This is a genomic window from Azospirillum tabaci (genome assembly GCF_014596085.1).
In the GTDB taxonomy this organism is placed as follows: domain Bacteria; phylum Pseudomonadota; class Alphaproteobacteria; order Azospirillales; family Azospirillaceae; genus Azospirillum; species Azospirillum tabaci.
Map to the genome: position 1 here is coordinate 1 of NZ_JACCJY010000001.1, position 56,264 is coordinate 56,264.

54 protein-coding genes are annotated in these 56,264 nt (G+C 69.5%); 32 read left to right on the forward strand and 22 right to left on the reverse strand.

Annotation, left to right across the window (positions count from 1 at the left end; all coding sequences use genetic code 11):
• Positions 1-356: 356 nt before the first annotated feature.
• From mutM to H0B54_RS00040, 7 genes are all read left to right on the forward strand, one after another.
• Complete coding sequence (mutM, locus tag H0B54_RS00010; protein WP_188258766.1) at positions 357-1,199, forward strand: bifunctional DNA-formamidopyrimidine glycosylase/DNA-(apurinic or apyrimidinic site) lyase; 843 nt, start codon at positions 357-359, stop codon at positions 1,197-1,199.
• Positions 1,200-1,213: 14 nt separating this feature from the next.
• A complete protein-coding gene (locus H0B54_RS00015; protein WP_094301465.1) occupies positions 1,214-1,675 on the forward strand; it encodes a hypothetical protein in 462 nt (153 codons plus the stop codon).
• An 80-nt stretch (positions 1,676-1,755) separates the two neighbouring features.
• Positions 1,756-2,532 carry an enoyl-CoA hydratase gene (locus H0B54_RS00020; RefSeq protein WP_094301466.1) on the forward strand — a complete coding sequence of 259 codons (777 nt, stop codon included), beginning with the start codon at positions 1,756-1,758 and terminating at the stop codon, positions 2,530-2,532.
• 173 nt (positions 2,533-2,705) lie between these two features.
• Entirely contained in the window at positions 2,706-2,966 is a 261-nt protein-coding gene (rpsT, locus tag H0B54_RS00025; protein WP_094301467.1) for a 30S ribosomal protein S20, read from the forward strand.
• Between the two features lie 619 nt (positions 2,967-3,585).
• Positions 3,586-5,130 carry a chromosomal replication initiator protein DnaA gene (dnaA, locus tag H0B54_RS00030; protein WP_188258767.1) on the forward strand — a complete coding sequence of 515 codons (1,545 nt, stop codon included), beginning with the start codon at positions 3,586-3,588 and terminating at the stop codon, positions 5,128-5,130.
• A 193-nt stretch (positions 5,131-5,323) separates the two neighbouring features.
• The gene (locus tag H0B54_RS00035) at positions 5,324-6,508 is read left to right on the forward strand and encodes an extracellular solute-binding protein (RefSeq protein ID WP_188258768.1); all 1,185 of its coding nucleotides are present in this window, start codon (positions 5,324-5,326) and stop codon (positions 6,506-6,508) included.
• A 151-nt stretch (positions 6,509-6,659) separates the two neighbouring features.
• On the forward strand, positions 6,660-7,721 hold the full coding sequence (locus tag H0B54_RS00040; protein ID WP_188258769.1) for an ABC transporter ATP-binding protein: 1,062 nt from the start codon (positions 6,660-6,662) through the stop codon (positions 7,719-7,721).
• 6 nt (positions 7,722-7,727) lie between these two features.
• On the opposite strand, the gene H0B54_RS00045 is transcribed toward H0B54_RS00040, so the two are convergent.
• Genes H0B54_RS00045 through H0B54_RS00055 form a run of 3 tightly spaced genes read right to left on the reverse strand, consistent with a single transcriptional unit; the run spans position 7,728 to position 10,322 of the window.
• A complete protein-coding gene (locus H0B54_RS00045) occupies positions 7,728-9,347 on the reverse strand; it encodes a copper resistance CopC/CopD family protein (RefSeq protein WP_188258770.1) in 1,620 nt (539 codons plus the stop codon).
• Positions 9,348-9,357: 10 nt separating this feature from the next.
• Positions 9,358-9,885 (reverse strand): YcnI family copper-binding membrane protein, encoded by a 528-nt coding sequence (locus H0B54_RS00050; protein WP_188258771.1) that lies wholly within the window; start codon positions 9,883-9,885, stop codon positions 9,358-9,360.
• Positions 9,886-9,923: 38 nt separating this feature from the next.
• Positions 9,924-10,322 (reverse strand): DUF2946 family protein, encoded by a 399-nt coding sequence (locus tag H0B54_RS00055; RefSeq protein ID WP_188258772.1) that lies wholly within the window; start codon positions 10,320-10,322, stop codon positions 9,924-9,926.
• A 168-nt stretch (positions 10,323-10,490) separates the two neighbouring features.
• On the opposite strand from H0B54_RS00055, the gene H0B54_RS00060 reads away from it, so the two are divergent.
• The gene (locus H0B54_RS00060) at positions 10,491-11,375 is read left to right on the forward strand and encodes an ABC transporter permease (protein ID WP_188258773.1); all 885 of its coding nucleotides are present in this window, start codon (positions 10,491-10,493) and stop codon (positions 11,373-11,375) included.
• A 30-nt stretch (positions 11,376-11,405) separates the two neighbouring features.
• Positions 11,406-12,215 (forward strand): ABC transporter permease, encoded by an 810-nt coding sequence (locus H0B54_RS00065; RefSeq protein WP_035670025.1) that lies wholly within the window; start codon positions 11,406-11,408, stop codon positions 12,213-12,215.
• A gap of 12 nt (positions 12,216-12,227) precedes the next feature.
• Here the strand turns inward: H0B54_RS00065 and H0B54_RS00070 are convergent, their stop codons facing one another.
• The gene (locus H0B54_RS00070) at positions 12,228-12,470 is read right to left on the reverse strand and encodes a hypothetical protein (protein ID WP_035670021.1); all 243 of its coding nucleotides are present in this window, start codon (positions 12,468-12,470) and stop codon (positions 12,228-12,230) included.
• A 162-nt stretch (positions 12,471-12,632) separates the two neighbouring features.
• Here H0B54_RS00070 and H0B54_RS00075 point away from each other — a divergent pair, with 162 nt between their 5' ends.
• From H0B54_RS00075 to H0B54_RS00085, 3 genes are read left to right on the forward strand one after another with little or no spacing between them, the layout of a single operon-like run.
• Positions 12,633-13,049 (forward strand): acyl-CoA thioesterase, encoded by a 417-nt coding sequence (locus H0B54_RS00075; RefSeq protein WP_188258774.1) that lies wholly within the window; start codon positions 12,633-12,635, stop codon positions 13,047-13,049.
• A gap of 7 nt (positions 13,050-13,056) precedes the next feature.
• Positions 13,057-14,472, forward strand: coding sequence for a multicopper oxidase family protein (locus H0B54_RS00080; protein WP_343068870.1), 1,416 nt, complete (start codon positions 13,057-13,059; stop codon positions 14,470-14,472).
• Positions 14,469-15,809, forward strand: coding sequence for a class I SAM-dependent RNA methyltransferase (locus H0B54_RS00085; protein ID WP_188258776.1), 1,341 nt, complete (start codon positions 14,469-14,471; stop codon positions 15,807-15,809). Before H0B54_RS00080 ends, H0B54_RS00085 begins: the two co-directional genes overlap by 4 nt.
• A gap of 69 nt (positions 15,810-15,878) precedes the next feature.
• Here H0B54_RS00085 and H0B54_RS00090 read toward each other — a convergent pair whose 3' ends face one another.
• A complete protein-coding gene (locus H0B54_RS00090) occupies positions 15,879-17,087 on the reverse strand; it encodes a class I SAM-dependent rRNA methyltransferase (protein ID WP_188258777.1) in 1,209 nt (402 codons plus the stop codon).
• 115 nt (positions 17,088-17,202) lie between these two features.
• A complete protein-coding gene (locus H0B54_RS00095) occupies positions 17,203-17,733 on the reverse strand; it encodes a hypothetical protein (RefSeq protein WP_188258778.1) in 531 nt (176 codons plus the stop codon).
• Between the two features lie 246 nt (positions 17,734-17,979).
• Here H0B54_RS00095 and ccoN point away from each other — a divergent pair, with 246 nt between their 5' ends.
• The 17 genes from ccoN to phoB all read left to right on the forward strand — a co-directional run bounded on the left by ccoN (position 17,980) and on the right by phoB (position 37,956).
• On the forward strand, positions 17,980-19,476 hold the full coding sequence (gene ccoN / locus H0B54_RS00100; protein ID WP_094301480.1) for a cytochrome-c oxidase, cbb3-type subunit I: 1,497 nt from the start codon (positions 17,980-17,982) through the stop codon (positions 19,474-19,476).
• Between the two features lie 19 nt (positions 19,477-19,495).
• Entirely contained in the window at positions 19,496-20,236 is a 741-nt protein-coding gene (ccoO, locus tag H0B54_RS00105; protein WP_188258779.1) for a cytochrome-c oxidase, cbb3-type subunit II, read from the forward strand.
• Positions 20,237-20,249: 13 nt separating this feature from the next.
• Positions 20,250-20,411, forward strand: coding sequence for a cbb3-type cytochrome c oxidase subunit 3 (locus H0B54_RS00110; RefSeq protein WP_014238792.1), 162 nt, complete (start codon positions 20,250-20,252; stop codon positions 20,409-20,411).
• Positions 20,412-20,414: 3 nt separating this feature from the next.
• The gene (gene ccoP / locus H0B54_RS00115; RefSeq protein ID WP_183177485.1) at positions 20,415-21,302 is read left to right on the forward strand and encodes a cytochrome-c oxidase, cbb3-type subunit III; all 888 of its coding nucleotides are present in this window, start codon (positions 20,415-20,417) and stop codon (positions 21,300-21,302) included.
• A gap of 304 nt (positions 21,303-21,606) precedes the next feature.
• Positions 21,607-23,160: a cytochrome c oxidase accessory protein CcoG gene (ccoG, locus tag H0B54_RS00120; RefSeq protein WP_188258780.1), complete on the forward strand. Its 1,554-nt coding sequence runs from the start codon at positions 21,607-21,609 to the stop codon at positions 23,158-23,160.
• A gap of 46 nt (positions 23,161-23,206) precedes the next feature.
• Positions 23,207-23,731 (forward strand): FixH family protein, encoded by a 525-nt coding sequence (locus H0B54_RS00125; protein ID WP_188258781.1) that lies wholly within the window; start codon positions 23,207-23,209, stop codon positions 23,729-23,731.
• Between the two features lie 48 nt (positions 23,732-23,779).
• The gene (locus tag H0B54_RS00130; RefSeq protein WP_188258782.1) at positions 23,780-26,263 is read left to right on the forward strand and encodes a heavy metal translocating P-type ATPase; all 2,484 of its coding nucleotides are present in this window, start codon (positions 23,780-23,782) and stop codon (positions 26,261-26,263) included.
• A complete protein-coding gene (gene ccoS, locus H0B54_RS29595) occupies positions 26,217-26,357 on the forward strand; it encodes a cbb3-type cytochrome oxidase assembly protein CcoS (protein ID WP_246472245.1) in 141 nt (46 codons plus the stop codon). The genes H0B54_RS00130 and ccoS overlap by 47 nt, the downstream gene beginning before the upstream one ends.
• Before the next feature lie 196 nt (positions 26,358-26,553).
• Positions 26,554-27,216, forward strand: a complete 663-nt coding sequence (locus tag H0B54_RS00135; protein ID WP_247873943.1) for a Crp/Fnr family transcriptional regulator — start codon at positions 26,554-26,556, stop codon at positions 27,214-27,216.
• A gap of 218 nt (positions 27,217-27,434) precedes the next feature.
• Positions 27,435-29,705, forward strand: coding sequence for an NADP-dependent malic enzyme (locus H0B54_RS00140; protein WP_094301488.1), 2,271 nt, complete (start codon positions 27,435-27,437; stop codon positions 29,703-29,705).
• 339 nt (positions 29,706-30,044) lie between these two features.
• Positions 30,045-31,550, forward strand: coding sequence for an ATP-binding protein (locus H0B54_RS00145; RefSeq protein WP_188258783.1), 1,506 nt, complete (start codon positions 30,045-30,047; stop codon positions 31,548-31,550).
• A 191-nt stretch (positions 31,551-31,741) separates the two neighbouring features.
• Positions 31,742-32,785 (forward strand): substrate-binding domain-containing protein, encoded by a 1,044-nt coding sequence (locus H0B54_RS00150; RefSeq protein WP_188258784.1) that lies wholly within the window; start codon positions 31,742-31,744, stop codon positions 32,783-32,785.
• 92 nt (positions 32,786-32,877) lie between these two features.
• Positions 32,878-34,260, forward strand: coding sequence for a phosphate ABC transporter permease subunit PstC (pstC, locus tag H0B54_RS00155; protein WP_188258785.1), 1,383 nt, complete (start codon positions 32,878-32,880; stop codon positions 34,258-34,260).
• Complete coding sequence (gene pstA / locus H0B54_RS00160) at positions 34,253-35,551, forward strand: phosphate ABC transporter permease PstA (protein WP_211109095.1); 1,299 nt, start codon at positions 34,253-34,255, stop codon at positions 35,549-35,551. Before pstC ends, pstA begins: the two co-directional genes overlap by 8 nt.
• A 37-nt stretch (positions 35,552-35,588) precedes the next feature.
• Positions 35,589-36,374 (forward strand): phosphate ABC transporter ATP-binding protein PstB, encoded by a 786-nt coding sequence (pstB, locus tag H0B54_RS00165; protein WP_172428312.1) that lies wholly within the window; start codon positions 35,589-35,591, stop codon positions 36,372-36,374.
• Between the two features lie 45 nt (positions 36,375-36,419).
• The gene (phoU, locus tag H0B54_RS00170) at positions 36,420-37,220 is read left to right on the forward strand and encodes a phosphate signaling complex protein PhoU (RefSeq protein WP_188258787.1); all 801 of its coding nucleotides are present in this window, start codon (positions 36,420-36,422) and stop codon (positions 37,218-37,220) included.
• 31 nt (positions 37,221-37,251) lie between these two features.
• Positions 37,252-37,956: a phosphate regulon transcriptional regulator PhoB gene (phoB, locus tag H0B54_RS00175; RefSeq protein ID WP_014238776.1), complete on the forward strand. Its 705-nt coding sequence runs from the start codon at positions 37,252-37,254 to the stop codon at positions 37,954-37,956.
• Positions 37,957-38,119: 163 nt separating this feature from the next.
• Here the strand turns inward: phoB and H0B54_RS00180 are convergent, their stop codons facing one another.
• The 8 genes from H0B54_RS00180 to coaBC all read right to left on the reverse strand — a co-directional run bounded on the left by H0B54_RS00180 (position 38,120) and on the right by coaBC (position 44,084).
• A complete protein-coding gene (locus H0B54_RS00180; RefSeq protein ID WP_188258788.1) occupies positions 38,120-38,392 on the reverse strand; it encodes a hypothetical protein in 273 nt (90 codons plus the stop codon).
• 5 nt (positions 38,393-38,397) lie between these two features.
• Complete coding sequence (locus H0B54_RS00185) at positions 38,398-38,835, reverse strand: DsrE family protein (protein WP_188258789.1); 438 nt, start codon at positions 38,833-38,835, stop codon at positions 38,398-38,400.
• 25 nt (positions 38,836-38,860) lie between these two features.
• The gene (locus H0B54_RS00190; RefSeq protein WP_188258790.1) at positions 38,861-39,649 is read right to left on the reverse strand and encodes a HesA/MoeB/ThiF family protein; all 789 of its coding nucleotides are present in this window, start codon (positions 39,647-39,649) and stop codon (positions 38,861-38,863) included.
• A 74-nt stretch (positions 39,650-39,723) separates the two neighbouring features.
• Complete coding sequence (locus H0B54_RS00195) at positions 39,724-40,533, reverse strand: hypothetical protein (protein WP_188258791.1); 810 nt, start codon at positions 40,531-40,533, stop codon at positions 39,724-39,726.
• Positions 40,534-40,840: 307 nt separating this feature from the next.
• Positions 40,841-41,800 carry a cysteine synthase A gene (cysK, locus tag H0B54_RS00200; protein ID WP_035669937.1) on the reverse strand — a complete coding sequence of 320 codons (960 nt, stop codon included), beginning with the start codon at positions 41,798-41,800 and terminating at the stop codon, positions 40,841-40,843.
• Between the two features lie 75 nt (positions 41,801-41,875).
• On the reverse strand, positions 41,876-42,331 hold the full coding sequence (locus H0B54_RS00205) for an RrF2 family transcriptional regulator (RefSeq protein ID WP_014238770.1): 456 nt from the start codon (positions 42,329-42,331) through the stop codon (positions 41,876-41,878).
• Complete coding sequence (dut, locus tag H0B54_RS00210; protein ID WP_188258792.1) at positions 42,331-42,825, reverse strand: dUTP diphosphatase; 495 nt, start codon at positions 42,823-42,825, stop codon at positions 42,331-42,333. The genes H0B54_RS00205 and dut overlap by 1 nt, the downstream gene beginning before the upstream one ends.
• Positions 42,822-44,084: a bifunctional phosphopantothenoylcysteine decarboxylase/phosphopantothenate--cysteine ligase CoaBC gene (gene coaBC / locus H0B54_RS00215; RefSeq protein ID WP_094301685.1), complete on the reverse strand. Its 1,263-nt coding sequence runs from the start codon at positions 44,082-44,084 to the stop codon at positions 42,822-42,824. Before coaBC ends, dut begins: the two co-directional genes overlap by 4 nt.
• 297 nt (positions 44,085-44,381) lie before the next feature.
• On the opposite strand from coaBC, the gene H0B54_RS00220 reads away from it, so the two are divergent.
• Together H0B54_RS00220 and H0B54_RS00225 are read left to right on the forward strand one after the other, a co-directional pair.
• The gene (locus H0B54_RS00220) at positions 44,382-45,839 is read left to right on the forward strand and encodes a sigma-54-dependent transcriptional regulator (RefSeq protein WP_188258793.1); all 1,458 of its coding nucleotides are present in this window, start codon (positions 44,382-44,384) and stop codon (positions 45,837-45,839) included.
• A gap of 369 nt (positions 45,840-46,208) precedes the next feature.
• Entirely contained in the window at positions 46,209-46,418 is a 210-nt protein-coding gene (locus H0B54_RS00225; protein WP_094301501.1) for a cold-shock protein, read from the forward strand.
• A gap of 7 nt (positions 46,419-46,425) precedes the next feature.
• Here the strand turns inward: H0B54_RS00225 and H0B54_RS00230 are convergent, their stop codons facing one another.
• The 5 genes from H0B54_RS00230 to H0B54_RS00250 are packed head-to-tail and all read right to left on the reverse strand — an operon-like array spanning position 46,426 to position 53,799.
• Positions 46,426-49,797, reverse strand: a complete 3,372-nt coding sequence (locus tag H0B54_RS00230) for a PAS-domain containing protein (RefSeq protein WP_188258794.1) — start codon at positions 49,795-49,797, stop codon at positions 46,426-46,428.
• A 31-nt stretch (positions 49,798-49,828) separates the two neighbouring features.
• A complete protein-coding gene (locus tag H0B54_RS00235; protein ID WP_094301503.1) occupies positions 49,829-50,815 on the reverse strand; it encodes a metal ABC transporter permease in 987 nt (328 codons plus the stop codon).
• Positions 50,812-52,017: a metal ABC transporter permease gene (locus tag H0B54_RS00240; protein ID WP_188258795.1), complete on the reverse strand. Its 1,206-nt coding sequence runs from the start codon at positions 52,015-52,017 to the stop codon at positions 50,812-50,814. Before H0B54_RS00240 ends, H0B54_RS00235 begins: the two co-directional genes overlap by 4 nt.
• Positions 52,014-52,817, reverse strand: coding sequence for a metal ABC transporter ATP-binding protein (locus H0B54_RS00245; protein ID WP_246472178.1), 804 nt, complete (start codon positions 52,815-52,817; stop codon positions 52,014-52,016). The genes H0B54_RS00240 and H0B54_RS00245 overlap by 4 nt, the downstream gene beginning before the upstream one ends.
• A gap of 22 nt (positions 52,818-52,839) precedes the next feature.
• Positions 52,840-53,799 (reverse strand): metal ABC transporter solute-binding protein, Zn/Mn family, encoded by a 960-nt coding sequence (locus H0B54_RS00250; RefSeq protein WP_188258796.1) that lies wholly within the window; start codon positions 53,797-53,799, stop codon positions 52,840-52,842.
• Positions 53,800-54,006: 207 nt separating this feature from the next.
• Here H0B54_RS00250 and H0B54_RS00255 point away from each other — a divergent pair, with 207 nt between their 5' ends.
• Positions 54,007-54,735, forward strand: coding sequence for an SAM hydrolase/SAM-dependent halogenase family protein (locus H0B54_RS00255; protein ID WP_188259172.1), 729 nt, complete (start codon positions 54,007-54,009; stop codon positions 54,733-54,735).
• Here the strand turns inward: H0B54_RS00255 and H0B54_RS00260 are convergent.
• The 3 genes from H0B54_RS00260 to H0B54_RS00270 form a co-directional block, all read right to left on the reverse strand.
• Entirely contained in the window at positions 54,730-55,116 is a 387-nt protein-coding gene (locus H0B54_RS00260) for a response regulator (protein WP_188258797.1), read from the reverse strand. The genes H0B54_RS00255 and H0B54_RS00260 overlap by 6 nt on opposite strands.
• Before the next feature lie 93 nt (positions 55,117-55,209).
• Entirely contained in the window at positions 55,210-55,908 is a 699-nt protein-coding gene (locus H0B54_RS00265) for an HAD family hydrolase (protein ID WP_188258798.1), read from the reverse strand.
• Positions 55,909-55,977: 69 nt separating this feature from the next.
• Positions 55,978-56,220 (reverse strand): hypothetical protein, encoded by a 243-nt coding sequence (locus tag H0B54_RS00270; protein ID WP_094301509.1) that lies wholly within the window; start codon positions 56,218-56,220, stop codon positions 55,978-55,980.
• Positions 56,221-56,264: the final 44 nt, after the last annotated feature.

The window sequence follows — 56,264 nt, forward strand, 5'->3', positions numbered from 1 at the left end:
CCGGACTGGCGCTGGCTGCTGGGGCGGGACGACAGCCCCTGGTACCCCACCGCCCGCCTGTTCCGCCAGACCCGGAGCGGCGACTGGTCCGGCCCGGCCGAAGCGGTGGCGCGCGCCTTGCGGAGGCTGGTGGACCGTCCGGACGAATAAGGGCAGCGTCCTTCCGGCCGATCGCGGGTCTTTTCCACCACAGAGGCACGGAGACACAGAGGCGTGAAGGCCGGAACGCGGTCGGCCTTCTCTGCGCCTGCGTGCCTCTGTGGTTCCCGCTCTTCGCCGTGGGCGCCCGCCTTCCAGCGGGCATTCACCGGTGCCCCTTGCGTCAACCGGCGCTTCCCACCATCCTCCTTGCCATCATGCCCGAACTTCCTGAAGTCGAAACCGTCTGCCGTGGTCTTGCCCCGCATCTGGAGGGGCGGACGCTGGTCCAAGTGCTCCAGCGCCGCGCCAACCTGCGCGTTCCCTTTCCGGCCGGCTTCTGCGAGCGGCTGACCGGGCGCCGCGTCGAGTCGGTGCGCCGCCGTGCCAAATACATCCTGGTCCATCTGGACGACGGGACGGTGCTGATTGCCCATCTCGGCATGTCGGGCCGCATGATCATTGCGCCGGAACGACCCGCCGCCTGGGGCGCCCACGACCATGTCGTTCTGGAGACCGACGCCGGGACGGTGGTGACCTTCAACGACGCCCGCCGCTTCGGCCTGATGGACCTCGCCATGGCGGAGACTCTCGCCGAGCACCCGCTGCTGCGCGCGCTCGGGCCGGAGCCGCTGGGCAACGCATTCTCCGGACCGGTGCTGGCCGCCCGGCTGGCCGGGCGGATGACCAGCATCAAGGCCGCCCTCCTGGACCAGAGCGTGGTCGCCGGCCTCGGCAACATCTACGTGTCGGAGGCGCTGTTCCTCGCCCGCCTCAGCCCCACGCGCATCGCCGCCACGGTGACCGGCGCCAAGGCGGAGCGGCTGGCCACGGCGATCCGCGCGGTGCTGGAGCGGGCCATCGCCGCGGGAGGGTCGTCCTTGCGCGACTATCGGCAGGCGTCGGGGGAGCTCGGCTATTTCCAGCACCAATTCTCGGTCTACGACCGCGAGGGCGCGCCCTGTCCGGGCTGCAGCTGCGACGTGGCGAAGACCGGGGGCATCCGCCGGATCGTCCAGTCGGGCCGTTCGACTTTCTATTGTCCGCAACGCCAGCGTTGATATAGGTGGAGGGTATGACGGCTTCTTCGGCCACCGCCAGGGCGGCGCTCGCCGCCCTCCTCCTCGCCGGCCCCGCCCTCGCGGGTCTGGCCGGGGTTCCATTGCCCGCAGCGTCCTCCGCCTGGGCGGCCCCCGCTTGGGCAGCCGACTCCGCCCGCTACGTCGAAGGGATGGGGGACGTGCCGGTCATGCCGGGCCTCGCCCCCGCCGAGGAGGCGCCGCTGGTCTTCGACAAGCCCGCCGGGCGCATCGCGCAGTCCGTCATGGCGGGTGCCGTGGACCGAAGCGCGATCCTGTCCTTTTACAACCAGACCATGCCGCAGCTCGGCTGGAGCCGCGCCCCGCAACGGGCGGGCGGTGGCGCCAGTTTCCTGCGGGAGGGTGAGGAGTTGCGCCTGGAATTCGTCGAGCCGGCCCGCGCCGCCGCCCCGAAGGCGGCGGCCACGGTCGTCCGCTTCTCGCTGATTCCGCGCTGATCCCTCCAAAAGAGACCAAAAGCAAACCAGAACGCCCCCCGCCCGGAGCGAGGGGGCAAACCACGGGAGCCAGCTGCATCATGCCGTACGAAACCATTCTCGTCGAGATCCGCGGACCGGTCGGGCTCGTCACGCTGAACCGGCCCAAGGCGCTGAACGCGCTGTCCGACCTGCTGGTGACCGAGCTGGGCCAGGCGCTGGACGCGCTGGAGGCCGACGACTCCGTCGGCGCCATCGTGGTCACGGGTTCGGAGAAGGCCTTCGCCGCCGGCGCCGACATCAAGGAGATGCAGAACTTCTCCTACATGGACGTCTACAAGGCCAACTTCATCACCGCCAAGTGGGAGCGGCTGGCCAAGTGCCGCAAGCCGACCATCGCCGCGGTCGCCGGCTACGCGCTGGGCGGCGGCTGCGAGCTGGCGATGATGGCCGACTTCATCCTGGCCGCCGACACCGCCAAGTTCGGCCAGCCGGAGATCACCATCGGCACCATCCCCGGCGCCGGCGGCACGCAGCGCCTGACCCGCTTCGTCGGCAAGTCCAAGGCCATGGAGATGTGCCTGACCGGCCGCCTGATGGACGCCGCCGAGGCCGAGCGCGCCGGCCTCGTCAGCCGCGTCGTGCCGGCGGTGGATCTGGTGGACGAGGCGGTGCGGGTCGCCGAGAAGATCGCCAAGCTCTCGCGCCCGGTCGTCATGATGGCCAAGGACGCCGTCAACGCCGCCTACGAGACGACCATGTCCGAGGGCATCCGGGTCGAGCGCCGAATCTTCCACTCCACTTTCGCCACCGAAGACCAGAAGGAAGGCATGGCCGCCTTCGCCGAAAAGCGTCAGCCGGATTGGAAGCATCGCTGACATCCCCCGACTCCTCCCCCGTATCTAGCGGGGGAGGACCAGAAATCCGTCAAGATCTCGTAATCTTTCCTTTGCCGAGAAACAGTGTTGGACGGTGCCTTGACTCCCATTCGGCTGGAGCGTATAAGGCCCCCTCGCACTGGGACAGGCGTGTCGTCCGGAGTAGGGTTTTCATGGCCAATCATAAGTCTGCTGAAAAGCGCATTCGTCAAACCGCGCGTCGTACGGAGATCAACCGTAACCGCGTCAGCCGTATCCGCACCTTCGTGAAGAAGGTCGAGACGGCGATCTCGTCCGGCAACAAGGCTGAAGCCGCTGAGGCTTTCAAGGCCGCGCAGCCGGAACTGATGCGTGGAGCCTCCAAGGGCGTTCTGCACAAGAACACCGTGTCGCGCAAGCTGTCGCGCCTGTCGGCCCGCATCAAGGCTCTCTGAGTTTACTCGGCGTTATAAAGCCGCGCACCAGGTCTGGGCGCGGCTTTTTGCGTTTTTGATAAGTACAGTCTCCGTTCTTTCCGAGTCCTCCGGCAGAACTCCGGCGGGGCAGGGGATCGCGGCTGTTGGACGGCGATTCGCCTCCGGCGGTTCTGGTCTTTCGTAAGGGCAGGGGCGGGTTTCGGAGATGCTGCGTGATTTTTGCCGCAGTCCGGACCGTTCGCTTTCTGTCCTATTGCCACGGCGAGGGCGGCTGATTAGACTTTCCATCCGTTGGGAATGGCGCACCGATGTTGTCTTTGATGTCACGCGCCATTCGCTGAGGGACGGAGACGTTCAAAGCCGCGGGCAAGGTTGCGGGACGCTCAAGAAGCTCGACTCGACCCGTTGCTCCTGGAGCGATGCTTTTCTTAAAACTCGACGTGGCAAAGGCGGAGTCCAGCTTCGCCGAAGGGATAGTGCTGCCGTCCAGTTGGGAGGCATCCACCGTTGGAGTCTTCAGGAGAGGAACGTTTTGAAGGCGCGGGCCCTAAGTTAAGGGGTCTGGGTTCGGTCGGGCGGGACGGTGCCCCCTGCGGCGCGGGGCCGTCCGGGGGGAAAGGAGCGGGGTAGGGGAAGCATGTCGGTCGGCGCGTCGTTGGATCAGCAGTGGGCCCGCATCCGGGGCCGCCTCAAGGACGAGGTGGGCGAGATCGCCTACCGCAGCTGGCTGCAGCCGCTTTCCTTCGCCGGCATCCGCGGCGGGGAGGTGCGCATCGTCGTGCCCACCCGCTTCATGCGCGACTGGGTGCTGACCCACTACGCCGACCGCATCCGCAACCTGTGGGCCGGCGAGAATCCGGACGTCCTGTCCATCGACGTCGTGGTCGCTTCGGCCAACGCCCCATCCATGCTGACGTCGGACGAGGACGCGGGCGAGCCATCGCGCGACTCCGATCCGGTCGACGGCGCCGTCGGCGGCGGTCCGGCCCCCTCGGCGCCCGCCCCGCGGGCCGCGGCGCTCAGCCAATCCGCTTCCTATGGGGCCGCCTCCTACGGCGCCACCTCCTACATCGGCTCCTCCTATTCGGCGGGACCGCCCTCCTTCGCGTCGGACGAGTCGCCAACGGCGGTCGCCTCGGTGCTGGAGGACCGGACGGACATCTCCGCGCCGCTGGACCCCCGCTTCACCTTCGAGAATTTCGTGGTGGGCAAGCCGAACGAGCTGGCCCACGCCGCCGCCCGGCGCGTCGCCGACGCCACCTCGGTCACCTTCAACCCGCTGTTCCTCTACGGCGGGGTCGGGCTTGGCAAGACGCACCTGATGCACGCCATCGCCTGGCAGATCCGGCGGAACGATCCGAACCGCAAGGTGATCTACCTGTCGGCGGAAAAGTTCATGTACCAGTTCATCCGGGCGCTGCGCTTCAAGGACACCATGGCCTTCAAGCAGCAGTTCCGCTCGGTGGACGTGCTGATGATCGACGACGTGCAGTTCATCAGCGGCAAGGACAGCACCCAGGAAGAGTTCTTCCACACCTTCAACGCGCTGGTGGACCAGAACCGTCAGGTCATCATCTCCGCCGACAAGAGCCCGTCCGATCTGGAAGGCATGGAGGAGCGGCTGCGCTCCCGCCTCGGCTGGGGCCTCGTCGCGGACATCCACCCGACCACCTACGAGCTGCGGCTGGGCATCCTCCAGGCCAAGGCGGACGCGCTGAACGCGGCCATCCCGCTGAAGGTGCTGGAGTTCCTCGCCCACAAGATCACGTCCAACGTGCGCGAGCTGGAAGGGGCGCTGAACCGCATCGTCGCGCACGCCGAGCTGGTCGGCCGGGCCATCTCGCTGGAATCGACGCAGGAGGTGCTGCACGATCTGCTGCGCGCCAACGACCGCCGCGTCACCATCGACGAGATCCAGAAGCGGGTGGCGGAGCATTTCAACATCCGCGTCGCTGACATGCATTCGGCCCGCCGCGCCCGCGCCGTGGCCCGCCCGCGGCAGGTCGCCATGTACCTCGCCAAGCAGCTCACCGCCCGCTCCCTGCCGGAGATCGGGCGCAAGTTCGGCGGGCGCGACCACACCACCGTGATGCACGCGGTGAAGAAGGTGGAGGAGCTGCGCACCACCGACCCCGCCTTCGCCGAGGACGTTGAGCTTCTCCGCCGCATGCTGGAAAGCTGAGCGGGCCGTTACAGGTCGATGAAGTTTGCGCCCACTCCCGCTTGAGCCATGGACGGCGCCCGGATATCGCGGCACAGTTGCCGCTGCGGCGGAGTCCGGCTGAACCGGCCCCGCGGCCGGCCCAGCGATCGGCCCAGCGATCGGCATGGCCGGCACGATTTCGGGCCAATAAGAAAAGGGGAGAGTAGGTGCCATGACCAAGGTTCCGGAAACCACCAGCCTGGAACAGCGCTCCAGCGCCGAGACGCAGCGCGCCGCCAAGGGCTTCACCCGCCGCCTGCTGCTCCAGGGGACCGCCGCTGCCGCGGGCGTCGCCGCGGTCGGCCCCTTCGTCCTGCGCGAGGGCCGCGCCGCGTCGGGCAGCGTCAAGATCTTCTCCTGGGCCGGCTACATCAGCCCGGAGATGCTGGCCGACTTCGAGAAGAAGACCGGCATCAAGGCCAGCCTGACCGAATACGGCACCAACGACGAGCTGCTGAACCAGCTCAAGGCCACCGGCGGCGCCGGCTTCGACATCATCCACCCCACGGTGGACCGCGTGCCGAACTATGTGGAGTTCGAGCTGGTCCAGCCGCTGGACGAGTCGAAGGTCACGTGGGACGGCTGCCTGAAGTCGGCGGTCGAGGGCTCCGCCGCCATGGGCGGCGTGGTCGGCGGCAAGCGCTTCTTCGCCCCCGCGGACTGGGGGACCGAGGCCATCGCCTACGATCAGGCCAAGGCGCCGCTGACCTACGGCACCGCCAGCTACGGTGACCTGTGGAAGCCGGAGCACGCCGGCAAGGTGACGGTGCGCGGCCATTCCGGCCTGATCGGCATCGGTCTGTGGCTGGAAGGGCAGGGCAAGCTGCCCCACCCGATCCGCGAGCAGTTCAAGGACGAGGCGAAGGCGCGCGCCAACTTCGACGCGATCCTTCAGGTCGCCTCCGCCAACAAGAAGGCCATCGGCCAGTTCTGGTCGAACGAGAACGAGGCCCAGGGCGCCTTCCGCACCAACGGCTGCGTCATCGGCCAGACTTGGGATTCGTCCGCGGTCGCCCTGCGCAAGGAGGGTCTGCCGATCCGCTTCCTGGCGCCGAAGGAAGGGGCGCTGGCCTGGATGGAGGGCTTCGCGATTCCGGCCAAGGCGGCGAACCTGGAGCAGGCCTACGCCTGGATCAACTGGTTCTACACGCCGCAGGCGGGCGCCCTTTACACCAATCACTCCGGCATCTCCAGCACGGCGGTCGGGGCGGAGGCGCATCTGTCCGACCTGAACAAGCAATTCTTCGCCGACGCCTATCCGGGCGACGCGCTGCAGAAGCTGTGGTGGTGGCCGATCCAGGAGGCTTGGTACGTCTCCATCCGCAACGAGTACCAGGACCGCTTCCTGGCGGCGTGAGTGCGGCCCTCTCCCGTTCCGGGAGAGGGTGACGCCGAAGGCGTCGGGTGAGGGTAAAGCCGAGAATCAGCGCCACGATCCTCGTCGGTACCCCCACCCCGACCCTCCCCCGGGACGGGGGAGGGAGTTTGGAACTTCCAATCAGGTGCCTATGAGTCAGGACGTCCAGCTCGAGTCCGTCACCATGCGGTTCGGTTCCGTCACCGCCGTCCGCGACGTGTCGCTGACGGTCGGGGCGGGGGAATTCTTCAGCTTCCTCGGCCCGTCGGGCTGCGGGAAGACCACCATCCTGCGCATGGTCTCCGGCTTCATGGAACCGACGGAGGGCACCATCCGAATCGGCGGCCGCGACATGCGCGGCATCGGCCCGAACAAGCGACCGACCGCGCTGATCTTCCAGAACCTCGCCCTGTTCCCGCTGATGACGGTGGCGGAGAACATCGGCTTCGGGCTGGAGGTGCGCGGCGTGCCCTCGGCGGAGCGCCAGGGGCGGGTGCGCAAGCTGCTCGACCTCGTGGCCCTGCCGGACGCCGCGGACAAGAAGGTGACGGAGCTGTCGGGCGGCCAGCGCCAGCGCATCGCCATCGCCCGCGCGCTGGCCGTGGAGCCGGCCGTCCTGCTGCTGGACGAGCCGCTGTCGGCGCTGGACCTGAAGCTGCGCCAGCACATGCGCGCCGAGCTGCGCGACCTGCAGAAGCGGACCGGCGTGACCTTCATCTACATCACCCACGACCAGGGCGAGGCGCTGACCATGTCCGACCGGATCGGCGTGATGTCCAAAGGCGTGCTGGAGCAGGTGGGCGACGGGCGGGCGATCTACGACCATCCGGAAACCGCCTTCGTCGCCTCCTTCGTGGGGGAGAACAACCGCTTTTCCGGCACCGTCGCCGAGTTGGCGGACGGGCTGGCCGCCCTGGACACGCCCCGCGGCCGTCTGATCGGGCGCAACCCGCGCCGCCTCTCCCCCGGCGACCGCGCCACCCTGTTCGTCCGGCCGGAGCGCATGGCGGCGGGGGCGGGGGCGGAGAACGCGCTGGAGGCGCGGGTCACCCATCGCGATTTCGAGGGCGCCTTCATCAACGCCTTCCTGGAGGGCGGCATCACCGTCCAGGTCCCGCATCTCGGCGACGAGCCGCCGCTGACCCCCGGCGAGCCCGCCCGCATCGCCTTCCGGGCCGAGGACGCCGTGGTGCTGCCGGACGCGCCGGCCTGACCGGGTTCAGCGCCCGACCGGCACCGCCGCGCGGAAGGGCACCTTCTCGAAGTCGCTGACCAGCGCGTCGAGCCGCACCGCCCAGGACCCGGCCACCGGCAGGGCCACCCCGTCCGCCGCGTAGACACCGGGTGCCACCTTCGGCAGGGGGCGGGTGATGCCCTCGATCCCGGCGGCGGGCAGGGCCAGTTCCGCCGACACCTCCAGCGCGTCGAGCGGCGCGCCGCCCGGACCCGTCAGGCGCATCTCGATGCGGTTCGGCCCCGGCGTGGCCGGAGTCACGGTGACGATGGCCGTGCGCCCGCGGGCCACGACCGCGGTGCTGAAGCCCGCCGGCTTCTCGGCGAAGACCAGCGGGGCCTGGGTGCGCGGCGGCGGTGTGGTGCCCAGCCCGGCGGTGAACAGCACGACCAGCGCGGCCACCACCATCTCCGTGTGGACGCTGGCGCGCAGCCGGTCCGCCGCCTGTCCGCCCATGACCTCCAGCCGCGGCGTCAGCCGCCACCGGTTGAAGGCGGCCAGCGCCAGCAGGGCCAGCGCGCAGACGATCTTGCCGGTCCAGATCTGGCCGTAGGCGGTGGTCAGGATGACGCTCGGGTCGCCGAGCTGCAGCGCGCTCAGCCCCGCCCCGGCGAGCAGCAGGACGGCCACCGCCGGAACCGCCCAGCCCGAGAAGCGGCGGACCAGCCGCAGCGACTCCGCCGCCGGCTCCGTCCGCAGCAGCACGGCCAACGGCCAGAAGCTGCCGATCCAGAAGGCCACCGCCAGACCGTGCAATGCCACCAGCGGCACGCTGAGCCAGCGCGGCTCCGCCGTCGCGGCGTGGCCGGTGGTGGCGAGGGCCAGCGCCGCCCCGACCGCCCCGATGACCAGCAGGACGCGGCCCGCCGCCCCGCGGTCTTCCAGCGCCAGTCCCAGCGCGGCGGCGATCAGGCTGAGCAGGGCCAGGAGGACGCTCGGCCCCGCCGTGCTGGTCAGCCCGGCGATCCAGGGCGGGGCGCCGGCCAGGGCGGACAGCGGCGTTCCTTCCAGGACCGCCCCGGCCAGCCCGGCGTTCAGCACCGCCACCAGGGCGGCGACGCCGACGCCCAGGCACAGGCCGGGGCGCAGGCGGCGGTTCAGCGGACTCCACCGCCCCGCCACCAGCACCAGGAACAGCCCACCCCCCACCGCGGCGAGCAGGCTTCCGTAATGAAGCGCCCGCAGCGCCGCGGCGGCCAGCAGCGTGGCCGGCGGGGTCGCGCCGCCCAGCTCCGCCGGTCGTTCCGGTTCCGCACCGATCCCGAACAGGAGCGATCCGGCGACCGGATGGCCGTCCGCCGAACTGACGCGGTAGCTGAGGACGTGGGTCCCCACCGCCAGCCCGCCGGGCAGCGCGACGCGCAGCGCCCCGTCCCCGGCGGCGGACGCGGCGGGCAGGGGATGCTCCACCCCGCCGGGGCCGATCAGCTTCACCGACACCGGCCGCACCGGCTCGTTGAAGCGCAGCACGGCCTCGGCGGGCGGGCCGTCGAGCCGCGCCCCGTCCTCCGGGGCGCTCTCGACCAGCACGGCATGCGCCAGGGCCGGCGCGGACAGGGACAGCAGCATCAGGGCGGCGACCCACCCCACGACCAGCCGGCGCATGCGTTTCCCCTTACGGCTTGGCGGTCAGGGTGACGCCGGGGGCCGGCTCCTTGACGTCGTGGTCGGTCTTGCCCGGCTCCGGGATCTCGATCCAGCGGTGCACGCCCGTCTCGCACTCCTGCACCACGGGGAAATAGACCACGGTGCCGGGGGCGGCGTCGGGCAGGCGGGCGCGGAAGACGAACTCGTCGTAATGGGCGTCGGGCAGGGAACCGCCGGTCCAGGCGATCTCGGTGACGCCCTTGCTCAGCGACTCGCCGTAATAGTCGTAGGCCTTGGCGTACTGGCCCTCCTTGGTCGTCAGGGTCCAGCCGGGCTTGGGCATCGGCTTCACCGCGATGACCCCCTCCGGGATCTGCACGCGCAGGGCGACGGTGGGGGAATTGCCGCAGCCATGGCCGACGCGCAGCACGCCCTTGTAGGTGCTGGCGGCGGGGGCCTGCTTGGTCTCCAGCGTGGTGTGGGCGAGGGCGGCGGACAGGGGCAGGCAAGCGAGGACGGTGGCGGCCAGCAGGGCGCCGCGGGTGTTGCGGATCATGGAAACTCTCCGGTGTGGGTCTGTCTGAGGGTGTCGGTTCAGACACCCACCGGAGGCGCCCTCGCGGAGAAGGCGCGCGGGGCGCGGCCGGCCCCCGCCTCGTCGTCCGCGGGGAGCGGAACGGCGGCCAGCACGATCCCGGCCGGCGGCAGCGGGGCCGGCGCCATGGCCGGACCCAGCAGGGATCCGCCGCCCAGCGACAGGCAGATCGGGCAATAGGTGACGTGGCCCGGCGTGCCGTCGGGAACGGGACCATGGTCGGTGTGCTGTGCGGCGGAGGCGTCGGGCGCGGGACCCGAATGGCAGATGGAACCCGCCATGGCGAGCTGCGCGGACTCCGCCAGCACCCTGGCCAGCGGCGCCGGGACGTGGGTAGCCATGACCAGGGCGTGGAAGACCAGCACCAGCGCGGCGACCCACGCTGTTGCCTCCCTCATCACGCCGGATGTCCGCCATGCACGCATGGCGCCACTATGGGCACAGTCCGGGGATCGAAAAAAGGTAATAAATGTGTGGTCATTTGCTCGGCATGGCCTCGCTTGCGCTCCGGCCCGCGGTCGTGAGAGGCTTTCGATCCTAGATGCTCGGCGGGTGGGGGAGTGGTCATGGGCGGCGTGCTGCGCCGGTACGGTCCGATTCTGACCGCGGCGATCCTGCTGGCGGTGGCCGCGTGGCTGCTGCTGCTGGTCGTGCTGCCGCAATTGCTGATGGTGGATTTCTCCTTCCGCCCGTCGCTGCCGCCCAGCAAGGCCGGTGGGCCGGAGGACGTCTACACGCTGCGCAACTACGCGACGCTGTGGACCAACCAGATCCATCTGGCGATCTTCCTGAAGACGATCTGGGCGAGCAGCCTCGTCACCGCCGTCACGCTGGCCGTCTGCTACCCCGTCGCCTTTTACATGGCGCAGGTGGCGCCGCGGCGGCGCCTGCCCCTGCTCGTGTTGATGCTCGTCGTCCCCTTCTGGATCAACGAGCTGCTGCGCACCTTCGCCTGGTACATCATCCTGGCCTTCAACGGGCCGTTGAACGCGCTTCTGGTCGGGCTCGGCGTGTTTTCGGAGCCGCAGCGGCTGCTCGGCGGCGACGCCGGGGTCATCATCGGGATGGTCTACGTCTACATCCTCTTCATGGTGTTCCCGATCATGAACGCCATGGAGTCGCTGGATCGCAACCAGATCGAGGCGGCGCGCGACCTGGGGGCCGGCTGGCTGCGCATCCACCGCCGCATCGTCGTCCCCCACGCCAAGCCGGGCATCGCGGTCGGCTGCATCATGACCTTCATGCTGGCGGCGGGCAGTTACGCCGTGCCGGCCCTGCTGGGCGGGCCGCAGAGCCGCTGGTTCACCGAGGTCATCTACAACTGGTTCTTCGAGGGCGGGAACTGGAACCAGGGGGCGGCCTACGCCTTCATCCTGCTGATCCTGTGCATCGCCTTCATCCTGCTGATGATGCGGCTGTTCCGCGTCGGTCTTACGGACATCGCCAAGTGACGGGTATTGCCAAGTGACGGGTATCGCGCCATGACCGCCGCAAGTTTCCGCCGCTGGGTCACCGGGGCCTATCTGGTCCTGTTCTTCGGCTATCTGTTCCTGCCGCTGGGGATCATGGCGGCGGCGACCTTCAACAGCAGCCGCTTCCCGACCGTCACCCCCTGGATGGGCTTCACGCTGCAATGGTTCGGCGCCTTGTGGGCCGACCAGCGCATGTGGCAGGCGCTGGGCACCAGCCTGCTGGTCGGGGCGGGGGTGATCGCCGTGGCGGTGCCGCTGGGGCTGGCGGCGGCGCTGCTGCTCGACCGGCTGCACAGCCGGGCGCGGACCTTCCTCTACGCCGTGATGGTGTCGCCGCTGCTGACGCCGGGGGTGATCGTCGGCATCTCCACGCTGGTCTTCTGGCGGGAGTGGTTCGGGGTGACCGGCGGCCTGTTCCTGACCATCCTGGCGCAGTCCAGCTTCATCGCGGCCTACGCGATGCTGCTGTTCCTGGCGCGGCTGCAACGGTTCGACCAGACGCTGGAGGAGGCGGCGCTGGATCTGGGCGCCACCCACGGGCAGGTGTTCCGGCGGATCACGCTGCCCTATCTGACGCCGGCCATCCTGTCGGCGTCCTTCCTGGCCTTCCTGCAGAGCTTCGAGAACTACAACACGACGCTGTTCGTCCGCGGGCTGGACACCACGCTGACGGTCTACATCGCCTCGAAGGTGCGCACGGGCCTGACACCCGCGGTCAACGCGCTGTCGCTGATCCTGATCGCGCTGACCATCCTGGGCGCCGTCGTCTACGAAATCCTGCGCCGGCGCGAAGCGCGCCGGCAGCCGGACCCCGCGTGACGGCGGCAGACCTTATTCTTCGCTCTCGTCCGCGTCCGCTTCGATCTGGGCGGCCAGATCGCGCAGCATGTCGATGACGTCCTCGTGGCTGGTCTCGTCCACGGCGGTGTTCACGGCGGCCTCGATCATGGCGACGGCGATGTAGGGGCCGAGAACCCCGCCTTCCTTGATCGCCGCCTCGAGATGCTTCTCGGCGACCGACAGGGCCTTCTCGAAGAGGGCCTCGGCCGTCTGGTTGGTGCTGTCCTTGCTCATCTTGCGGTCCGTTGCGGGTGTATGGTGCGACTCCTATAACACCGGCCCGCCCGGCTTGGCGCGGCAAATCGGGACGGTGCGGGGAATGACCGTCATGCCCGGGCTTGCCCCGGCCCGCCGCACCGGCCACATTCGGCCGGAACCACCATCCGACAGGCGACCATGACCGATCCGACCCGCCCCGACCTCTACCGTTTCTGGATCGCGGAGCATGTGCGCTTCGCCGACCTCGACGCGCTCGGCCACGTCAACAACAACGCCATCGGCGTGTATTTCGAGCAGCTTCGCGTGTCTCTGGTCCATGATTGCGGCGGTTTCCGCGCCGAGTCCCCCTGGACTGTGGTGCTGGCGCGCAGCGTCATCGACTACAAGGCGGAGCTGCTGTTCCCGGCGGACATCCGCGTCGGCGCGCGGGTGGCCAAGGTCGGCAACACCTCCGTCGTCCTGGGGGGGGCGATCTTCGATGGCGACCGCTGCATCGCCGTGCAGGAGGCCGTCTGCGTCATCGTCGGCAAGGACAGCCACCGCCCGACCCCGGTGCCGGCCGACCTGCGCGACGCCCTGGCCCGCTACGTGTGAGGACGCCGTGCCGCCCTTTCTCCCGCTGACCCGCCGCGATCTGCTGACCGGCTCCGCCCTGCTGGCCGGGGCCGCTCTGCTGCCGCGCGCGGCCCATGCGGCGGTGGGGGAGGGGACGGCGGTCAGCCTGTCCGCCGGCCCGGCCCGCGTCAATCTGGCGGGGGCGGGCTTTCCCGACACGGCGGTCTGGGCCTATGATGGGCGCATTCCGGGGCCGGAGCTGCGCTTCCGCCAGGGCGACACGGCGCGCATCGCCTTCGCCAACGCGCTGCCGGAGCCGACGACCATCCACTGGCACGGCCTGCGCGTCCCGAACGCCATGGACGGGGTGCCCGGTTTGTCGCAGACCCCGGTGCCAGCGGGCGGGCGGTTCGACTATGAATTCCCGCTGAAGGACGCCGGCACCTTCTGGTACCACCCGCACGTCAACAGCGGCGTGCAGGTGGCCCACGGCCTGACCGGCGCCTTCATCGTGGAGGAGCGCGAGCCGATCCGCGTCGACCGCGACCTGCTCTGGCTGCTCGGCGACTGGCGGCTGACCAGGGAGGCGGAACTGGCCGGCGGGTTCGGCCATCCCATGGACGCCACCCACGCCGGGCGCATCGGCAACACCGTCACCATCAACGGCGCCGTCCGGGACAGCGTGCCGGTCCGCGCCGGGGAGCGTGTCCGCCTCCGCCTGATCAACGCGGCGAACGCCCGCGTCTTCGCGCTCGACTTCCAGGGGCACGCGCCGCGGGTGATCGCGCTCGACGGCCAGCCGGTGAACCCGCACGCCCCGGCGGACGGCAAGGTCGTGCTGGGACCCGGCCAGCGCGCCGACCTCGTGATCGACATGGAAGGCAAGCCGGGCGAGGGGTACGACGTGGTCGACGGTTTCTACCCGCGCATGGCCTATCGGCTGACCCGGCTGACCTACAGCGCCGAGGCGCCCTTGCGCGACTCGCCGCTGGACGCCCCGATCGCGCTGGCCGCCAACCCGCTGCCCGAACCCGATCTTGCCGGCGCCGTCCGCCAGGACGTGGTGCTGGACGGCGGGATGCACGGCGCGATGCCGAAGAGTGCCGGGCCGCGCGGCCCCTTTTGGGCGCTGAACGGCGTGGCGGCCATGAACCATCAATCCATGGGCCACCATCTGGAACCGCTCATCACCGTCAAACGCGGTCAAACGCAGGTGACGGCCTTCGTCAACGAGACCGGCTGGTGGCACCCCATGCACCTGCACGGCTTTCCCTTCCGCGTCCTCTCGCGCAACGGCCGGCCGGCCGAACACCGCGAGTGGCGCGACACCGTCCTGCTCGGCCCCCGTGAGACGGCCGAGATCGCCTTCGTGGCCGAAGAGGCCGGCGACTGGATGCTCCACTGCCATGTTCTGGAGCATCAGGAGACCGGCATGATGGCTGTCCTGAGAGTGACCGCGTGAAACGACCCGCCCCCAAACACCGCCCGTCCCCCCGCAGCGGCGAACCCCGCACCGCCCCCCGTGTTGCCGACGTGATTGTCACCGAGGTCGGCGCCCGCGGCGACGGCATCACCGTCTTCGACGGCGCCAAGCTCTTCGTTCCACTGACCGTTCCCGGCGACCGCGTGCGCGTGGCCGTGAAGGACCCTGCAAATGCCAAGGGCGAAGGGCTGCGCGCCGACCTGCTGGAGATCCTGGAGCCCGGCCGCGGGCGCGCCGCGCCGCCCTGTTCCCATTTCGGAACCTGCGGCGGCTGCACGCTTCAGCATATGGAGGACTCCGCCTACGCCGCCTGGAAGGTCGGGCTGGTACAGGGCGCTCTGGCCCGCGTCGGGCTGGGCGATGTGCTCATGGAACCGCTGTCCCGGACGCCGCCGGCCGCGCGCCGCCGCGCCCGCTTCGCCGCGCTGAAGCGGGGGCGCCGCGTCTGGCTCGGCTTCAACGAGCGGATGAGCCACCGGCTGACCGACCTGACGGAGTGTCCGGTGCTGCGGCCCGGCCTGTTCGCCCTGGTGGAGCCGCTGCGCGGCCTGCTGCTGTCGATTCTGCCGGACGGCGGCGGCTGCGACGTGATCGCCACCGATCTTGAGGGCGGGATCGATCTCGTGCTGGTCGGTCCGCGCAGCCTGGACCGCGCGGCGCGGGAGCGGCTGGTGGCCTTCGGCGAGGCGGAGGGGGTGGCCCGCATCTCCTGGCAGGCTGATGAACGGCAGCCGGATGGTCGCGGCACGCCGGAGCCCATCGCCCACCGCCGCCCGGTGGCGGTGTCCTTCGCCGGCCTGCCGGTGACTCCGCCGCCCGGCGCCTTCCTCCAGGCGAGCGCCGAGGGGGAGGCTGCCCTGGTCGGCGCCGTGCTCGCCAACATCGGGGAGCCGAAGCGGGTGGCCGACCTGTTCGCCGGGTTGGGCACCTTCGCCGTTCCGCTGGCCCAGAAGGCGGCGGTCCATGCGGTGGAGGGGGACGCGCCGGCGCTGGCCGCGCTGAACAAGGCGGCGGGGGCGCTGCGCCTGACCACGGAGCGGCGCGACCTGTTCGAGAACCCGCTGTCGGCGAAGGAGTTGGCGCGGTTCGACGCGGTGGTCTTCGACCCGCCGCGCGCCGGCGCCGCCGCCCAGGCGCAGGCCCTGGCCGGATCGAAGGTGCCGCGGGTGGTGGCGGTGTCCTGCAACCCGGCGACCTTCGCCCGCGACGCCCGGACGCTGGTGGACGGCGGGTATGTGTTGAGCCGCGTTTATCCCGTGGACCAGTTCCTGTGGTCCGCCCACGTCGAGGTCGTCGGGGTGTTCAGCCGCCCGTAGGGTCCGCGAAGGGGGACCACGAAGGCACGACGATCATCACCATCCCCGTGCCTTCGTGGTGAGGCCCCCTCAGTCCAACTGCATCACGATGGCCTTGAGATAGGCCGACTCCGGCAGATGCGGGTGCACGGGATGGTCCGGCCCGGCCCCGGCGCTGCGCAGGATGCGCCCGGTCCGCCCGGCGTCGTGCAAGCCGCGGGCGACCTGCTCGGCGAAGGTCGGCGGGTCCACGTTGTGGCTGCAGGACGCGCAGAGCAGGAAGCCGCCCGGCGCCGTGATCTTCGCCGCGAGACGGGTCATCTTGCGGTAGGCGCGGCAGCCGACGGCGAGGTCCTTCTTGGACTTCACGAAGGCCGGCGGGTCGGCGATGACGACCTCGAACGTCTCGCCCTCGGCGTTCAGCCGCTCCAGCTCGTTGAAGGCGTCGGCGCGCCGCGCCTCGAAGCGGTCGGCCACCCCGTTGGCCTCCGCGGCGCGGGTGGCGTTGTCCAGCGCCCCCTGCGAGCGGTCGACCGACACCACCGACGAGGCGCCCTCGACGGCGCAGAGCACGCCGAAGCCGCCGTTGTAGCTGAAGAAGTCGATGGCCCGCTTGCCCTTCGCCAGCTTGGCGATGAAGGCGCGGTTGTCGCGCTGGTCGTAGAACCAGCCGGTCTTCTGCCCGCCCAGCGGGTCGGCGAAGAAGGTGGCGCCGTTCTCCTCCAGCCGGATCGGGCCGTCGATCTCGCCCTTCACCAGCCGGCTTTCCTCCGGCAGCCCTTCCAGCGCGCGCTGGGTGCTGTCGTTGCGCAGGATGACCGCGCGCGGGGCCAGAACCTCGTCGATTGCGGCCAGGATGGCGTCGATCCGCTGGTCCATGAAGACGCTGTTGGCCTGCACCGTCACCACGTCGCCGTAGCGGTCCACGATCAGCCCCGGCAGCCCGTCGGCCTCCGCGTGCACGACGCGGTAGTAGGGCCGGTCGAACAGCGCCTCGCGCATCGCCACCGCGCGCCTCAGCCGCCCGGCGAGGAAGGCGTGGTCCACCACCGTCGCCGGGTCGCCGGAGAGCATCCGCGCGGCGATCAGCGTGTGCGGGTTGAAGGTGGCGATGCCCAGCGGCGTCCCGCCGGGGTCCAGCAGGCGCACCGGGCTGCCCGGCGGGATGGCCTTGGCCGCCGTGTCCATCTGGACTTCGTTGGAATAGACCCAGGGGTGGCCGTGCAGGACGCGCCGCTGGCGGCCGGCCTGCAGATGGATCGCCCGGTACTTGACGGGGGTGGTGGGGGTGTCGGTCATGATGCCGCATCCTAGCCGCTCGCGCCCGCCGAGCAAACGGTCACGTCGATGGATTCGCAGGGAACGCCGTGCGGAGTCGGGGATATGGCGGGACAACGGCCCGTTTCGGCGTGGCTTATGGGATGCCGAGCGGGGTTTCCACCTGCGACCGATGCGCGCGGTTGTCGTTGGCGCCGTCCATCGCCTTGCACAGCCGCAAGGTTTCCGTGCGGTGGCCGTCCTCGTGAAAGCAGGTCAGCAGGGAACCGCGCGACCCGGCCCCCCCGGCCAGCAATTCCGGCAGCGAGGTGTGGATCGCCGTGCATCCGTGGCCCCGCGCCAGACGGTCCATGGAGCGCAGCAAAGTCTCCGCCGGGCCCGTCATGTCGAACAGATCGAGCACGACGAAATTCTCCACGGCCAGAATTCGGCCGTGGCGAAGATGCTCCGCAATAGCGTATGAGAAAAGTCCATGGAGGTACCCCCGTGCGTTCTGCACGGTCATGATGCCAGACGGCGTCGCGGGGGTATCAACCGGCCCGATAAGTGCTGCGGCAAATGCGCGCCATTGCTCCACCGGCAGGTCCGGGAAGATGGCCCGCACCAGCGGATAGGCCTGGTCGATCTGACGCTGACCGAGAGGTTTCGCGATGAAGCTTTCGTCCATGCCCGTCCGACCGCGTGAAGGACGGTGAACGATGGCAGGCACCGGTAAGACCGGTCGTTGACGTAGATCAATGTTGCAAAATCCACCCCTACACATATTGGGATTATTGGAGGCAGGCGCAACCGGCGTCCGCATAAGAAGTGCATCGTATGTGAACCTGCCCCCCTCCTTAACAGTACGTACCCAGCGGTGGTGCAACCTCAGAGGGAGCGGCCCGAGCCGCCCGGGGCAAACGGGAGAGATTGAATGACATCAGCGACTCTGACGCCAGGGGCCGCCCTGGGCAGCCAGCGGGTGTCGGAAAATGTGCGTTATTACGAAGACGCCGTCCGACTCTTCGTCATCGCTGCAGTGTTCTGGGGCGTCGTCGGCTTCCTGGCCGGCGTCTTCATCGCGCTGCAGCTCGCTTTTCCGGCGCTGAATCTCGGCCTTGAGTGGACGAGCTTCGGGCGCCTGCGGCCGGTCCACACCTCGGCCGTGATCTTCGCGTTCGGCGGCAACGTCCTGTTCGCCACCTCGCTCTACTCCGTGCAGCGCACCAGCCGCCAGTTCCTGTTCGGCGGCGAGGGCCTCGCGAAGTTCGTCTTCTGGAACTACAACATCTTCATCGTCCTGGCGGCGCTCAGCTACGTGCTCGGCTACACCCAGGGCAAGGAGTATGCGGAGCCGGAGTGGATCCTCGACCTCTACCTGACGGTCATCTGGGTCCTCTACGCCATCCAGTTCATCGGCACGGTGATGACCCGCAAGGAGTCGCACATCTACGTCGCCAACTGGTTCTTCATGGCGTTCATCCTGACCGTCGCGATCCTCCACATCGGCAACAACGTCAACGTCCCGGTGTCGCTGACCGGGATGAAGTCCTACCCGTTCGTCTCGGGCGTGCAGAGCGCCATGGTGCAGTGGTGGTACGGCCACAACGCGGTCGGCTTCTTCCTGACCGCCGGCTTCCTCGGCATCATGTACTACTTCGTTCCGAAGCGCGCGGAGCGGCCGGTCTATTCGTACCGCCTGTCGATCGTGCACTTCTGGACGCTGATCTTCCTCTACATCTGGGCCGGCCCGCACCACCTGCACTACACGGCTCTGCCGGACTGGGCGCAGACGCTGGGCATGACCTTCTCGGTCATGCTGTGGATGCCGTCCTGGGGCGGCATGATCAACGGCATCATGACCCTGTCGGGTGCCTGGGACAAGCTGCGCACCGACCCGGTCCTGCGCTTCCTCGTGACGTCGGTGGCCTTCTACGGCATGTCGACCTTCGAGGGCCCGCTGATGTCGGTGAAGCCGGTCAACGCCCTGTCGCACTACACCGACTGGACGATCGGCCACGTGCACTCCGGTGCGCTCGGCTGGGTGGCCTTCATCTCCTTCGGCGCGATCTACTATCTGGTCCCGGTCCTGTGGAAGCGCTCGCAGCTCTACAGCCTGCGTCTGGTCAGCTACCACTTCTGGACCGCCACCATCGGCATCGTGCTCTACATCACCGCCATGTGGGTGTCGGGCATCATGCAGGGCCTGATGTGGCGCGCCTACGACAACCTCGGCTTCCTCCAGTACTCGTTCGTCGAGACGGTCGCGGCCATGCATCCCTTCTACGTGATCCGTGCTCTGGGCGGCGTGCTGTTCCTGGCTGGTGCCCTGATCATGGTCTACAACCTGTGGCGCACGGCCAAGGGTGACGTCCGCATCGAGAAGCCCTATGCCTCCGCCCCGCACAAGGCGGCGGTCGGTGCGGCCTGACGCCGGAGGAACTGAGAAAATGGCTGAGGAAAAAAAGGGCTTTAGTCACGACACGATCGAGCGGAACACGCTTCTGCTCATCGTCCTGATCCTGATCACCGTGTCGATCGGCGGCCTCGTCCAGATCGTCCCGCTGTTCACGATCGAGTCGACGATCGAGAAGGTGGACGGGGTCCGTCCCTATTCGCCGCTCGAACTGGCCGGCCAGAACATCTACTACCGCGAAGGCTGCTACAACTGCCACAGCCAGCAGATCCGTCCGTTCCGCGACGAGGTGGAGCGTTACGGTCACTACTCGCTGGCCGCGGAAAGCATGTACGACCATCCCTTCCAGTGGGGCTCCAAGCGCACCGGTCCGGACCTGGCCCGCGTGGGCGGCAAGTACTCCAACGACTGGCAGGTGGCCCATCTGGCCGATCCGCGCGCCGTGGTGCCGGAGTCGATCATGCCGGGCTACGCCTGGATGAAGGACCGTCCGCTGAAGTACACCGACATCCAGGATCACATGAAGACCCTGCGCATCGTCGGCGTCCCCTACACGGACGAGCAGATCGCCAGCGCCAAGGCCGACCTCGAAGCGCAGAAGAACCCGGACGCCGACACGGCCGGTCTGATGAAGCGCTACCCGAAGGCCGTCGTGGCGAACTTCACGGGCAACAAGGGCGTCACCGAAATGGACGCGCTGGTGGCCTACCTGCAGGTCCTGGGCACCATGGTGGACTTCACCAAGTACCAGTCGCCCAAGCAGCTCCAGCAGTAACCGGGAGGGGTCCATGGATTTGGATTCGATCACTGTCGCCCTGCGGTCCTTCTGGACCGTCTGGCTGGCCCTGCTCTTCACCGGCATCGTGGTCTACGCCATGTGGCCAGGCAACCGGGGCAAGTTCGAAGACGCCTCCCGGATCCCGCTCAAGGAAGATGGTCAGGAGTTTTAGGCCATGGCACAGAAAGAAAAGGACGCCCTTTCCGGCGTCGAGACCACCGGCCACGAGTGGGACGGCCTGCGGGAGCTGAACAACCCCCTGCCCAAGTGGTGGCTGTACATCTTCTACGTCTGCATCGCGTGGTCCCTCGTCTATTACGTGCTCTACCCGGCTTGGCCGCTGGGCAAGAGCTACACGAAGGGCCTGCTCGGCTACTCGCAGCGCGAGGAGCTGGTGCAGAAGGTCGCCGACGGCAAGAAGGCCCAGGAAAAGTACCTGACGGCCATCGCGGCGACCTCCGTCGAGGACATCCAGAAGAACAAGGACCTCCTTGCCTTCGCGATGGCCGGCGGCCGGTCCTACTTCAACGAGAACTGCGCGGCCTGCCACGGCGCCGGCGGTCAGGGCGCCAAGGGCTTCCCGACGCTCGCCGACGACGTGTGGCTGTGGGGCGGCACCACCGCCGACATCTACAAGACCATCCAGCACGGCATCCGTGCGGATGACGGCGACACCCGCGGGACGGTCGGCATCGGCATGACCGCCTTCGGCCGGGACGGCATCCTGAACCGCGAGCAGATCGGTCAGGTCGCCGAGTATGTCCTGTCGCTGAACAAGCGGTCGACCGACGCCGCCGCCGCGGAAAAGGGCAAGACCGTCTATGACGAGAACTGCGCCGCCTGCCACGGCGACAGCGCGCAGGGCTCGGTCGCGGTCGGCATGGACGTCGGCGCTCCGCCGCTCGTCACGGCCAACTGGCTGTATGGCGGCGACAAGGCCACGCTGGTGGAGACCATCACGAACGGCCGCGCCGGCGTGATGCCCGCCTGGTCGAAGCGTCTGGACGACGCGACGGTCAAGTCGCTGGCCGTCTACGTCCACAACCTGGGTGGCGGCAAGTAAGCCGTCCAGCCAGGGGCGGCCGGCCGGGAGGGGGATGCCTCCCGGCGGGTTCGCCGGACTTCGGTGCCGGGGAGGCGACTCCCCGGCATTTTCTTTTTTCCGAGTCGTCCTTTTTGCGGCTTGCGATGGGGGCCTGGGGAAGGGCGGAAGCCCCCGGATGTGCCCCCGAATCCGCCCCCGAATCCTTTGATCCAGCGCAATGCCCCTGTGACGTTGTGCCGCCATAGTCCCCTCGCCACGGCCGAACCATGTCGGCATGGCCAAGCCGCCCGCGCGGCGGTCGCCAGAAGAAGAGGGCGAGGTCATGAGCACGACCACCGAACAGTTGCCGCCTCGCATCGACCGATTGGACGGCGATGCGTTGGAACGCCTGGCTCCGGCCGCCGGGGATGCGCCCGCCGCCGCCCCGCCGAAGGCGCAGCGTCGTGCCGCGCGCTCGATGTACCAGAAGCACGCCAAGGTCTATCCCAAGGCGGTGCACGGCACCTTCCGCCGCATCAAATGGGCGGCGCTGGCGGTTCTCCTGGCGATCTACTACGTGCTGCCCTGGGTCCGCTGGGACCGCGGGCCGAACGCCCCCGACCAGGCGGTGCTGCTCGACCTCGCCAACCGCCGCTTCTACCTGTTCTTCGTCGAACTGTGGCCGCAGCAGATCTATTACCTGACCGGCGCGCTGATCCTGGCGGCGCTGGGCCTCTTCCTGGCGACCTCGCTGGCGGGCCGCGTCTGGTGCGGCTACGCCTGTCCGCAGACGGTGTGGACCGACCTGTATGTCTGGGTCGAGCGGCTGGTCGAAGGCGACCGCGGCGAGCGCATCCGCCTCGACCAGGGCGCCTGGACCGCCCGAAAGGTCGGGCGCAAGGTTCTGAAAAACCTGATCTGGCTGCTGATCGCCCTGGCGACCGGCGGCGCCTGGATCTTCTATTTCACCGACGCGCCGACCCTGCTCGGCGAGATGCTGCGCTTCGAGGTGTCCTCGACCGCGCTCGGCTTCATCGGCCTGTTCACCACCACCACCTACCTGCTGGCCGGCTTCGCGCGGGAGCAGGTCTGCACCTACATGTGCCCGTGGCCTCGCTTCCAGTCGGCGATGATCGACGAGGACAGCCTGATCGTCACCTACCAGGACTGGCGCGGCGAAGGCCGCAGCCTGATGCGCAAGTCGCAGAGCTGGGAGGAGCGCCGGGCCGAGGGGCTGGGCGACTGCATCGACTGCTTCAACTGCGTCCAGGTCTGCCCCGCCGGCATCGACATCCGCGACGGGCTGCAGATGCAGTGCATCGGCTGCGGCCTGTGCATCGACGCCTGCGACGAGATCATGACCAAGGTCGGGCGCCCGACCGGCCTCATCAAGTTCGACACCCAGACCAGCCAGGTGGCCGTCGCCACCGGCGGCCAGCCGGTGCCCTACCGCCTGCTGCGCCCGCGCACGATCCTCTACACGCTGATGATGCTGGTCATCGCCGGCGGCATCGGCGTCGGGCTGGTGCTGAAGCCGGGGCTGGACATCAGCGTCCTACGCGACCGCGCCCCGCTGTTCGTGGCCCTGTCCGACGGGTCGGTGCGCAACGCCTACACCTTCAAGATCTCCAACATGACCCGCGACCCGCGCGCCTACACGCTGGGCGTTTCCGGGGTGGCGGGGGCCAGCCTGTCGGTGGCCGGCGACGGCCAGGACGAGCAGGCCGGCACCCAGCGCCTGACCGCCGGTGCAGACATGGTGGCGACCTACAGAATTTTCGTGACCGCGCCGCGCACCGGTTTGCAAGGCGCCTCCCAGCCCCTTACCTTCAGGCTTACCTCGGCCGATGGTGAGGCGGCGACCTATGACTCCGTCTTCATGGGGCCGGCCAACTGATCCCGACCGGCTCTTCGCGCTGCATTCACCAAAGGTCAAGACGACGATGACGCTGTCCACCGACGCCGGAACCCGCCGCACCCCGCCCCGCCGGACCGGCCGCCAGCCCGGCTGGTACATCCCCTGGATCTTCGTGGCCGGTTTCGCCGTCGTGATCGCGGTCAACGGCGTGATGCTGCACTTCGCCCTGTCGAGCTGGACCGGCGTCCAGACCGAGCAGCATTTCCTGAAGGGGTTGAAGTACAACCAGGATCTGGCCGGCGCCCGCGCCCAGGCCGAGCGCGGCTGGAAGGTCACCACCGACTTCACCGCCACCGAGGCGCAGAAGGGCATCCTGGCGCTGACGCTGCACGACAAGCACGGCAATCTGCTGAAGGACGCCGAGGTGAAAGTCGCCTTCATCCGCCCGACCAGCGAGGGCCACGACGTGCGCCTCGATCTGCCCTATCTGGGCGAGGGCCGCTTCGCCGCCCCGGTGGCGCTGCCGCTGCCCGGCCAGTGGGACCTGCGCGTGGAGATCCACCACGCCACGGGCGACTACCAGGACGAGCAGCGCCTCTTCGTCAAGTAAGCGCTCCGTTCCCAACGCTACGGCAATCAAGCATACGGGTTCCGTGACATGACCGTCTGCCTCCACTGCGGGCAGGAGCATCCCGAGGGCACCGGCACCACCGCCTCCGACGGTGCCGGCCCCTTCTGCTGCACCGGCTGCGCGGCGGCCTACGACCTCGTCCGCGGGCTCGGGCTGGAACGCTATTACGAGCGGCGCTGCGTCGATCCGGGCGCCCGGCCCTTGCGCCCGGACGGGGGGGCGCCGCCGCTCGGCTACGCCCCCCACCCCCAGCCGGGGGGCGACGGCGCCGCCCCGCTGGCCCTGATGGTCGGCGGGCTGCAATGCGCGGCCTGCGTCTGGCTGATCGAGACGGCCCTGGCCCGCCAGCCGGGGGTGACCCACGCGCGGCTGAACATGACCACGCGCCGCCTGTCGGTGACGTGGCGCGAAGCCGAGACCGACGCCAACACGGTGGTCGACACCATCGCCCGCATCGGCTACCGCGCCGTCCCCTTCGATCCGGAGCGGCTGGGCGACGCTCAAGCGAAGACGGAGAAGGAACTTCTGCGCTCGCTCGCCGTCGCCGGCTTCGGCGCCAGCAACGTGATGCTGCTGTCGGTGTCGGTCTGGGCCGGGCACGCGACGGGCATGGGGTCCGCCACGCGCGACCTGATGCACTGGCTGTCGGCGCTGATCTGCATGCCGGCCATCGCCTACGCCCTGCGGCCCTTCGCGCGCTCCGCCTTCCAGGCGCTGCGGCGCGGGCGGACGAACATGGACGTCCCGATCACCATCGGCGTCCTGCTCGCCACCAGCATGAGCCTGTTCGAGACGATCAACAGCGGTGAGCACGCCTATTTCGATGGTGCGATGATGCTGCTGTTCTTCCTGCTGATCGGGCGCTACCTCGACCAGCGGGCGCGGGGCCGGGCGCGCTCGGCGGCGGAGCAGCTTCTCGGCCTGCACGCCACCTCGGTGACCGTGCTGAGCGAGGACGGGCGCAGCGCCATCGTCCCGCCGGATCAGGTCAGCCCCGGCTCCACCATCCTGGTGGCGGTGGGCGAGCGGGTCGCGGTCGACGGCACGGTGGCCGACGGCGTGTCCGACCTCGACACCGCCCTGATCACCGGCGAGACGGTGCCGGGCAGCGTGCGTCCCGGCGACCGCGTGTTCGCCGGCATGCTCAACCTCACCGCCCCGCTGCGCGTGACCGTCACGGCGGTGGGGGAGGGCACGCTGCTGGCCGAGATCGTCCGGCTGATGGAGGTGGCGGAGCAGGGCCGCGCCAAATACGTCGCCATCGCCGACCGCGTGTCGCGCCATTACGCCCCGGTCGTCCATGTGGCGGCGCTGGGCACCTTCCTGGGCTGGCTGCTGCTCGGCGGGCTGCCCTGGCAGGACTCGCTGATGAACGCCGTCGCCGTGCTGATCATCACCTGCCCCTGCGCGCTGGCGCTGGCCGTGCCGGTGGTGCAGGTGATCGCCAGCGGGCGGCTGATGCGGCAGGGCATCCTGCTGAAGACCGCCACGGCGCTGGAGCGCTTGGCCGTCATCGACACGGTGGTCTTCGACAAGACCGGCACCCTGACCGAGGGGCGCCCCGTCCCCCAGCTCGACGGGGTGGCCGAGGACGACCTGCGCCTTGCTGCGGCGCTCGCCGGGGCCAGCCGCCACCCGCTGGCCCGTGCCCTGACCCGCGCGCTGCCCACCGTTCCCGTCGCCGCCGGTGTTCGGGAGATCCCCGGCGCCGGCCTCGCCCTGGATGGCCCCGCCCTGGATGGCTCTGGGGGAGAAATCCGGCTGGGCAGCCGCGCCTTCACCGGCGCGCCGGACACGGCGGAGGACGCCGCCGGACCGGAGCTGTGGCTGGCCCGCCCCGGCACCGCCCCGGTGCGCATCACCTTCCTCGACGCGCCGCGCGCCGACGCCGCGGCGGTGGTGCGCGGGCTGAAGGCGCGGGGCCTGGACGTCCGGCTGCTGTCCGGCGACCGCCGTGGCGCGGTGGCCGCGGTGGCCGCGCAACTCGGCATCGAGGACTGGCGCGCCGGGCAGACGCCCGCCGACAAGACCGCCGTTCTGGACGCGCTCGCCGCCGAGGGGCGCAAGGTGCTGATGGTCGGCGACGGGCTGAACGACGCCCCGGCGCTGGCCGCGGCCAGCGTGTCGATGTCGCCGTCCACCGCGGTGGACGTCAGCCAGGCCCCCGCCGACGGGGTGTTCCCGGGCCCCCGCCTGCGCCCCCTCCTGGGAGCGTTCGAGGTGTCCCGCCGCTCCGGGCGGCTGGTGCGCCAGAATTTCGCCATCGCGCTGGTCTACAACCTGTTCGCGGTGCCCATCGCCATGGCGGGCATGCTGACGCCGCTGCTGGCGGCGCTGGCCATGTCCTCCTCCTCGCTGATCGTTATCGCCAACGCCCTGCGGCTCAGCCGCGGCGCGGTGACCAAGGACCTGACCGATGACCGAGCTTCTCTATCTGATCGCGATCGCGCTGAGCCTGGGGCTGATGGGCCTGGGGGCGTTCCTGTGGGCTCTCAAGTCCGGGCAGTTTGACGATCTCGACGGGGCGGCCCACCGCATCCTGTTCGACGACGAGCCGCCGCGCCCGAACACCGAGCCGTCGAGCCCCCCGACGAAACGCTCGTGAGACGAGCCGCTCTTAAGGCGTGGCTGTGGCAATTCGGCCATGGACGCTGCGAGCACCGTTGCGAAACAGACCGAATATGACGATTATGGGGACGTTGTACGGCTAAGGGTTGGGTCATGCCATGCCGCCCTTTGACATGGGACGCGCCCGCGAAAAGGGCGCGGCGAGTGAGATGAATCCCTGTGGGGCCTGTCCCGTGCGCAGTCTGACCGTCTGTGCCGCCCTGGACCCCGAGGAACTGCGCCGTCTCGCCGACATCCTCCAGACGTCCCGCGTCGAAGCCGGACAGACCCTGTTCAGCGAGGGCGACGCGGCGGACGCGCTCTACAACGTCACCGCCGGCACCGTGAAGCTCTACAAGCTGCTGCCGGACGGGCGCCGCCAGATCACCGGCTTCCTCGTCACCGGCGACTTCCTGGGGCTGGCGGTCAACGACAGCTACGCCTACACCGCGGAGACGGTCACGGCGGCGACGCTCTGCCGCTTCCCGCGCAAGAAGATCGACGCGCTGATGGACGAGTTCCCGAAGATGCAGCGCCGTCTCTTCTCCATGGCCTCGAACGAGCTGGCGGCGGCGCAGGACCAGATGCTTCTGCTCGGCCGCAAGACGGCGAAGGAGAAGATCTGCTCCTTCCTGCTGATGCTGTCCCAGCGGGCCGCCCGGCGCGGGCACAAGGAAAACCCCGTCTATGTGCCGATGAGCCGGGCCGACATCGCCGATTACCTGGGCCTGACCACCGAGACGGTCAGCCGCACCTTCACGCAGTTGAAGACCGCCGGCGTGATCTCGCTGCAGGAAGGCAACAAGGTCCTGATCAGCGACATGGACGCCATCTACGACATGGCCGAGGGCTGCTGAGCCTCCTTCCGGACACGAAACGATCGCTTCGATCATCGTTCGTGATCTGATATGTCGTATTCCAGGAAAAATTCGCATCTTTCGTGCGATCCCGCTCTGGCGGGACGCGCCCGCGCGGGCTAACATCCGCCGCCCGACCGGCCGGAACCGAAAACAACAACGGCGGCCGGCCCAAAGAAGAACGGCTGCAACAGCCTACGCTCAGGAACCGAACCCCGATGACCGAACCCGATACAAAGCGCGTCACCGACGAAGAAGCCCTTCTGCTGCACTCCTCCGGGCGTCCGGGCAAGCTGGAGATCGCGCCCACCAAGCCGCTGACGACCCAGCGCGACCTGTCGCTGGCCTATTCGCCGGGCGTGGCCGTTCCCTGCCTGCGCATCGCGGAAGACCCCAGCACGGCCTACGACTACACGGCCAAGGGCAACATCGTCGCCGTCATCTCCAACGGCACGGCGGTGCTGGGCCTGGGCGACCTCGGCGCGCTCGCCTCCAAGCCGGTGATGGAGGGCAAGGCGGTCCTCTTCAAGCGCTTCGCCGACGTGGACGGCATCGACCTGGAGGTCGGCACCAAGAACGTCGACGAGTTCGTCAACTGCGTCCGCTTCCTGGGGCCGAGCTTCGGCGGCATCAATCTGGAGGACATCAAGGCGCCGGACTGCTTCATCATCGAGGAGCGTCTGCGCGAGCTGCTGGACATCCCCGTCTTCCACGACGACCAGCACGGCACCGCCATCATCGCCGCCGCCGGCCTGATCAACGCCTGCGACATCACCGGGCGGACCCTCAAGGACGTGACGATGGTGGTCAACGGCGCCGGGGCGGCGGGCATCGCCTGCGCCGAGCTGTTCACGACTATGGGCGTGCCGCGCGAGAACATCATCCTGTGCGACACCAAGGGCGTCGTCTACCGCGGCCGCACCGACGGCATGAACCAGTGGAAGTCGTCCTTCGCGGTGGAGACGGACAAGCGCACGCTCCAGGAGGCGGTCGCCGGGTCCGACGTCTTCGTCGGCCTGTCGGCCAAGGGCGCGATGACGCCGGAGATGGTCAAGTCGATGGCGGCGAAGCCGATCATCTTCGCGCTGGCCAACCCCGACCCGGAAATCACGCCGGAGGAGGTGAAGGCCGTCCGTTCCGACGCCATCGTGGCGACGGGCCGCTCCGACTACCCGAACCAGGTCAACAACGTCCTGGGCTTCCCCTACCTGTTCCGCGGCGCGCTCGACGTGCGGGCGACCACCATCAACGAGGCGATGAAGGTCGCCGCCGCCAAGGCGCTGGCCGCCCTGGCGCGCGAGGACGTGCCGGACGAGGTGGACGCCGCCTATGCGGGCCGCCGCCTGCGCTACGGGCCGGAATACATCATTCCGGTGCCCTTCGACCCGCGGCTGATCGTGACGGTCCCCGCCGCGGTGGCCCAGGCCGCCATGGAGACCGGCGTGGCGCGCAAGCCCATCGTCGATCTGGCGGGCTACCGGAACGCGCTGCGCACCCGTCTCGACCCGACGGCGGACAGCCTCCAGCTCATCCTGGAGAAGGTGAAGGCCAACCCGCGCCGCGTCGTCTTCGCCGAGGGCGAGGAGGAGCGGACGATCCGCGCCGCGCTCGCCTTCCGCGCCGCCGGTTTCGGCACGCCGGTGCTGATCGGGCGCGAGGCGGTCATCAAGGAGCAACTGGCGGCGATGGGCCAGTCCGCCGTCTCGCTGGAGATCCACAACGCCCGCGTCTCCGACGCCAACCGCCGCTACAGCGACTATCTGTACCGCCGGTTGCAGCGCCGGGGGGCCCTGCTGCGCGACTGCCAGCGCATGGTGAACCAGGACCGCAACGTCTTCGCCGCGCTGATGGTGGCGCAGGGCGACGCCCACGCCATGGTCACCGGTCTGACCCGCACCTTCGGCGTGGCCTTCGAGGAGATCCGCCGGGTCATCGACGCCAAGGCGAACGAGCCGGTCTTCGGCCTGCACGTCTTCCTGACGCGCAACCGCACGGTGCTGATCGCCGACACCACGGTGCATGTCCGCCCGAACGGCCAGACGCTGGCCGACATCGCCGTCGGCGCCGCGGCCAAGGCGCGGCAGATGGGGCACGAGCCGCGGGTGGCGCTGCTGTCCTTCTCCGACTTCGGCCAGCATCCCCACCCGAACACCGACCCGTTGCGCGAGGCCATCGACATCCTCGACAGCCGCCGCGTCGATTTCGAGTATGACGGGGAGATGTCGGCGGACGTGGCGCTCGACTACCAGCTGATGAAGCGGGTCTACCCCTTCTGCCGGCTGTCCGGTCCGGCCAACGTGCTGATCATGCCCGGCCTGCATTCGGCCAACATCACGGCAAAGATGCTGCACAAGATGGCCGGCGGCCAGATGATCGGCCCGCTGCTGATCGGCTTGGACAAGCCGGCGCAGATCGTCACCATGGGCGCCTCGGTCAACGATCTGGTCACCGCGGCAGCGCTGGCGGCCCACGACTCGCTGCCCTGGTAAGCGGCTAAGTGGCGCTCTTCGGACGGTGCCTGGGCTGGGCACATCCCCAGGGTTAGCCGTACTTGAAGTCCCCTCTCCCCTCTGGGGAGAGGGTTAGGGTGAGGGGGTTGCGCTTGTGCCGGACCTACCGCCACGCGCAACCCCCTCACCGGCCCTTTGGGCCACCCTCTCCCCGCAGGGAGAGGGTTATGAAGATCGATCGCGCTTGCCTGGGCATTTCGGCCCGCGCGTTAATCTTTTGTGACGCCCGCTCACCGGCTATGCGGGATGGTGTAAAAGCGGAGTTCCGTCCCCCCAACCATCTTCCTGCCGTCCGTCCGACGCACGAAAGCGCCGATCATGACCCCCAAGCCGATGCCGCCCCTCCGGTTGATCCTCGCCGCCGCGCTGGTGCTGGCCCCGCTGCTGCCGGCCCTGTGGTGGCTGTGGCGGCAGGGGGCCATCGGTCCGGCGGTGGCGGTGCTGGGCGGACTGGCCGGGATCGGCGGGGTGGCGCTGATGCTTCAGCTCTATTTCCGCGACCTGCGGACAGTGGCCGCCCACGCCGCACAGCTCGCCGCCGGCCCGACGGAGCCGGTCCCGCCCTTGCCCGTCACCGCCTCCGGGCCGGTGCGGGCGGCGGCGGCAGCGGCGGTGCGGCTGCACCGGGTGATGAACGCCCGCACCGAACTGGCGCTGGCCCAGCTCGAAGCCAACGAATCCATCATCGAGGCGCTGCACGACCCGCTGGTCCTGGTCGGGGCGGAGCGGCAGGTGGCGCGGGCCAACCAGGCGGCGCGCGCCCTGTTCGGCGACCGCATCCTCGACCGCGACCTCGCCGCCTCGCTGCGCAACCCGGCGGTGCTGGAAGCGGTGGACGCGGTGCTGAAGGGCGGCGCATCGCGCATCCTGGAATTCAGCCTGCCGGTGCCGGTGGAGCGCATGTTCGAGGTTCGGGTCAAGCCCTTCCAGCGGCGCGTCCCCCGCCCGGCCCCCGGCGAGAACGAGGTGCCCGCCGGAAGCGTGCCGGGGCGGATGGTCATCCTGACGCTGCACGACATCACCGCGCTGCGCCGGTCGGAGCAGATGCGCGCCGACTTCATCGCCAACGCCAGCCACGAGCTGCGCACGCCGCTGTCCTCCCTGCTCGGCTTCATCGAGACGCTGCGCGGCCCCGCCCGCGAGGATCTGGAGGCGCACGAGCGCTTCCTGTCGATCATGCAGGACCAGGCCAGCCGGATGGCCCGCCTCGTCAACGACCTGCTGTCGCTGTCGCGGATCGAGCTGGACGAGCACATGCCGCCCGCCGGCAAGGTCGATGTGCTGGACCGGCTGGACGGGGTTATGGCGGCGCTGGAGCTGAAGGCGGCCAGCCGCCGCATCCGCCTGACGCTGGAGGCGCCGGACGGCCTGCCCGCGGTGATCGGCGACGAGGACCAACTCACCCAGGTCTTCCAGAACCTCGTCAGCAACGCGATCAAATACACGCGCGAAAACACCGACGTGACCGTCGCCGTGTCGCTCGCCGACGGCATGGCGGTCGGGGTGTCCGGCCCCGCGGGACGCGCCGGCCGGGGGATGCCGATGGTCGCCGTCGCCGTGCGCGACCAGGGGGAGGGCATCGCCCGCACCCACCTGCCGCGCCTGACCGAGCGCTTCTACCGGGTCGACGCCGCGCGGTCGCGGGCCATGGGCGGCACCGGGCTGGGGCTGGCCATCGTCAAGCACATCGTGAACCGCCACCGCGGCCGCCTGACCATCGAAAGCGCGGTCGGGGTGGGCAGCACCTTCACGGTCTATCTGCCGGCGGCGTCGGAGGAGTCGGGAGAGGGCCGCGCCGCGGAGCCCGTGCGGCGCCAAGCCTAAAGGTTGCGGCTACCCCGTCAGGCGTGACCGAAAGTGGGCGTCGTCACGAAACTGTCATAAAACCGTAATCAACGCGTCGCGGACCCCGACTAGTGTCCGCCCCGCAAGCCGCCCGCCCCTGGGGGAAGCGGCACGGGGTTGGACCATCGCGTTCCCCGGAAAAGGGGCAACCGGACCATCGGAGGGATACCGTGAATTCCAAGAAGCTCGCCGTCACCGCCGCCGCGGTCGTCGCCATGACCGCCGCCTTCGCGGGTGCTGCGAACGCCCAGTCGCGCGACCAGATCCGCGCCGTCGGCTCCTCGACCGTGTTCCCGTTCACCACGGCGGTTGCCGAGGCCTTCGGCAAGGGCGGCAAGTTCAAGACCCCGGTCGTCGAGTCGACCGGCACCGGTGGTGGCCTGAAGCTGTTCTGCGCGGGCGTCGGCCCGCAGCACCCGGACGTGGCGAACGCCTCGCGCCGCATCAAGAAGTCCGAGGTCGAGCAGTGCGCCGCCAACGGCGTCGCCCAGATCACCGAGCTGAAGATCGGCTACGACGGCATCGCGCTGGCCTATTCCAAGCAGGCCCCGCACACCGACCTGACCACCCAGGTCCTGTGGAAGGCCCTGGCCAAGGACGTGCCGGTGGACGGCAAGATGGTCGCCAACCCCTACAAGAAGTGGTCGGACATCGACCCGAAGCTCCCGAACAAGGAGATCGAGGTTCTCGGCCCGCCCCCGACGTCCGGCACCCGCGACAGCTTCAACGAGCTGGTGATGCTCGAAGGCTGCAAGAAGGTCGCCGAGGTGAAGACCATCGTCGCCGACGAGAAGGCCCGTGAAAAGGCCTGCATGACCATCCGCGAGGACGGCGGCTACGTCGAGGCCGGCGAGAACGACAACCTGATCGTCCAGAAGCTGACCGCCAACCCCGACGCCTTCGGCGTGTTCGGCTACAGCTTCTACGACCAGAACCGCGACAAGCTCCAGACCGCCAAGATGGACGGCGTCGAACTGTCGCCGGAAGCGGTCCAGGCCGGCAAGTACGAGCTGTCGCGCCCGCTGTACATCTACATCAAGAACGCCCACGCCGGCGTCATCCCCGGCATCCGCGAGCTGGTCGCCGAGTTCACCTCGGAGCGCGCGATGGGCGAGGACGGCTACCTGTCCGACAAGGGTCTGATCTCCCTGCCGAAGGCGGAGCGCGACGCCGCCCGCACCTCGGCGACCAACCTGACCCCGCTCCAGCTCTGACCGGCTGACGGGACCGGCGGCTCTCCCCGGAGGGCCGCCGGTTTCCCGTTTGTGCCAGGAGCCCGTTTTCAGCCCATTTCCGGCGGTTTCGCATGCAGCTCACGGTACTGCTCATCATTCTGGCCCTGCTCACAGTGATCGGTTACCAGATGGGCCGGTCGCGTGCCGTCGCCTCCGTCGGCGGCCGCATCGTCGAGCTTCATTCGGTGCCGTCCTACCACGGCTTCTACGTCGCCCTCTGGGCGGGGCTTCCGGCCCTGCTGCTCTTCGCCTTCTGGGGGGCGTCCGAAGGCTGGCTGGTCATGCAGATGGTCCTGTCCGGCCTGCCGGATCGGCTGGTCAACGGCGACGCCCAGGCGCTCGGCCTGCTGCGCGCCGACATCCTGAACCTCGCCCACGGCGTCGCTACGGGCCGCGAGCCCGATCCGGAGGTCGTCGCCGCGGCGGAGCGCTATCTGCGGCTGCACGCGCTCGGCGACTGGAGCCTTCTGGTCATCGGCTGCTGCATCGCCATCGGCGGCCTGCTCTACGCCCGCGGCCGGATCGACCCCGACCTGCGCGCCCGCAACCGGGTGGAGCGCACGGTCAACATCGCGCTGGTCATCTGCTCGCTGGTCGCCATCCTGACCACGATCGGTATCGTGCTGTCGCTTCTGTTCGAGGCGATCCGCTTCTTCGCGGTGGTCAACCCGCTGGACTTCCTGTTCGGGACGCACTGGAGCCCGCAGATGGCCATGCGCGCCGACCAGGTGGGCTCCAGCGGCTCCTTCGGCGCGATCCCGCTGTTCGCCGGCACGCTGCTGATCACCGGCATCGCCATGGCGGTGGCGGTTCCGGTCGGGCTGATGGCGGCCATCTTCATGTCGGAATACGCCAGCCCGGGCCTGCGCACCTGGCTGAAGCCGATCCTGGAGGTGCTGGCCGGCATCCCGACCGTGGTCTACGGCTTCTTCGCCGCCCTGACCATGGCGCCCTTCGTCCGCGACCTGGGCAACAGCCTGGGGCTGAGCGTCAGCTCCGAATCGGCGCTGGCCGCCGGCTTCGTGATGGGCGTGATGATCATCCCCTTCGTCAGCTCGCTGTCGGACGACGTCATCAACGCGGTGCCGCAGAGCTTGCGCGACGGCTCCTACGGGCTGGGCGCCACCAAGTCGGAGACGATCCGGCTGGTCGTGCTGCCCGCCGCCCTGCCGGGCATCGTCGCCGCCATCATGCTGGCGGTCAGCCGCGCCATCGGCGAGACGATGATCGTCACCATGGCCGCCGGCCTCACCGCCAACCTGACCGCCAACCCGCTGGACGCCGTGACCACGGTGACGACGCAGATCGCCACGCTGCTGGTCGGCGACCAGGAGTTCGACAGCCCCAAGACGCTGTCGGCCTTCGGGCTGGGCCTCGTCCTGTTCGTCGTGACCCTCACCCTCAACATGGTCGCCCTCCGGGTGGTCCAGAAGTATCGAGAGAAATATGACTGACCTCGTGGAACAGGATACGCGGGCCATGTCGGTCGCCGTCACCAAGTCGCGCTACCAGAGCGAGGAATTCTCCGCCCGCCTGCGCCGCCGCTACGCCGCGGAGCGCCGGTTCCGGATCGCCGGGATGCTCGCCGTCGGGATCGCGTCTCTGATGCTGGTGGTTCTGCTCGGCTCCATCGTCAGTAAGGGCTACACCGCCTTCTGGCAGGCGCAGATCCGGCTGGAGGTGACTCTGGACAAGCAGCAGGTCGAGGAACGGAACTACACCGCCCTCGTCCGGCAGGCGCTTTACGCCCAGGTCCCGGCGGCCACCGACCGCGCCACCCGCCGCTTGCTGAACGACCTGCTGTCCTCCGGCGCGCCGTACGAGCTGGAGGCGATGGTCAACGCCAACCCCTCCATCGTCGGCACCACGCAGACGGTCTGGGTCCGCGCCGATGACGAGATCGACCAGTTCATGAAGGGCTTCATCCGGCGCGACGTGCCGGAAGCCGAGCGCCGGCTGAGCGACGTCAAGATCGCCGCCATCGACGCGCTGGTCGCCAAGGGGTCGATCCGCAGCACCTTCAACACCACCCTGTTCACCGCCGGCGACAGCCGCGAGCCGGAACAGGCGGGCATTCTCGGGGCCGTCGTCGGCTCCGCCCTGACGCTGGTGGTGACCATGCTGCTGTCGGTGCCCATCGGCATCGCCGCCGCGGTCTATCTGGAGGAGTTCGCGCCGAAGAACCGCTGGACCGACCTGATCGAGGTCAACATCAACAACCTCGCCGCGGTGCCCTCGATCATCTTCGGTCTGCTCGGTCTGGCGGTGTTCCTCGGCTTCTTCGGGCTGCCGCGCTCCGCCCCGCTGGTCGGCGGTCTGGTGATGGCGCTGATGACCCTGCCGGTCATCATCATCGCCTCGCGCGTCGCGCTGAAGGCGGTGCCGCCGTCGATCCGCGAGGCGGCGCTGGGCGTCGGCGCCTCGCCGCTGCAGACGGTGACGCACCACGTCCTGCCGCTGGCCCTGCCGGGCATCCTGACCGGCACCATCATCGGCATGGCCCGCGCGCTGGGCGAGACGGCGCCGCTGCTGATGATCGGCATGGTGGCCTTCATCGTGGACATCCCGGGCGGCCTGACCGACAGCGCCACGGCCATCCCGGTGCAGATCTACATGTGGGCGGACAGCCCCGAGCGGGCCTTCACGGAGCGCACCTCCGCGGCGATCCTGATCCTGCTCGCCTTCCTCATCCTGATGAACGGCCTGGCCGTCTTCCTGCGCAAGAAATTCGAGAGGCGTTGGTAAACCCATGAGCGTCCAGACCCACATCCCGGCCACGGCCATGGCTTCGCGTCCCGCCGCCGGCATCCACGGCACCAAGATGGTCGCCCGCGACGTCAAGGTGTTCTACGGGGCCAAGCAGGCGCTCAAGGGCATCAACCTGGAGATCCAGGAAAACCGCGTGATGGCGCTGATCGGCCCGTCCGGCTGCGGCAAGTCGACGTTCCTGCGCTGCCTGAACCGCATGAACGACACCATCGAGAACTGCCGCGTCGAGGGGCTGATCGCGCTCGACGGCGAGGACGTCTACGGCAAGTCGATCGACGCCGTGCAGCTCCGCGCCCGCGTCGGCATGGTCTTCCAGAAGCCGAACCCGTTCCCGAAGTCGATCTACGACAACATCGCCTACGGCCCGCGCATCCACGGCATCGCCAGCCACCGCGACGAGATGGACGAGATCGTCCAGACCTCGCTGAAGCGCGCCGGCCTGTGGAACGAGGTGAAGGACCGCCTGCGCGAGCCGGGCACCGGCCTGTCCGGCGGCCAGCAGCAGCGCCTGTGCATCGCCCGCGCCATCGCCGTCAGCCCCGAGGTGATCCTGATGGACGAGCCCTGCTCGGCGCTCGACCCCATCGCGACGGCCCACATCGAGGAGCTGATCGACGAGCTGCGCGAGAACTACACGATCGTCATCGTCACCCACAACATGCAGCAGGCGGCCCGCGTCTCCCAGAAGACCGCCTTCTTCCATCTGGGCGACATGGTGGAGTGCGACGACACCGAAGAGATCTTCACCAACCCGCGGGACGAGCGCACCCAGGGCTACATCACCGGCCGCTACGGCTGATCTCCCGCCTCGCCGCGAATCCTCCATCAGCGAAGGACGTGAAGCATGAGCACCGAACACATCGTGCGCTCCTTCGCGCACGAACTTGAGCGCCTGTCCAACCTGATCACCCAGATGGGCGGCGTCGCAGAGGCGCAGGTGGACGCCGCCGTGAAGGCGGTGGCCCGCCGCGACGTCGCGCTGGCCGCCCAGGTCATGCAGGCCGACCAGCGCATCGACGCCTACGAGCGCGACATCGACGCCGAGGCCGTGCGGCTGCTCGCCCTGCGCCAGCCGCTGGCCCAGGACCTGCGCGAGATCGTGTCGGCGCTGAAGATCGCGTCGGACCTGGAGCGGATCGGCGACTACGCCTCCAACATCGCCAAGCGCTCGCTGGCACTGGCCCAGGTGCCGGTGGTCCGCCCGGCGGTGGCCATCCCGCGCATGGGGCGGCTGGTCGAGTCGATCATGAAGGACGTGCTGGACGCCTACATCGAGCGCGACGTCCAGCGCGCCATCGCCGCCTGGGAACGCGACGAGGAGCTGGACGACCTCTACACCAGCCTGTTCCGCGAAGTCCTCACCTACATGATGGAGGACCCGCGCAACATCACGCCCTGCACGCACCTGCTGTTCATGGCGAAGAACCTGGAACGGATCGGCGACCACGCCACCAACATCGCCGAGACCATCCATTATCTGGTGGTCGGGACGACGCTGCGCGCGGCGCGTCCGAAGAACGACGGCAGCAGCTTCGCCGTGGTCGAGCCGGACGGTTCGGTCATGGATGCGGCCACGGAGGCTGTGGAACGGGGATTGCCGCGGGACGGCGGCCCGGATAACGATGGAGCGGGACATGCCGCGTGACGGCGATACGCGCAGTGGGAGCGGGACAAGCATGAATTCGGCGCTGAAGCCGCTCGTTCTCATCGTCGAGGACGAAGCCGACATCGTGACGCTGCTGAAGTACAATCTGGAGAAGGAAGGCTTCCGCGTGAACGCCGCCACCGACGGCGAGGAAGCCCTTCTTCTGGCCGGGGAGCAGACGCCGAACATCGTCCTGCTCGACTGGATGCTGCCGCTGATGTCGGGCCTGGAGGTTTGCCGGCAGATGCGCCGCAACAGCAAGATGCGCGACATCCCGATCATCATGCTGACCGCCCGCGGCGAGGAGGCGGACCGCGTGCGCGGCCTGAATTCCGGCGCGGACGACTACATCACCAAGCCCTTCTCCCCGACCGAGCTGGTCGCCCGCATGCGCGCCGTCCTGCGCCGCTCGGCTCCCGGCATGACCGACGAGACGCTGCAGTTCGCCGACGTGACCATGGATCTGGCCGCCCACCGGGTGCGCCGCAACGGGCGCGACGTGCATCTGGGGCCGACCGAGTTCCGCCTGCTGCGCCATTTCATGCAGCACCCCGGCCGTGTCTTCTCGCGCGAACAGCTTCTCGACGTGGTGTGGGGGCACGACGTCTATGTCGAGCCGCGCACCGTCGACGTTCACATCCGCCGCTTGCGCAAGGCGATGAACGAGGAGACGGAGATGGACCTGATCCGCACCGTCCGCTCGGCCGGCTACGCGCTGGACAGCAAGTCCATCTGAGCGGCGGGAATTTTGGGGGACAACAGGGTCTGCACGGATTTCACGGATTTTTTTATCCGTGCGCAGCTCGTACCCGATCGGTCAGCCAGCGCCGAGCAAGCCCAAAGAAATCCGTGAGATCCGTGTAAATTCTGTTGTCCGCCGAGAATCCGGAAACCCGCTTTTACCCTTCCAGCAACCCCACCGCCTCCCGCAGGATCGCCACCTTCGGGCCGAAGCGCTTTGCCAGGTCGCTGTCCTCGATGAAGCCGATCATCACGCGCAGGGCGTGCGCCACCCGCGGGGCGAGATCGGGATGCGCCGTCACATGCTGCGCCAGATGGGCCAGCGCGTCCCGGTAGGGCCGGCCCTCGAAACCCTCCGCGGCGATCGCCTCGAAGCGGTTCGCGTACTCGATCACCAGACTGTGGTCCATTGGGCTGTGGTCGTCGGTCATCGCGCTCACACGAAGAGGATCGCGCCGGTCTTCGGCGCGTCGTTCAGGAAGGTGACGACGCCGCCGGTCTTCACCGGCACGTCGGGGCGCAGAGGGGCGCCAACAGGCAGGCCGAGCGCGCGCAACCCCATCTCGCAGGCCATCACCGTGACCTTGAGCATCACGCAGGCTTCCAGCAACTCCTCGAAGCCGGCCAGCCCGTTGGCGGTGAAGGCGGCGTCGCGCTCCGCCGGGCGGCTGCCGTCGTCGGCGGGGTCCAGCCGGTGCCAGCCCGGCGCGCCGTCCGCGTCCTCGGCCAGCAGCGTGTTCAGGGCGCGGCCGGTGAAGAACAGCGTGACCTTGCGGTTGGTCGCCGCCGCGGCGCTGGCCATCACCAGGGCGTAGTGAACCCGGTCGAAGCCACCCGCGAACAGGACGATGGACAGGGTCTCGGGACCTTCCATGGGTCAGGGCTCTCCCAAGCGCCGGTCAGTGGGCGGACAGGTCGTGGATGGTCGGGTGGGCGCCGCACAGCGGGCAGTCCGGGTCGCGGCGCACCGTGATGCGCTGGAACGAGGCGTGCAGCGTGTCGAGCATCATCAGCCTGCCCGACAGCCCCTCGCCGATGCCCATGATCTCCTTCAGCACCTCGGTCGTCTGGAGCGAACCGACGAAGCCGGCCAGCGCCCCCAGCACGCCGCCCTCGGAGCAGGACGGCACCAGACCGCGCGGCGGCGGTTCCGGGAACAGGCAGCGGTAGCAGGGGTGTGGATCGCCGAGATGCGCCTTGAAGGTGGAGACCTGCCCGTCGAAGCGCAGGATCGCCGCCGACACCAGCGTCTTCCTCGCGAAGTAGCAGGCGTCGTTGAGCAGGAAGCGCGTGGCGAAATTGTCCGACCCGTCGGCCACGATGTCGTAGCGCCCGATCAGGTCCAGCGCGTTGTCCCTGGTCAGCCGCGCCTTGTGCACCTCCACCGCCACGTCGGGGTTCAGCGCGCGGATGCGGGCGGCGGCGCTCTCCACCTTCGGCAGGCCCAACGTGGATTCATCGTGGATGATCTGCCGTTGCAGGTTGGACAGGTCCACCGTGTCGTCGTCGATGACGCCGATGGTGCCCACCCCCGCCGCGGCGAGGTAGAGCAGCAGCGGCGCGCCCAGCCCGCCGGCGCCGACGACCAGGACGCGGGCGCGCAGCAGCGCCTCCTGCCCGACGCCGCCGACCTCCGGCAGGATGATGTGGCGGGAATAGCGGTGAAGCTGGGTGTCGGTGAAATCCATGATCCGCAGAATAGCGCGGAACGCCCCATACCGCGCAAGCCCCCTCGCTCGGGAGCCTGCCGCGGGTGGTGGCGTCAGGCGAGCAGGCTCATCTTGTAGGGGGTGGTCTTCGACGTGCTGGACGACTTGCTCGCATCCTCCGCCGCCCACTGCTTCAGCCGGGCCTCGCGCTCGCGCATGATCTTGTCGAACGGGCGTTCCTCGGTCGATTCGGGCGTCTTGGCGACCTTCTGGATGAAGTTCAGCTGATAGGGGATTTCGCCGACCACATTCTTCGGCGGGACGATCACCAGCTCGTACTGGCCGGGCTCGACCTTGAAGCTGGGCTTCTTCAGCATGTCCTCGCCCGCCTTCGTCGGGTCCATCGTGTCGCCGGAGGCCACGACCTTGCCCTCCTTGCTCATGAGGGCCCAGCGCGTGTAGGGCAGGGACATGTTGCCGACGAACTCGCCGCCCTGGGCGACGGTCAGCGTGTGCTTCTGGACGCCGCTGTCGTTGCCGACGACGGCGCGGGCGATGCCCTTCATCTGGGCACCGGTCCCCACCATCATGATGTTCTGGCGTTCGGTGATGTCCAGCGTGTATTCGCGGTCGTTCACCCCGCGGACGGCCTGGGAGATGACCGCGGTGTAGGTGCCGGGGCCGAGCTTGGCGCTGGTCTCCGCCGCCTCGTTCTTCGCCTTGGCCTCGGCGACGACCTTATTGTTCTGGTCGACGATCTTGATGTTGGTGTTGATGTCGGCGATTTTGAAATTGAATTCGCCGGTCTTCGACACCGTGAACTGGCGGTAGTCGGTGGATGCGAGGTTGGAGTCCAACTCGTTGGTGATGCCGCGGAACTGGAACCAGTTCATCGTCGAGGCATTCGGAATTGCGACGCCCATGGTGGCCTCCCCCGCTGGTCCTATGCCGTCAGCTCCGCATCGTCGGGCGGCCGTGCCGCAAGCCGTGCCATCGCCTGAAACGGCGGAGCCGCGCCGGCCGAAACTCCCGGCGCCGACAGGTTAGATTACTAAAATCCAATCTTTTTGTCAAAGCGCCGCCCGATGCGCGGGCCGGGCACAAAGACCGGACACGTCCCACTCTACAGCAGGATGCGCGACGGTGCAATATTCGCCGCCCGGTTGCGCGGGACAGCACCCGGGACGCCCCCTCCCGCGCCGGTGAACGGGCGCGGGAGGGGGGACCGGTTTACTCCAGCCCTTCGAACAGGGCGGTGGAGAGGTAGCGCTCGGCGAAGGACGGCAGGATGACGACGATCAGCTTGCCCTCGTTCTCCGGACGGGAGCCGATCTCCAGCGCCGCGGCCAGCGCAGCGCCCGAGGAGATGCCCACCGGGATGCCTTCCAGCTTCGCCACCTTGCGGGCCGTCTCGAAGGCGCGCTGGTTGGAGATGCGGACGACCTCGTCGATCAGGTCCTTCTTCAGGACGTCCGGCACGAAGCCGGCGCCGATGCCCTGGATCTTGTGCGGGCCGGGCATGCCGCCGGACAGGACGGGGCTGTCCTCCGGCTCCACCGCGATGGTGCGGAAGCCCGGCTTGCGGGCCTTCAGGACCTCCGACACGCCGGTCAGCGTGCCGCCGGTGCCGACGCCGGAAATCAGGAAGTCGGCCTTGCCGTCGGTGTCCTTCCAGATCTCCTCCGCCGTGGTGTTGCGGTGGATCTCCGGGTTGGCGGCGTTCTTGAACTGCTGGAGCATGTAGGCGTTCGGATCGGTGGCGACGATCTCGTCGGCCCGGCGGATGGCGCCCTTCATGCCCTCCGCCGCCGGGGTCAGCACCAGCTCGGCGCCCAGCAGCTTCAGCATCTTGCGGCGCTCGACCGACATGCTTTCCGGCATGGTCAGGATCAGCCGGTAGCCCTTGGCGGCGGCGACGAAGGCCAGCGCGATGCCGGTGTTGCCCGACGTCGGCTCGACCAGGGTGGTGCGGCCGGGCTCGATGGTGCCGGCGCGCTCCGCCGCGTCGATCATCGCGAAGCCGATGCGGTCCTTCACGCTGGCCAGCGGGTTGAAGAACTCCAGCTTGCCGACGATCTGGGCCTTGGCCCCGGCGTCTTCGGCCAGCCGGTTGACCCGCACCAGCGGCGTGGCGCCGACGGTGTCGAGAATGCTGTCGTAGATCTTACCGCGAAACTCGGAACCCGGCATTTTTCACTCCTCCGGTGTGTGGTATTTTCCCACTTTCTACATCATGTGTAGAATTTAACCGTTTTCCGGGTGGGATTAAATCGTAAAATCGATGCGGTCTTCGGTCTCGCTCTCGACGCCGGCGGTGCGGGCGCGCAGGCAGAGATCCTCGATGGTGATGTCGTCGAGCTTCTTCATGCATTCCTCCTGAAGTTCGTTCCACAGCGGGCGCACCACCTTGTGCCCCAGGATGGAGCCGGCCGGCTCCTCGATGGGGTCGGTCGCGGTTTCCATGGAGCGGACGACCTTCACGATCTCGCCCAGCGTGATCCGCCGGCGCTCGCGGGCCAGCCGGTAGCCGCCGCGCGGCCCGCGCACGCCGGCCAGGACGCCGTCGCGGACGAGCTGCTGGAGAACCTGCTCCAGATAGCGCTTGGGAATGCCCTGGCGGCGGGTGATCTCGCCGGATTGCACGGGTTCGGTGCCGGCGTTGTAGGCGATGTCCAGCACCGCCTCGATCGCGAACATCAGCTTCTTGGAGATGCGGAGCATCAGTGCGACTCCTGCGCAGGGGAGGTCGAGACGAACTGGCCGGTGGAGCCGAAGCCCCCGGTGCCGCGGGCGCTGTCGGGCAGCGCGGCCGACTCGGCCCAGGCGGCGCGCTCGTAGCGGGCGATCACGAGCTGGGCGATGCGCTGCCCGCGCTCCACCGTGAAGGGCTGGTCGCCGTGGTTGATCAGGATCACCCCGACCTCGCCGCGGTAATCGGCGTCGATGGTGCCCGGGCTGTTCAGCACCGTGACCCCGTGCTTCAGCGCCAGGCCGGAGCGCGGGCGCACCTGCGCCTCGTACCCGTCGGGCAGGGCGAAGGCGACGCCCGTGGGGATCAGCGCACGGCGGCCCGGCTCCAGCACGACCGGTTCGGCCAGCGCGGCCAGCAGGTCCATGCCCGCCGCATGCTCCGTTGCGTAGGCCGGCAGGTCCAGCCCTGCGGCGTGGGCAAGCCGGACGATGGGAACGGGAATGGCGGGTGCCGGTGCGCTCACGGAATGGTCTCCTGGGGAACGGGGGCGGGGGTGGAGGGTGGATTGAAATGCCGGGCGATGGCCTCGGCCAGACGGGCGGCCACGGCGTCCTTGCCCATGGTGGGCCAGTCCTCCGCGCCGTCGGCACGGATCAGATGGACGGTGTTGTCGGCCCCGCCGAAGGTGGTGGTGCCCGGCGACACGTCGTTGGCGACGATCCAGTCGCAGCCCTTGCGCGCGCGCTTGGCGGTCGCGTAGTCCACCACGTTGCCGGTCTCCGCGGCGAAGCCGACGACGAGCGCCGGGCGCCGCGGCCCCGGCTGCGACAGGGTCGCCAGGATGTCGGGGTTCTCGGTCAGGGTCAGGCTCGGCGGGCCGCCGCCGTCCTTCTTCAGCTTGCGGTCCGACTCGCCGGCCACGCGCCAGTCGGCGACGGCGGCGGCGCAGACCGCGATGTCCGCGGGCAGGGCCGACTCGCAGGCCGCCAGCATCTCCCGCGCCGTCTCGATGGGGCGCACGGTGCAGCCGGGCGGGTCGGGCAGGCGGGTTGGGCCGGTGACCAGCGTCACGTCGGCGCCCAGCCGCCGCAGCGCCTCGGCGATGGCGTGGCCCTGCTTGCCGGAGGACCGGTTGGCGATGTAGCGCACCGGGTCGATGGGCTCGACCGTCGGGCCGCTGGTGACCAGGGCGCGCTTGCCGGCCAGCGGCTTGGGCGCGCCCAGCTCCTCGAAATGGGCGGCGATGGCCTGGACGATCTCCATCGGCTCGGCCATGCGCCCGAACCCGTACTCGCCGCAGGCCATCTCGCCCTTGTTCGGGCCGACCCGGCGGACGCCGCGCTTTTCCAGAAGCGCGAGGTTGTCCCGGGTCGCCGGATGCTCCCACATGCGGACGTTCATCGCCGGGGCGACGAGCACCGGCTTGTCGGTGGCCAGCAGCACGGTGGCGGCCAGATCGTCGGCCATGCCGGCGGCCATGCGGGCCAGCAGGTTGGCGGTGGCCGGGGCGACGACCAGCAGGTCGGCGTCGCGCGACAGCTGGATGTGCCCCATCTCCGATTCGTCGGTCAGAGACCACAAATCCTGGTAGACGGTGTCCTCGGTCAGCGCCTGCACGGACAGAGGCGTGACGAACTGCGCCCCCGCCCGGGTCAGGACCGCGCGCACGCGCACGCCCCGCTCCTTCAGGCGGCGGATCAGCTCCAGGCTCTTGTAGGCCGCGATGCCGCCCGCGATGACGAGCAGGATGCGCTTGCCGGACAGCACGGATGTTTCGGCCACGGGGGTCCGCCGCTCCTTGCTATGGATCGTGTGGGCGATGGATTTTGTAGAATTCAGATATTCCATCACGGCGCCGGGTACAAGCGTCCTTCGCTCATCCCCACAGCGATTCCGGTGTGAAATGCACATCCATGACAGGGGTGTGAAACCGCGGGCTTGATATTTCGTTGCGCAAGCGCATTCCAGGTCTTTCGTCCACGGCTCGTCATCGCGTAGAGTGCATTTTTAAGGATTTGCTGATAACCAGGGCAGTCCGAATGCTCTTTTCCGTATTTTCCATTTGAATTCAAACGGTCCATGCCCGCGCGCTCCACGCCCGTTCTGCTCGTCGAAGACACGCCGTCGCTGGCCCGTGTCTATGCGGAGTTCCTGAAGAAGGACTGCACCTCCGTCACCACGGTGGAGACGGGGGCCGCGGCGCTGGAGCAGCTTGCCGACGGCGTGCCGCGGATCGTGCTGCTGGACCTCCAGCTTCCCGACATGCACGGGATGGACGTGCTGAAGCGGATCAGCGCCCAGGCGCTGCCCTGCGCGGTCATCATCATCACCGCCCATGGGTCGGTCGGGGTGGCGGTGGAGGCGATGCGCTACGGCGCCTACGATTTCCTGGTGAAGCCCTTCTCGGCGGAGCGGCTGACCGTCACCGTGCGCAACGCCATGGAGCGGCTGCGCCTCGCCCAGCTCGTCGACAGCTTCGAGAAGGATCTGGGGCGCAGCCGCTATCACGGCTTCCTCGGCTCCTCACTGGCGATGCAGGCGGTCTACCGGATCATCGACAGCGCCGCCTCCTCCCGCGCGACGGTCTTCATCACCGGCGAGTCGGGCACCGGCAAGGAGGTCTGCGCCGAGGCCATCCACCGGCAGAGCCCGCGGGCCGACCGGCCCTTCATCGCCATCAACTGCGGGGCCATCCCCAAGGACCTGATGGAGAGCGAGATCTTCGGCCACATGAAGGGCTCCTTCACAGGGGCGGTGGCCGACCGCGAGGGTGCCGCGGCGCGGGCCAACGGCGGCACCCTGTTTCTCGACGAGATCTGCGAGCTGGCGCCCGACCTTCAGACCAAGCTGCTGCGCTTCATCCAGACCGGCACCTTCACCCCGGTCGGCGGCAGCCGGCTGGAGAAGGTCGACCTGCGCATCATCTGCGCGACCAACCGCGACCCCCTGCGCGAGGTCGAGGAGGGGCGATTCCGCGAGGATCTCTATTACCGGCTGCACGTCATCCCCATCCACCTGCCGCCGCTCCGCGAGCGCGAGGACGACGTGCTGGAGATCTGCCGCCAGTTCCTGACCGATTACGCGCGGGAGGAGGGCAAGGGCTTCGTCCGCTTCTCCCCGGCGGCGGAGCAGGCGTTGCGCACCTATCACTGGCCGGGCAACGTGCGGCAGGTGCAGAACGTGGTGCGCAACATCGTGGTCCTGCACGACGGCGACACCGTGACGCCGGCCATGCTGCCGGCCCCGCTCGGCGCCCCGGCGGGGACCGCCGCTCCGCCTGCGGTCAACGGCGGAAACGGGCATGGCAGTGCGCATGGCAGTGGGCACGGTGGCGGCCATGCCAACGCCCAAGGCTCCGCGGCCCAGGCGCCGTCCCCGAAGACGGTGAAGCCGCTGTGGGAGGTGGAGCGCGACGCCATCGAGGAGGCCATCGCCGCCTGCGACGGCAACATCCCCCGCGCCGCGGCTCTGCTGGAGATCAGCGCCTCGACCATCTACCGCAAACGCCTCGCCTGGCAGGCCGAAGGGAAGCTCTGAGTCCCGGTCCTTCCGGGAGTCCCATTCGCCCGCTCCGTCCCACACCTCTGGTCCTGCCGAAGCATAGGCTTCGTGTGCGTTCAATTCACGCAAGACCATCGAAAGTCTTGCCGTGCCGGGACCTGCCGCCATCGGCTTATTTCCAAATGACCAGCTCGGCCACATTGGGCATATGCCGTGAAGCCGCCTTGCCGGTTCCGGTGCCATCCGGCTAGCCTCCCCTCGCGTTGCTTTGCTTGCGCTTCCGCGTGGCGCCACGGCGGATCGCCGCACATGACCGCCGCACCCTTCATCGTCCTTCGCCGGCCCCTTGCGCCCCGCGGCGCGGACCGGCGGCGGGCCCCCGACCGAGGAGCAGGAGTTCGCCTTATGACCACCGGCACCGTCAAATGGTTCAACACCACCAAGGGTTATGGCTTCATCGCGCCGGAGGCTGGCGCCAAGGACGTGTTCGTGCACATCACGGCCGTGCAGAAGTCGGGCCTTCACGCCCTGTCCGAGGGCCAGCGCGTCCAGTTCGAGGTCGCGCGCGGCAACAACGGCAAGGATGCCGCGGTCAACATCAGCGTCATGGAGTGAAGCGACGTCATGAGGTGACATAGCCGCGGAGCCGGTAGGCCTCCACGGCTTCCCGGGTGAGGCGGGGGATGTCGCGGCACAGCGACGTCACCTCGCTTACCGCGTTGCTCCGGCAGGCCAGCTCCAGCGCCCGGGCGGCCGCCGACAGGTTGCGGGCGCCGAAGGTCCCCGCGGTGCTCTTCAGCGTGTGGGCCTCCTTCGCCAGCCCGGCGAGATCGGCCGGGCCTCCCCCCGCCGCTTCCGCCCCGCCGCGGGCGATCCTCTCAGCCCGCTCCAGCGTCTCCTCCACGAACTGGCGGATGACGTCGGCCAGAAGCTCAGCGTCGAGATCCTGGGCGAGCTGCTGCAGGACCTCCATGTCCAAAACGCCCTTCTCCGGCACGCCCATATCCACGACGCCCGCCAGGGTCGGGGCGGAGCCGTCCGAGGATGCGGCGGGCGTGGCGTTCTCGGCCGGGGGAGCGTCCAGCCAGCGGGCCACCGTCTCCAGCAGATGCAGACGGTCGATGGGCTTGGCGACGTGCCCGTTCATCCCGGCGGCCAGACAACGTTCGCGGTCGCTGTCCATGGCGTCGGCGGTCATGGCGATGATCGGGACGGTGCCGGCCGGCGGCGGCAGGCCGCGCAGCCGACGGGTGGCGGTCAGCCCGTCCATCTCCGGCATGGCGAGGTCCATCAGGATCAGCCCGTAGGGCGACGGGCCGGCCGCCGCAGCCTCCACCGCCTCCAGCGCTTCCCGCCCGTTGTTGGCGATGTCGACTTGATGGCCGGCGCCGCGCAGCAGCAGGGCGGCGACCATCTGGTTGGTCGGGCTGTCCTCGACCAGGAGAATCCGCGGGCCCGTTCCGTCGGCGGATGGCATGGCCGCGCTTTGCGGACGCGGCTCCGCGGCGGGCGGTGCCTCCGTCGCGCTCCGCCCGGTCACGGCGGCGAGCAGGCGCGACGGCCGGGCCGGCTTCGTCACCGTGGCGTCGGCGCCGTTGCCATCCCCCCCCACGGCCCGGTGCGGCAGGGCGAGACGGACGATCCGCCCCACTCCCTGCGCACGCAGCCGGTCGGGCAGCGAGCCGGTGACTGGAGCCTCCACGCTGCCGATCACCGCGGTGTCGGCGACGGGCAGGGTGCCGGCATCCAGCCCGGCGACCATCGCCACCACGTCCGGCGCGCTGACCGTGGCCCCCCAGGAGCGGAGCTGTTCGGCCAGAGCCCGCCGGGCGACGGGATTGGATTCCAGAAGCAGGACCGTTTGCCCGGCCAGCGGCGGCTCGGTGCCGGCGGCCCGCAGCGTTCCGGGCTCCAGCGGCAGGGTGAACCAGAAGCGGCTGCCCTGGCCGGGGGCGCTGTCGAAGCCGATGCTTCCCCCCATCATCTCCACCAGCCGCTTGGAGATCGCCAGACCCAGCCCGGCGCCGTCGTGGCGGCGCGACAGGCGGGGGTGCACCTGGGAAAATTCGGTGAAGAGGTCGGCGTGCGCGTTCTGCGGAATGCCGATGCCGGTGTCGGCCACCTCGAAGCGCAGGCGCGGTGGCGCGTGGCCGTCACCGCCCAGTTCCGACAGGGCAACGGCGACGCCGCCATGGTCGGTGAACTTCACGGCGTTGCCGACGAGGTTCAGCAGGACCTGCCGCACCCGGCCCGAGTCGCCGCGCAGCGTCGTCGGCAGGCCGCCGGGGATGCAGATGGCCAGCTCGATCCCTTTGGCGAAGGCGCGGGCGGCCTGCAGCTCGGCCACGCTCTCCACCACCTCGGCGGGGGAGAAGTGGCCCGATTCCAAGGTCAGCTTTCCGGCCTCCATCTTGGAGATGTCCAGGATGTCGTTCAGCATGGACAGGAGCGCCTCCGCCGACTCGCGGGCGGTGCGGGCGTAGGTGCGCTGCTCCTCCCCCAGCGGACCGTCCAGCAGCAGCCCCAGCATGCCCAGAACGCCGTTCATCGGGGTGCGGATCTCGTGGCTGATGGTGCGCAGGAACTCCGACTTGGCGCGGCTCGCCAGCTCCGCCTGCTCCTTGGCGAGGCGGAGCTGCGCCTCCGTGCGGCGGTGGTCGGTGATGTCGCGGAAGGACACCATCGCCATCGTCCGCCCGCGGTAGGGCACGTAGCGGGTCTCACCCTGCACCGTCAGCCTTTCGCCGTTGCGGCGCAGGCAGACGGTTTCGAAGGGGGTCTCGTCGCGGGCGCGGATGCGCTGCCAGGAGAGGTCGCGGTCCTCCGGCGCCATCAGCGCGGTGATGGACTGCCCCGTCAGCTCGTCCGGCGTGTAGCCGAGGATGGCGGCGGCGGCCCGGTTGGCGTCGGCGATCACCCCCTGCTCATGCACCAGGATGCCGTCCATGGCGGCGTCCGACAGTTTGCGGAAGCGGTCCTCGCTCTCGCGCAGGGCCTGTTCCACCCGGCGGTGCTCGGTGATGTCCGTGTAGGTCATCAGGACCGAGCGGTCGGGCAGAAAGCTGGCGGTGATCTCCAGCACCCGGCCGTCGGGGCGTGTGCGCTCGATCCGGCTGACGCCTTCGGGTCGGAGGTTGGTCAGGTGGCGGGCGACGATCTCCGCCGGATCTCCGGGGCCGAACTCGCCGCGCTCGGCCAGGAAGCGCAGGAATCCGGGCATGCTCAGGCCGGGATAGGCCGCCTCGTCCGGCAGGTCCAGCATCTCCCGCAGGCGCCGGTTGCAGGTCAGGAAATGGCCGTCCGCGCTCCACACCACGAGGCCCTGCGACATGGCGCTGAAGGTGGCCTCCAGCAGGTCGGACTTGTGGGCCAGTTCCTGCTCGCGCCGCTTCAGCTCGCTGATGTCGGTGCGCAGCCCGACATAGCCGCCGTCGCTGGTCCGCCGCTCCTCGATCTTGAACCAGCGCCCGTCGCCGATCCGCTTCACCCGCGGCCCCTGCGGGTTGCGGTGCCGCTCCATCTGCCGCTCGACCCAGCGCTCGACGTCGCCGGGGCCGCAGTCGGGGTAATGGCCGGCGGCGGCGCCGCGGCGGATCAGCGACTCGAAGGTGATGCCGGGCTCCAGCGGCCCCAGCGGGGCGTAGATCTCGCGGAAGCGGGCGTTGCACTGGACCAGCCGGTCGTCGGCGTCGAACAGCGCGAAGCCCTCGTTGACGACCTCGATGGCCTCGGACAGGCGGCGGTGGGCGTCCGCCGCGCGGGTGTCGGCGGCGCGGGCCTCCGCCTGGGCGCGCCGGGTGGCCTCCCGTTCGCGCAGCACCGCCAGGGCCGTCACCACGCCGGCCAGCCCGATCCCGAAAAAGGGCCAGATCAGCTCGTCCGTCCCATGCTCCAGAAGATGCTGCAGCGTGTGCAGCGCGCTCGCCATCAGGAGCAGAAACGCGACCAGGGTGAGCCAGCTCCAACGGCGCAGCCAGTGGTGGGGGAACGGCATTCGGCGCTCCGCATGGGACGAGGCGGAAACGTTACGGCTTTTGCGCCTCCGGAGCAATGAAGCCAGGGGCGTTGCGCAGCCGGCCGACGGCGCGGCGCCGGCCCAGCAGGCCGTGGCGCGGCCCGAACAGGACGGCCAGCGCCAGGATCAGGCCGGACGCCACGGCGATCATCCCCGCCGCGTTCAGCGAGTGGGAAGCCCCCAGCAGCATCGGACCGAAGGCCGCCGCGCCATAGCCGGCCAGCGCCGCCAGCACCCCCAGCGCGACGCTGAGCAGAATCTGCGCGGCCAGCCGGTCGGTCAGCAGGCGCGCCGCGGCGGGCGGGGCGATCAGCATGGCGATGACCAGGATGGAACCCACCGCCTCGAAGGCGGCGATGGCGGTGGCTGCCACCAGGAGTACGACCCCGTAATGGAACAGCCCCGCCGGGATGCCCAGCGTGGAGGCGAGCGCCGGGTCGAAGGTGGTGATCTTCAGCTCCTTATAGAACAGCCCGACCAGAGCGACGCAGAGCGCGAAGACCGCGGCCAGCGTCAGCACCTCCCGCGGCAGGGCGGCCCACACCGCGGGATCGGTCAGCGATGCCCAGCCCTTGGGGGCCAGCCACAGGATGGTCTCCAACTGGCCGTAGAGCACGCAGTCGGCGTCGAGATCGACGCCGCCGGCCGACGCCTGCTCGATCATCACCACGCCGGCGGCGAACATCACGGTGAAGACGACGCCCATGGCGGCGCCGGATTCCAGCCGGCCCAGCCGCCGCACCGCCTCGATCAGCAGGCCGGCCAGCGCCGCCGCGGCCAGCGCGCCGAGCATCATCGGCAGCGTCTCCCGCGTGCCGGCGACCAGGAAGCCGCCGACGATGCCGGGCAGGATGGCGTGGCTGACCGCGTCGCCCATCATCCCCTGGCGCCGCAGCACCAGGAAATTGCCGACCAGCGCGCAGGCGGCGCAGGCCAGCACGGCGGCGAGCAGGGCGGGGGCGTCGATCTGAAGGAATTCTTGGACGTCGGGCATCATGACGAAGCGCTCCGCTCCTCCAGCAGCCGGACCATGTCGCCGGGCAGGACCGAGTCGATGGGGTCGACGCCCCAGTTGGCGTGGGCGGGCAGCAGGGCGGGGTAGTCGGCCAGGAACCGCTCCCACAGCCGGCGGTCGCGCGCCGCCGCGCGTGCGGCGGCCTGCCCGGCGGGGGTCAGGGCTCCGTTGCGGGTGTGGCCGCGCAGGCGCAACCAGAGCGCCAGGGGGCCTTCCACCGGCCGACCGTCCAGAAGGTCGGTCAGGGCCCGCCGCTCCGCGAAGCTCAGGCGCAGCCGCCCCTGGCGGAGCGCGGCGGCGACCAGCCCGCGCGCCGGCGCGAACAGGAAGCTGAGCAGGAAGAATCCCCCGGCGACGAGCACGATCACCGCCCCGGCCGGCAGCTTGGGCAGCAGGGCCGACAGGGTGGCGCCGAGCCAGCCGGACAGCGCGCCGATCACCGCCGCGGCGACGGTCAGAGCGGGCAGCCGGTCGGTCCAGAAGCGTGCCGCGGCGGGCGGGATGATGAGAAGCGCCACCACCAGGATCAGCCCCACCGTCTGGAGCCCGATCACCGTCACGAAGGTCGCCAGCCCCATCAGCACGAGGTCGAGCGCCCCGACCGGCCAGCCCTGCACGGCGGCGAAGCCGGGATCGAAGGCCAGCACCCGCAATTCCTTGAACAACAGGGCGACGGCCAGCGCCGCCCCGGCGGCCAGCAGGCCGATGGCGATGGCCTCGCCCTGCGCCATGGCGGCGGTCTGGCCCAGGATGAAGGTCTTCAGCCCGGCCTGTCCGCCCAACTCCAGGTTCTGGATGACGCTGAGCAGCACGACGCCCAGCCCGAAGAAGACCGACAGCACCGCGCCGATCGCCGAATCCTCGGTCAGCCGGGTGAAGCGGGACAGCGCCTGGACGGTCAGCAGACCGACCACCCCGCTGGCCACCGCCCCGGCCAGCAGCAGGGGCAGCGAGCGTTCCGGCAGGCCAAGCGCCGCCCCGACCAGGAAGGCGACGGCGATTCCGGGCAGGGTGGCGTGGCTCAGCGCGTCGCTGACCAGGGCGCGGCGGCGCAGCAGCAGGAAGGTGCCGACCGTTCCGCCGGCCAGCCCCAGCGCGGCGGTTCCGGCGACCACCACGGCGCTGTTGAAGCCGGACTGGAAGGTCAGGATGCGCAGGGCCTCCTCAATTGTGGTGGCGATCATGACGCCTCCGCCGCCGCGGGGGCGGGCATCGGCCGTCCGCCGTAGGTGCGGGACAGCAGGTCGGGGGTCATCACCCGGCCGACCGGCCCCTGGGCGACCACGCGGGTGTTGAGCAGCAGCGCGTGGTCGAAATAGTCGCTGACCGTCTGGAGGTCGTGGTGGACGCAGATCACCGTCCGCCCGGCGGCGTCAAGGTCGCGCAGCACCTGGAGCACCGCGCGCTCCGTCGCGGCGTCCACCCCGGCGAAGGGCTCGTCCATGAAATAGAGCTGCGCCTCCTGGGCCAGCGCGCGGGCCAGGAAGACGCGCTGCTGCTGGCCGCCGGACAGTTGCCCGATCTGGCGCTTGGCGAAGTCGGCCATGCCCACCCGCTCCAGCGCGTGCAGGGCCGCCTCCTTGTGGGCGCGGGTGACCGGGCGGAACCAGCCGATCTTCCCGTAGCGGCCCATCGCCACCACGTCGAGCGCCGAGACGGGGAAGTCCCAGTCCACGCTTTCCCGCTGCGGCACATAGCCGATCAGGCGGCGCTGCCTGGCGATCGGGCGCCCGAACACCTCGACCGTGCCCGACACGATCGGGACCAGCCCGAGGCACGCCTTGATCAGGGTCGATTTGCCGGCCCCGTTCGGTCCGACCACGGCGATCAGCCCGCCCGAGGGCGCGGCGTAGTCGACGTTCCACAGCACCGGCCGGCGGTGGTAGGCGACGGTCAGGCCGCGGATCTCCAGGGGCGGCGGCCCGATGGGCGAGGCCTCTTCGGGGGCGGTGCGGCTGCCGGGGGTGCGCCAGAGATACTGCATGGTCCGTTCCTCCTCCGCCGCGTCAGCGCTGCGCCAGGGCGAGCTTGCCCTGGAAGCCGTCGGCCGGCGCCTCGCCGCCCAGCGCGCGGGCGATGGTCGTCACATTGTGGTCGATCATGCCGATGTAGGTGCCTTCGTAGCTGCCCGGCGCGCCCATGGCGTCGGAGTACAGGGCGCCGCCCAGGGTCACCCGATGCCCGCGCGCTTCCGCCCCTTCGACCAGGGCGCGGACGTTGCGGTCGGACACGCTGGTTTCCGGGAAGACCGCCGGCACGCCGCGGTCGGCCAGCAGCGCGGCCAGTTCCTCGATGATTCGAAGACCGGCTTCCGATTCCGTGCTGATCCCCTGGATGCCGCGCACCTCGATCCCGTAGGCGCGGCCCAGATAGTTGAAGGCGTCGTGGGCGGTCACCAGCACGCGGGCCTTTTCCGGGATGGAGGACAGGATGCGCCGGGCGTACGCGTCGAGCCGCGCCAGTTCCGCCCCGTACGCGTCGGCGTTGCGGGCGTACGCCTCCGCCCCCGCGGGGTCGAGCCTCGCCAGCCCGTCGCGGATGGCCGGCAGGGTGCTGGCCCAGATCCCCACATCCATCCAGATGTGCGGGTCGTGGGCGCCCTCGAACTCCGGCGGGCTGAGCAGCCGCTCCTTCGGCGCGGCGTCGCCCAGCGCCACCACCGGCTTGCCGGACTCGCGCAGCCGGTCGAAGGCGGCGATCATCTTGCCTTCCAGATGCAGGCCGCTGATGAACACCGCGTCGGCCCGCAGCAGCTTCACCGTGTCGGAGCGGGTGGGCTTGAACAGGTGCGGATCGACGCCTTCGCCCATCAGCGCCTCCACCTCCGCCCGGTCGCCGGCCACCGCCCGCACGAGGTCGGCGACCATGCCCGTGGTGGCGACGATATGGGGCCGTCCACCCTCGGCCCGTGCCGCTCCCGGCAGGAGGAGAGCGGCGGCCAAGCCGATCGCGGCGATAAACTTCATCAGGCTCTTCGTCGTGAAGGTATTTGAACATATGTTCATATTCATTGGTCCCGACAAAGATCGGCAAGGATAGGGCAGGCGAACCAAGTAAACGGGGCGGAATGCATTTGCGTTCCATGAATATATGAAGCGCTTCTCCGGCCTTGCAAGGCGGCTCGTGATGATCCGTGTCTTACCGAACGGGATGGAGTGCGCTACAGTGGCGGGATGATCGTGCTCTTTACGGATTTCGGGTTGTCCGGCCCCTACACCGGGCAGATGAAGGCGGTGCTGGCGCGGATGGCGCCGGGCCTGCCGGTCATCGACCTGTTCGCCGACGCCCCCGCCTTCGACCCGCAGCTGTCGGCCTATCTGCTGGCCGCCTACGCTCCGGAATTCCCGGCGGACAGCGTCTTCCTCTGCGTGGTGGACCCCGGCGTCGGGACCGACCGCCGCCCGCTGGTGGTTGAGGCCGACGGGCGCCGCTTCGTCGGGCCGGACAACGGCCTGTTCGAGCTGGTGCGGCGGCGGGCCGGGTCGGTGCGGGCCTGGACCATCGGCTGGCGGCCCGAGCGGCTGTCGGCCAGCTTCCACGGGCGGGACCTGTTCGCTCCGGTGGCGGCCAGCCTCGCCATGGGGAACCCGGTCGCCCTGGAGCCCGTCGCCCCGGCCAGCCTCGCGCGGCCCGATTGGCCGGACGATCTGGCGCGGATCGTCTATGTGGACGTCTACGGCAACGCCATGACCGGCCTGCGCGCCGACCGGCTGCCGGAGAACGCCGTGCTGCGGGCGGCCGGGCGCACGGTGCGCCGGGGCCGGACCTTCGCCGACGTTCCGGTGGGGGAGGCGCTGTGGTACGCGAACTCCAGCGGCCTGGCGGAGATCGCCGTCAACCAGGGCCGCGCCGACCGTGATGCTGGGCTTGTGGCGGGGATGCCGGTGGAGGTCGTCCTATAGCCCGTCCAGGCAGTGGTCGAGCAGCGTCAGGTCCACCGGGCGGGCCAGCACGGTGACCGGGCTGTTGCCCGGCTGGGCGTCCGGCGCGCTGGCGGTCAGGATGATCCGGGTGTGCGGGTAGAGCATGCAAGCCAGCGCCGCGGCCCGGTCCCCCTCGTCCTCCAGCCGGCGGCGGCGCAGCAGGGCGACGGCGGGACCCTCCGCCCCGATGAGGCTCAGCGCCTCGAAGCCGCCGGACACCGTGGACACGGTGAAGCCGCGAACGGCCAGATGACGGGCCAGTTCGTCCCGCTGGCCGGGATCGTCGTCCGCCACGACGGCGTGGCGCCCTCCCTGGCCGGGCGGGCGGATGTCGGCGTCGATGGAAAAGCCGGTCGTCATGGAGGTGTCACCACGGGCTTCCCTGAACCTCGGGGGTTTGTGAGCCACGCGGATTCCGGTTGCAAATCCCCGCGGGCGGCACGCGCCGTCCGGTCAACGGATCTTGACGACGGTGGGGCGGTCGACGATCGACAGCATCGGCAGGTCGCTGGGCCGGTTGCCGTAGCCCCAGGTCTCGCCGAAGGGGCCGTTGGCGGCGATCCAACCGCGCACCCGCTCCAGCTTGTCCAGCCGGACGCAGTTGCCGGTGCAAAGCCGCCCGGTCAGGGTGTTGTCCTCCACCTCCATCCCGGTGGCGAGCAGGTCGTCGACCCCCAGCCCGCGCAGCAGCGCCGGCATGTAGACGTCGAGCGCTCCGGTGGCGACGACCACGCGGCGCCCCTCGCGCCGGTGCATCTTCAGGGTTTCGACCAGCGGGGCGTGCCAGCGGATGCGGTGGACCAGCCGTTCCGCCGCGGCCAGCGCGTCGGCCACCGGAACGCCGCGCAGCGTCCGGCGCAGCAGGATGGTCTTGACCGAACCCGGAAAATCCACTCCCGGTCCGCGCCCGCGCGCGTGGCGGTGCAGGCCCGAGCGCAAGGCGTCCAGAAAGGCCAGCCGGGCGCGGTTGCGCCCGATGACCTCGCCGATGAACATCAGCAGGCTGTCGCCGTGGATCAGCGTCCCGTCGAAGTCGAAGAAGGCCACCCCCGGCGCGATGGAGGCCAGAGGACCGATGCCATTCGTGGTGGGGCCCCCGGTGGAGGGACCGGAGGCGATGGCGTCGAAAACGGGAGTGGCGCTGGTCTGCATGCGCCCTTATCCGGCGGAACGCGCTGCGTCACAAGTCAAATGCGTTGCGGAGGATCGTCCGCGGCATCTTTAGTGCAGCGACGGGCTGGGGGAATCGTCCGCGTCCTCCGCCTCGATCAGCAGCTCGCCCGCGGCGATGTCTCCGGCGCATTCCTCCAGCCCGGCCTTGACGGCGATGAGGAGGTTGATGATCTCGCCGTTGTCCTGCTCCAGGATGCGCAGGCGCTCCTCCAGCTTGTCCAGACGGCGGGTGACGCTGTCGGTCAGCCGGTCGAGGCGGGCGAGAACCGGGTCGTTGTTCGTATCGTCCATGGCGGCGGTTGGTCCGTCGATGATTCGTGTGCGTTCCTGAAGCT

Coding starts and splice junctions, on each gene's coding strand:
- H0B54_RS00090 (WP_188258777.1), bottom strand. CDS start 17,087: ATGACCGACACCCCCACCACCCCCGTCAAGTACCGGGCGATCCATCTG.
- H0B54_RS00070 (WP_035670021.1), bottom strand. CDS start 12,470: ATGAGCAAGGACAGCACCAACCAGACGGCCGAGGCCCTCTTCGAGAAG.
- H0B54_RS00245 (WP_246472178.1), bottom strand. CDS start 52,817: ATGCAGTATCTCTGGCGCACCCCCGGCAGCCGCACCGCCCCCGAAGAG.
- H0B54_RS00040 (WP_188258769.1), top strand. CDS start 6,660: ATGAGTCAGGACGTCCAGCTCGAGTCCGTCACCATGCGGTTCGGTTCC.
- phoU (WP_188258787.1), top strand. CDS start 36,420: ATGAGCACCGAACACATCGTGCGCTCCTTCGCGCACGAACTTGAGCGC.
- H0B54_RS00235 (WP_094301503.1), bottom strand. CDS start 50,815: ATGATGCCCGACGTCCAAGAATTCCTTCAGATCGACGCCCCCGCCCTG.
- H0B54_RS00130 (WP_188258782.1), top strand. CDS start 23,780: ATGACCGTCTGCCTCCACTGCGGGCAGGAGCATCCCGAGGGCACCGGC.
- H0B54_RS00205 (WP_014238770.1), bottom strand. CDS start 42,331: ATGCTCCGCATCTCCAAGAAGCTGATGTTCGCGATCGAGGCGGTGCTG.
- cysK (WP_035669937.1), bottom strand. CDS start 41,800: ATGCCGGGTTCCGAGTTTCGCGGTAAGATCTACGACAGCATTCTCGAC.
- H0B54_RS00140 (WP_094301488.1), top strand. CDS start 27,435: ATGACCGAACCCGATACAAAGCGCGTCACCGACGAAGAAGCCCTTCTG.
- H0B54_RS00230 (WP_188258794.1), bottom strand. CDS start 49,797: ATGCCGTTCCCCCACCACTGGCTGCGCCGTTGGAGCTGGCTCACCCTG.
- H0B54_RS00075 (WP_188258774.1), top strand. CDS start 12,633: ATGACCGATCCGACCCGCCCCGACCTCTACCGTTTCTGGATCGCGGAG.
- H0B54_RS00240 (WP_188258795.1), bottom strand. CDS start 52,017: ATGATCGCCACCACAATTGAGGAGGCCCTGCGCATCCTGACCTTCCAG.
- H0B54_RS00125 (WP_188258781.1), top strand. CDS start 23,207: ATGACGCTGTCCACCGACGCCGGAACCCGCCGCACCCCGCCCCGCCGG.
- H0B54_RS00260 (WP_188258797.1), bottom strand. CDS start 55,116: ATGACGACCGGCTTTTCCATCGACGCCGACATCCGCCCGCCCGGCCAG.
- ccoN (WP_094301480.1), top strand. CDS start 17,980: ATGACATCAGCGACTCTGACGCCAGGGGCCGCCCTGGGCAGCCAGCGG.
- H0B54_RS00250 (WP_188258796.1), bottom strand. CDS start 53,799: ATGAAGTTTATCGCCGCGATCGGCTTGGCCGCCGCTCTCCTCCTGCCG.
- rpsT (WP_094301467.1), top strand. CDS start 2,706: ATGGCCAATCATAAGTCTGCTGAAAAGCGCATTCGTCAAACCGCGCGT.
- H0B54_RS00060 (WP_188258773.1), top strand. CDS start 10,491: ATGGGCGGCGTGCTGCGCCGGTACGGTCCGATTCTGACCGCGGCGATC.
- pstA (WP_211109095.1), top strand. CDS start 34,253: ATGACTGACCTCGTGGAACAGGATACGCGGGCCATGTCGGTCGCCGTC.
- H0B54_RS00255 (WP_188259172.1), top strand. CDS start 54,007: ATGATCGTGCTCTTTACGGATTTCGGGTTGTCCGGCCCCTACACCGGG.
- H0B54_RS00110 (WP_014238792.1), top strand. CDS start 20,250: ATGGATTTGGATTCGATCACTGTCGCCCTGCGGTCCTTCTGGACCGTC.
- H0B54_RS00045 (WP_188258770.1), bottom strand. CDS start 9,347: ATGCGCCGGCTGGTCGTGGGGTGGGTCGCCGCCCTGATGCTGCTGTCC.
- H0B54_RS00055 (WP_188258772.1), bottom strand. CDS start 10,322: ATGAGGGAGGCAACAGCGTGGGTCGCCGCGCTGGTGCTGGTCTTCCAC.
- H0B54_RS00190 (WP_188258790.1), bottom strand. CDS start 39,649: ATGGATTTCACCGACACCCAGCTTCACCGCTATTCCCGCCACATCATC.
- H0B54_RS00015 (WP_094301465.1), top strand. CDS start 1,214: ATGACGGCTTCTTCGGCCACCGCCAGGGCGGCGCTCGCCGCCCTCCTC.
- phoB (WP_014238776.1), top strand. CDS start 37,252: ATGAATTCGGCGCTGAAGCCGCTCGTTCTCATCGTCGAGGACGAAGCC.
- H0B54_RS00265 (WP_188258798.1), bottom strand. CDS start 55,908: ATGCAGACCAGCGCCACTCCCGTTTTCGACGCCATCGCCTCCGGTCCC.
- H0B54_RS00095 (WP_188258778.1), bottom strand. CDS start 17,733: ATGGACGAAAGCTTCATCGCGAAACCTCTCGGTCAGCGTCAGATCGAC.
- H0B54_RS00035 (WP_188258768.1), top strand. CDS start 5,324: ATGACCAAGGTTCCGGAAACCACCAGCCTGGAACAGCGCTCCAGCGCC.
- H0B54_RS00020 (WP_094301466.1), top strand. CDS start 1,756: ATGCCGTACGAAACCATTCTCGTCGAGATCCGCGGACCGGTCGGGCTC.
- H0B54_RS00220 (WP_188258793.1), top strand. CDS start 44,382: ATGCCCGCGCGCTCCACGCCCGTTCTGCTCGTCGAAGACACGCCGTCG.
- H0B54_RS00145 (WP_188258783.1), top strand. CDS start 30,045: ATGACCCCCAAGCCGATGCCGCCCCTCCGGTTGATCCTCGCCGCCGCG.
- H0B54_RS00180 (WP_188258788.1), bottom strand. CDS start 38,392: ATGACCGACGACCACAGCCCAATGGACCACAGTCTGGTGATCGAGTAC.
- ccoS (WP_246472245.1), top strand. CDS start 26,217: ATGGGCCTGGGGGCGTTCCTGTGGGCTCTCAAGTCCGGGCAGTTTGAC.
- mutM (WP_188258766.1), top strand. CDS start 357: ATGCCCGAACTTCCTGAAGTCGAAACCGTCTGCCGTGGTCTTGCCCCG.
- dnaA (WP_188258767.1), top strand. CDS start 3,586: ATGTCGGTCGGCGCGTCGTTGGATCAGCAGTGGGCCCGCATCCGGGGC.
- ccoO (WP_188258779.1), top strand. CDS start 19,496: ATGGCTGAGGAAAAAAAGGGCTTTAGTCACGACACGATCGAGCGGAAC.
- H0B54_RS00195 (WP_188258791.1), bottom strand. CDS start 40,533: ATGGGCGTCGCAATTCCGAATGCCTCGACGATGAACTGGTTCCAGTTC.
- H0B54_RS00185 (WP_188258789.1), bottom strand. CDS start 38,835: ATGGAAGGTCCCGAGACCCTGTCCATCGTCCTGTTCGCGGGTGGCTTC.
- ccoG (WP_188258780.1), top strand. CDS start 21,607: ATGAGCACGACCACCGAACAGTTGCCGCCTCGCATCGACCGATTGGAC.
- H0B54_RS00065 (WP_035670025.1), top strand. CDS start 11,406: ATGACCGCCGCAAGTTTCCGCCGCTGGGTCACCGGGGCCTATCTGGTC.
- ccoP (WP_183177485.1), top strand. CDS start 20,415: ATGGCACAGAAAGAAAAGGACGCCCTTTCCGGCGTCGAGACCACCGGC.
- H0B54_RS00050 (WP_188258771.1), bottom strand. CDS start 9,885: ATGATCCGCAACACCCGCGGCGCCCTGCTGGCCGCCACCGTCCTCGCT.
- H0B54_RS00270 (WP_094301509.1), bottom strand. CDS start 56,220: ATGGACGATACGAACAACGACCCGGTTCTCGCCCGCCTCGACCGGCTG.
- H0B54_RS00225 (WP_094301501.1), top strand. CDS start 46,209: ATGACCACCGGCACCGTCAAATGGTTCAACACCACCAAGGGTTATGGC.
- pstB (WP_172428312.1), top strand. CDS start 35,589: ATGGCTTCGCGTCCCGCCGCCGGCATCCACGGCACCAAGATGGTCGCC.
- pstC (WP_188258785.1), top strand. CDS start 32,878: ATGCAGCTCACGGTACTGCTCATCATTCTGGCCCTGCTCACAGTGATC.